The 57671-nt window shown below is 44.6% G+C and carries 54 protein-coding genes (2 of these 54 only partly in view); 36 read left to right on the plus strand and 18 right to left on the minus strand.

Annotated elements, in window-relative coordinates; translation table 11 throughout:
* The 6 genes in view from flhB to R7093_RS06870 are tightly spaced (at most 18 nt apart) and all read right to left on the minus strand, a layout consistent with a single transcriptional unit that may run on beyond the window.
* Positions 1-241 carry the beginning of a flagellar biosynthesis protein FlhB gene (flhB, locus tag R7093_RS06845; RefSeq protein ID WP_005375025.1) on the minus strand. Its footprint begins 887 nt before the window's first position, so 241 of the gene's 1128 nt are visible here — the first part of the coding sequence; its start codon is at positions 239-241; its stop codon lies beyond the left edge, outside the window.
* On the minus strand, positions 238-1014 hold the full coding sequence (gene fliR / locus R7093_RS06850; protein WP_318146573.1) for a flagellar biosynthetic protein FliR: 777 nt from the start codon (positions 1012-1014) through the stop codon (positions 238-240). The genes flhB and fliR overlap by 4 nt, the downstream gene beginning before the upstream one ends.
* The gene (gene fliQ, locus R7093_RS06855) at positions 1014-1283 is read right to left on the minus strand and encodes a flagellar biosynthesis protein FliQ (protein ID WP_005375036.1); all 270 of its coding nucleotides are present in this window, start codon (positions 1281-1283) and stop codon (positions 1014-1016) included. The genes fliR and fliQ overlap by 1 nt, the downstream gene beginning before the upstream one ends.
* A gap of 12 nt (positions 1284-1295) precedes the next feature.
* Positions 1296-2054, minus strand: coding sequence for a flagellar type III secretion system pore protein FliP (fliP, locus tag R7093_RS06860; protein WP_005375037.1), 759 nt, complete (start codon positions 2052-2054; stop codon positions 1296-1298).
* A gap of 18 nt (positions 2055-2072) precedes the next feature.
* Positions 2073-2444 carry a flagellar motor switch protein FliN gene (fliN, locus tag R7093_RS06865; RefSeq protein ID WP_005375038.1) on the minus strand — a complete coding sequence of 124 codons (372 nt, stop codon included), beginning with the start codon at positions 2442-2444 and terminating at the stop codon, positions 2073-2075.
* Positions 2441-3259 carry a FliM/FliN family flagellar motor switch protein gene (locus tag R7093_RS06870; RefSeq protein ID WP_047102379.1) on the minus strand — a complete coding sequence of 273 codons (819 nt, stop codon included), beginning with the start codon at positions 3257-3259 and terminating at the stop codon, positions 2441-2443. Before R7093_RS06870 ends, fliN begins: the two co-directional genes overlap by 4 nt.
* A gap of 379 nt (positions 3260-3638) precedes the next feature.
* Here R7093_RS06870 and R7093_RS06875 point away from each other — a divergent pair, with 379 nt between their 5' ends.
* Genes R7093_RS06875 through fliJ form a run of 8 tightly spaced genes read left to right on the plus strand, consistent with a single transcriptional unit; the run spans position 3639 to position 11662 of the window.
* Positions 3639-4658: an OmpA family protein gene (locus R7093_RS06875; protein WP_033906697.1), complete on the plus strand. Its 1020-nt coding sequence runs from the start codon at positions 3639-3641 to the stop codon at positions 4656-4658.
* Positions 4658-5989, plus strand: a complete 1332-nt coding sequence (locus tag R7093_RS06880; RefSeq protein WP_047102378.1) for a sigma-54 interaction domain-containing protein — start codon at positions 4658-4660, stop codon at positions 5987-5989. Before R7093_RS06875 ends, R7093_RS06880 begins: the two co-directional genes overlap by 1 nt.
* A 15-nt stretch (positions 5990-6004) precedes the next feature.
* Complete coding sequence (gene fliE / locus R7093_RS06885) at positions 6005-6361, plus strand: flagellar hook-basal body complex protein FliE (RefSeq protein ID WP_005375045.1); 357 nt, start codon at positions 6005-6007, stop codon at positions 6359-6361.
* A 3-nt stretch (positions 6362-6364) separates the two neighbouring features.
* Positions 6365-8116, plus strand: a complete 1752-nt coding sequence (gene fliF / locus R7093_RS06890) for a flagellar basal-body MS-ring/collar protein FliF (protein ID WP_005384024.1) — start codon at positions 6365-6367, stop codon at positions 8114-8116.
* Positions 8085-9098: a flagellar motor switch protein FliG gene (locus tag R7093_RS06895; RefSeq protein ID WP_005375048.1), complete on the plus strand. Its 1014-nt coding sequence runs from the start codon at positions 8085-8087 to the stop codon at positions 9096-9098. The genes fliF and R7093_RS06895 overlap by 32 nt, the downstream gene beginning before the upstream one ends.
* A gap of 4 nt (positions 9099-9102) precedes the next feature.
* A complete protein-coding gene (fliH, locus tag R7093_RS06900; protein ID WP_005375050.1) occupies positions 9103-9858 on the plus strand; it encodes a flagellar assembly protein FliH in 756 nt (251 codons plus the stop codon).
* Positions 9851-11197 carry a flagellar protein export ATPase FliI gene (fliI, locus tag R7093_RS06905; protein WP_005375057.1) on the plus strand — a complete coding sequence of 449 codons (1347 nt, stop codon included), beginning with the start codon at positions 9851-9853 and terminating at the stop codon, positions 11195-11197. Before fliH ends, fliI begins: the two co-directional genes overlap by 8 nt.
* A 24-nt stretch (positions 11198-11221) precedes the next feature.
* Entirely contained in the window at positions 11222-11662 is a 441-nt protein-coding gene (gene fliJ, locus R7093_RS06910; protein WP_017820533.1) for a flagellar export protein FliJ, read from the plus strand.
* A gap of 16 nt (positions 11663-11678) precedes the next feature.
* Here fliJ and R7093_RS06915 read toward each other — a convergent pair whose 3' ends face one another.
* The gene (locus tag R7093_RS06915) at positions 11679-12737 is read right to left on the minus strand and encodes a S1 family peptidase (RefSeq protein ID WP_054579359.1); all 1059 of its coding nucleotides are present in this window, start codon (positions 12735-12737) and stop codon (positions 11679-11681) included.
* 73 nt (positions 12738-12810) lie between these two features.
* A complete protein-coding gene (locus R7093_RS06920) occupies positions 12811-13704 on the minus strand; it encodes a LysR substrate-binding domain-containing protein (RefSeq protein WP_033906699.1) in 894 nt (297 codons plus the stop codon).
* A gap of 128 nt (positions 13705-13832) precedes the next feature.
* On the opposite strand from R7093_RS06920, the gene R7093_RS06925 reads away from it, so the two are divergent.
* The 6 genes from R7093_RS06925 (at position 13833) to R7093_RS06950 (ending at position 19117) form a co-directional block, all read left to right on the plus strand.
* Positions 13833-14756, plus strand: a complete 924-nt coding sequence (locus R7093_RS06925; RefSeq protein ID WP_053307934.1) for a DMT family transporter — start codon at positions 13833-13835, stop codon at positions 14754-14756.
* Between the two features lie 99 nt (positions 14757-14855).
* On the plus strand, positions 14856-15302 hold the full coding sequence (locus R7093_RS06930) for an SRPBCC family protein (protein WP_005375065.1): 447 nt from the start codon (positions 14856-14858) through the stop codon (positions 15300-15302).
* 83 nt (positions 15303-15385) lie between these two features.
* Positions 15386-16138, plus strand: a complete 753-nt coding sequence (locus tag R7093_RS06935; protein ID WP_005375066.1) for a phosphatase — start codon at positions 15386-15388, stop codon at positions 16136-16138.
* 156 nt (positions 16139-16294) lie between these two features.
* Positions 16295-16684 carry a cytochrome b562 gene (locus R7093_RS06940; protein WP_021035869.1) on the plus strand — a complete coding sequence of 130 codons (390 nt, stop codon included), beginning with the start codon at positions 16295-16297 and terminating at the stop codon, positions 16682-16684.
* 218 nt (positions 16685-16902) lie between these two features.
* On the plus strand, positions 16903-17262 hold the full coding sequence (locus R7093_RS06945; RefSeq protein WP_080276971.1) for a hypothetical protein: 360 nt from the start codon (positions 16903-16905) through the stop codon (positions 17260-17262).
* 415 nt (positions 17263-17677) lie between these two features.
* A complete protein-coding gene (locus tag R7093_RS06950; protein ID WP_047102377.1) occupies positions 17678-19117 on the plus strand; it encodes a PepSY-associated TM helix domain-containing protein in 1440 nt (479 codons plus the stop codon).
* 51 nt (positions 19118-19168) lie between these two features.
* Here R7093_RS06950 and R7093_RS06955 read toward each other — a convergent pair whose 3' ends face one another.
* From R7093_RS06955 to R7093_RS06965, 3 genes are all read right to left on the minus strand, one after another.
* Positions 19169-19552, minus strand: coding sequence for a VOC family protein (locus tag R7093_RS06955; RefSeq protein ID WP_047102376.1), 384 nt, complete (start codon positions 19550-19552; stop codon positions 19169-19171).
* A gap of 11 nt (positions 19553-19563) precedes the next feature.
* Positions 19564-20493, minus strand: a complete 930-nt coding sequence (locus R7093_RS06960) for a LysR family transcriptional regulator (RefSeq protein ID WP_047102375.1) — start codon at positions 20491-20493, stop codon at positions 19564-19566.
* Positions 20494-20570: 77 nt separating this feature from the next.
* Positions 20571-21044, minus strand: coding sequence for a hypothetical protein (locus tag R7093_RS06965; RefSeq protein WP_017635502.1), 474 nt, complete (start codon positions 21042-21044; stop codon positions 20571-20573).
* A gap of 288 nt (positions 21045-21332) precedes the next feature.
* Here R7093_RS06965 and R7093_RS06970 point away from each other — a divergent pair, with 288 nt between their 5' ends.
* From R7093_RS06970 to R7093_RS06985, 4 genes are all read left to right on the plus strand, one after another.
* On the plus strand, positions 21333-22016 hold the full coding sequence (locus tag R7093_RS06970; RefSeq protein ID WP_318146574.1) for a spondin domain-containing protein: 684 nt from the start codon (positions 21333-21335) through the stop codon (positions 22014-22016).
* Between the two features lie 9 nt (positions 22017-22025).
* On the plus strand, positions 22026-22721 hold the full coding sequence (locus tag R7093_RS06975; protein WP_017635500.1) for a spondin domain-containing protein: 696 nt from the start codon (positions 22026-22028) through the stop codon (positions 22719-22721).
* Positions 22722-22867: 146 nt separating this feature from the next.
* On the plus strand, positions 22868-23599 hold the full coding sequence (locus R7093_RS06980; protein WP_017635499.1) for a response regulator transcription factor: 732 nt from the start codon (positions 22868-22870) through the stop codon (positions 23597-23599).
* A gap of 117 nt (positions 23600-23716) precedes the next feature.
* On the plus strand, positions 23717-25090 hold the full coding sequence (locus tag R7093_RS06985; protein ID WP_017635498.1) for a sensor histidine kinase: 1374 nt from the start codon (positions 23717-23719) through the stop codon (positions 25088-25090).
* A gap of 28 nt (positions 25091-25118) precedes the next feature.
* Here R7093_RS06985 and R7093_RS06990 read toward each other — a convergent pair whose 3' ends face one another.
* Positions 25119-25634, minus strand: a complete 516-nt coding sequence (locus R7093_RS06990; RefSeq protein ID WP_047102368.1) for a superoxide dismutase family protein — start codon at positions 25632-25634, stop codon at positions 25119-25121.
* A 541-nt stretch (positions 25635-26175) separates the two neighbouring features.
* Here R7093_RS06990 and R7093_RS06995 point away from each other — a divergent pair.
* The 11 genes from R7093_RS06995 (at position 26176) to R7093_RS07045 (ending at position 39889) form a co-directional block, all read left to right on the plus strand.
* Positions 26176-27585, plus strand: a complete 1410-nt coding sequence (locus tag R7093_RS06995) for an aminotransferase class V-fold PLP-dependent enzyme (protein WP_025768582.1) — start codon at positions 26176-26178, stop codon at positions 27583-27585.
* Positions 27586-27647: 62 nt separating this feature from the next.
* Entirely contained in the window at positions 27648-28580 is a 933-nt protein-coding gene (locus R7093_RS07000; RefSeq protein ID WP_053307925.1) for a transporter substrate-binding domain-containing protein, read from the plus strand.
* Positions 28577-30907 carry a putative bifunctional diguanylate cyclase/phosphodiesterase gene (locus R7093_RS07005; protein WP_213879422.1) on the plus strand — a complete coding sequence of 777 codons (2331 nt, stop codon included), beginning with the start codon at positions 28577-28579 and terminating at the stop codon, positions 30905-30907. Before R7093_RS07000 ends, R7093_RS07005 begins: the two co-directional genes overlap by 4 nt.
* Positions 30908-31119: 212 nt before the next feature.
* Positions 31120-32313 (plus strand): glycine C-acetyltransferase, encoded by a 1194-nt coding sequence (locus tag R7093_RS07010; protein ID WP_005375095.1) that lies wholly within the window; start codon positions 31120-31122, stop codon positions 32311-32313.
* Between the two features lie 44 nt (positions 32314-32357).
* Positions 32358-33389, plus strand: coding sequence for an L-threonine 3-dehydrogenase (gene tdh, locus R7093_RS07015; protein ID WP_005383983.1), 1032 nt, complete (start codon positions 32358-32360; stop codon positions 33387-33389).
* Between the two features lie 389 nt (positions 33390-33778).
* A complete protein-coding gene (locus R7093_RS07020) occupies positions 33779-34324 on the plus strand; it encodes a spore coat U domain-containing protein (protein WP_005375099.1) in 546 nt (181 codons plus the stop codon).
* 39 nt (positions 34325-34363) lie between these two features.
* Positions 34364-34861, plus strand: coding sequence for a spore coat U domain-containing protein (locus R7093_RS07025; protein ID WP_017820521.1), 498 nt, complete (start codon positions 34364-34366; stop codon positions 34859-34861).
* Positions 34862-34881: 20 nt separating this feature from the next.
* Positions 34882-35637 carry a molecular chaperone gene (locus R7093_RS07030; RefSeq protein WP_025768578.1) on the plus strand — a complete coding sequence of 252 codons (756 nt, stop codon included), beginning with the start codon at positions 34882-34884 and terminating at the stop codon, positions 35635-35637.
* Positions 35637-38063, plus strand: coding sequence for a fimbria/pilus outer membrane usher protein (locus R7093_RS07035; protein ID WP_411913247.1), 2427 nt, complete (start codon positions 35637-35639; stop codon positions 38061-38063). The genes R7093_RS07030 and R7093_RS07035 overlap by 1 nt, the downstream gene beginning before the upstream one ends.
* Positions 38060-39028 (plus strand): spore coat protein U domain-containing protein, encoded by a 969-nt coding sequence (locus tag R7093_RS07040; RefSeq protein WP_318146575.1) that lies wholly within the window; start codon positions 38060-38062, stop codon positions 39026-39028. Before R7093_RS07035 ends, R7093_RS07040 begins: the two co-directional genes overlap by 4 nt.
* Positions 39029-39169: 141 nt before the next feature.
* Complete coding sequence (locus tag R7093_RS07045) at positions 39170-39889, plus strand: carbonic anhydrase (RefSeq protein ID WP_005375106.1); 720 nt, start codon at positions 39170-39172, stop codon at positions 39887-39889.
* A gap of 72 nt (positions 39890-39961) precedes the next feature.
* Here the strand turns inward: R7093_RS07045 and R7093_RS07050 are convergent, their stop codons facing one another.
* Positions 39962-41065, minus strand: a complete 1104-nt coding sequence (locus tag R7093_RS07050) for a mechanosensitive ion channel family protein (protein WP_005375107.1) — start codon at positions 41063-41065, stop codon at positions 39962-39964.
* 300 nt (positions 41066-41365) lie between these two features.
* Here R7093_RS07050 and R7093_RS07055 point away from each other — a divergent pair, with 300 nt between their 5' ends.
* Positions 41366-41713 carry a helix-turn-helix domain-containing protein gene (locus R7093_RS07055; protein WP_047102356.1) on the plus strand — a complete coding sequence of 116 codons (348 nt, stop codon included), beginning with the start codon at positions 41366-41368 and terminating at the stop codon, positions 41711-41713.
* Positions 41714-41803: 90 nt separating this feature from the next.
* On the opposite strand, the gene lldD is transcribed toward R7093_RS07055, so the two are convergent.
* Together lldD and R7093_RS07065 are read right to left on the minus strand one after the other, a co-directional pair.
* On the minus strand, positions 41804-42943 hold the full coding sequence (lldD, locus tag R7093_RS07060) for an FMN-dependent L-lactate dehydrogenase LldD (protein WP_005383962.1): 1140 nt from the start codon (positions 42941-42943) through the stop codon (positions 41804-41806).
* 315 nt (positions 42944-43258) lie between these two features.
* Entirely contained in the window at positions 43259-44950 is a 1692-nt protein-coding gene (locus tag R7093_RS07065; RefSeq protein ID WP_318146576.1) for an L-lactate permease, read from the minus strand.
* A 162-nt stretch (positions 44951-45112) separates the two neighbouring features.
* Here R7093_RS07065 and R7093_RS07070 point away from each other — a divergent pair, with 162 nt between their 5' ends.
* A complete protein-coding gene (locus tag R7093_RS07070; protein WP_005375112.1) occupies positions 45113-46012 on the plus strand; it encodes a LysR family transcriptional regulator in 900 nt (299 codons plus the stop codon).
* Between the two features lie 120 nt (positions 46013-46132).
* Complete coding sequence (locus R7093_RS07075; RefSeq protein ID WP_047102351.1) at positions 46133-48166, plus strand: prolyl oligopeptidase family serine peptidase; 2034 nt, start codon at positions 46133-46135, stop codon at positions 48164-48166.
* 241 nt (positions 48167-48407) lie between these two features.
* Here R7093_RS07075 and R7093_RS07080 read toward each other — a convergent pair whose 3' ends face one another.
* Positions 48408-50039 (minus strand): ABC transporter ATP-binding protein, encoded by a 1632-nt coding sequence (locus R7093_RS07080; RefSeq protein ID WP_047102349.1) that lies wholly within the window; start codon positions 50037-50039, stop codon positions 48408-48410.
* A gap of 85 nt (positions 50040-50124) precedes the next feature.
* Entirely contained in the window at positions 50125-50622 is a 498-nt protein-coding gene (locus tag R7093_RS07085) for a hypothetical protein (protein ID WP_005375116.1), read from the minus strand.
* A 187-nt stretch (positions 50623-50809) separates the two neighbouring features.
* On the opposite strand from R7093_RS07085, the gene R7093_RS07090 reads away from it, so the two are divergent.
* From R7093_RS07090 to R7093_RS07100, 3 genes are all read left to right on the plus strand, one after another.
* Positions 50810-53170 carry a Lon protease family protein gene (locus R7093_RS07090; RefSeq protein WP_047102346.1) on the plus strand — a complete coding sequence of 787 codons (2361 nt, stop codon included), beginning with the start codon at positions 50810-50812 and terminating at the stop codon, positions 53168-53170.
* A 293-nt stretch (positions 53171-53463) separates the two neighbouring features.
* The gene (locus R7093_RS07095; protein ID WP_318146577.1) at positions 53464-55092 is read left to right on the plus strand and encodes a methyl-accepting chemotaxis protein; all 1629 of its coding nucleotides are present in this window, start codon (positions 53464-53466) and stop codon (positions 55090-55092) included.
* Positions 55093-55489: 397 nt separating this feature from the next.
* A complete protein-coding gene (locus tag R7093_RS07100) occupies positions 55490-56449 on the plus strand; it encodes a porin (protein ID WP_064354918.1) in 960 nt (319 codons plus the stop codon).
* Positions 56450-56571: 122 nt separating this feature from the next.
* Here the strand turns inward: R7093_RS07100 and R7093_RS07105 are convergent, their stop codons facing one another.
* Positions 56572-57318 (minus strand): flagellar brake protein, encoded by a 747-nt coding sequence (locus R7093_RS07105; RefSeq protein WP_042521645.1) that lies wholly within the window; start codon positions 57316-57318, stop codon positions 56572-56574.
* Between the two features lie 127 nt (positions 57319-57445).
* Here R7093_RS07105 and R7093_RS07110 point away from each other — a divergent pair, with 127 nt between their 5' ends.
* On the plus strand, positions 57446-57671 hold the 5' portion of the coding sequence (locus tag R7093_RS07110) for a GNAT family N-acetyltransferase (protein WP_104976440.1). Its footprint extends 50 nt past the window's final position; the window shows 226 of its 276 coding nt (coding positions 1-226); the start codon lies at positions 57446-57448; its stop codon lies beyond the right edge, outside the window.

A 57671-nucleotide genomic window follows, 5' to 3' on the forward strand; every position in this document is an offset into this window, starting at 1 on the left:
GCTCGACAAGTTGTTTAGGATTTTCTAGGTCGGCTCGCGTCAGCATCATGTTGTAGCGAAAGATCCCCGACATGCTTTCCCAAATACTATTAAGCTGAGAGTAAAAGTAGAGCGCCACCGCTAGAAATATAACCGCAGTAGTAAACTCTTTCGCGCGAGGAATTTGTCCTTCCTGACGGGCTTTCTTTACCTTCTGCGGTGAGGCTTTTTCAGTTTTGTCTTGAGAAGATTGATCGCTCATGCTCCCCCCAACATAAAGTTACTCAAGTGTCTAATGGTGTCGTGAACGAGCGCCGTGTAGTGACCAGGAACACCAGAAACTGAGATTAATACGCTGAATAGACCCAGCAGCATCGTCATAGGAAAACCTAACGCATAGACATTAAGTGATGGTGCGGCTCGGTTCATTACACCAAAACTGATGTTGGCTAGAAGCATGGAAACAATAGCGGGTAAAGCCAAAGCTAGTGAAGAGGCAAACATCCAACCGAAAATATTGACAACACCTTGCAGAGAAAGCGATGTGATACCAGATCCGACTGGCCAAACAACAAAGCTTTGAATCACGATATCTATGACGAGTAAGTGTCCTTCTAGCGCAAGAAACAACAAGGTTGAGAAAATCAGAAATATGCGTCCCAAAATGGCGACAGAAAGCCCGTTAATAGGATCATTCATCATCGCCATACCTAAGCCCATTTGCAGAGAAATCACCTGACCAAGCATGGTGAAAACGTTAAAGAGCATGTGCAAAATTAACCCAAACATTACCCCCCAAATAGCTTGCTCAAAAGCAAGGAACAGGGAAGTCATAGAGAATAATTCGACTTGTGGCATGGGTGGCATTAACGGTCCAGTAATGACAACGATCGAGAGGGCCAGTAAAGTACGAACCCAAACAGGAATAATTGCATCACCAAAGAAAGGCATTGAAATAAATACGGCTCCCACACGAAAAAACGGCCACCAGAGTTGACCGAGTATCGCCGAGAGCTCTGCAAATGTGATGGCCATTAGCCAATCATCCCTGGTATGTTGTGGAACAAGAAATCAAACAGTTCCATGATCTTACGGAGCATCCAGTGACCTGCAAAAATCACCATTAATAAGGTAACGAGCAAACGTGGCAAAAAGCTGAGTGTTTGCTCGTTGATTTGTGTGGCAGCCTGAAATACGGCGATACACAAACCGACAATTAAGCCTGGAACAACCAATACGGCAACCATCAAAATGATCAGCCATACTGCATCGGAAAATAACGTTACGGTTAGTTCTGGGGTCATAACTGCTCCTAGTTAACCGAAGCTGGCAGATAAGGTGCCAACTGTCATTGCCCAACCATCCACGAGTACAAATACCACCAACTTAAAGGGAAGTGAGACAATTAAAGGTGATAGCATCATCATACCCATTGCCATCAGGACACTGGCGACAACCAAGTCGATGACCAAAAACGGGATGAAAAGCATAAAACCAATTTGGAAGGCGGTTTTTAGTTCACTAATGACAAATGCAGGCAAGACAACGGCAAATGAAATATCCTCAACGTTTTGGTCGAGAGGCTCATTGGCAATACGTAACATTTGTTCAAGAGAGCTTTGGTGCGTCTGTGCCAGCATGAACTCTCTCACTGGTTTCTCTGCAACAGAAAAAGCCTGTATTAGCGTGATTTCGCCGTTGTCGTATGGCTGAAACGCATTTTCATAAATATCGCTCCAGACAGGGCGCATAATCAGTAACGTCAATGCGAGAGCGATCCCGACCAACACTCTGTTAGGTGGGCTTTGTTGAAGACCAAGAGCTTGGCGCAAAATCGCAAGGACAACGACAATTCGAGTAAAGCTCGTCGCCATCAAAATAAATGCTGGAAGAAAACTGAGCGCCGTCATCAACAACAGAATTTGCAGTTTAACGCTGTATTCTTGTTGTGTGTCGCCATCAGAAACGGACAAGATAGTTAAGCCGTTGTCAGCCGCCATTGTTGGGAAAGCAAACAAAAGTGACACCAATACCAAAAGAGGTAACCAACGGTGCCAAGCGCTCAGATTTTTCATTGTGATGCCTACCTAAGATTATTGACCAACGCCACTCAATGCAGAGTCATGTACATCGATCAGACGAAGTCCATACTTATCATTGACAACGACAACTTCAGCGTGGCCCATAAGAGAACCGTTTACTTTCACGTCTAAAGGCTCGCCATTGAGCTTTTCCAACTCGATAACCGTGCCTTCACCCGCTTTCATTAAGTCCCCAAGTGGGATCTCCTTACTCGCAACTTCCAGCGTGACTGTGACAGGAATGCTTTTGAAAAAGCTAAGGTCACGTTCCGCAGTGGCTGGTTCTTGTTGGAGCGTATCTTCGGCTTCAAAGTCTTCTAATTGAAAATCATCAAAGTTCAGTTCTTCTGCGTCGAATGCATTAGTTTCTAGCGCTTCGCTCATCGCTGCGGTTCCTTATCAGGGTTAAAGATCAAAACAAGTTGGCCGTCTTGCTCGGCAATACGACCTGTAAATAGAGATTGGTTGCCAATGCTTACTGGAACCGTGTTAAGAAGCTCAATAGGTAAAATATCGTTGGGTTGTAAGCCAACCACATCACTTAAAGGCATCTTCTTTTTACTTAGAACAACGTTCAGTCGAACGGGGGTCGTCTCTAAAGAACGACAGAAAGGTTGAAACAAATCGGTATCAGGCTGCAGTTCAAGCTGCTCGATTAGCGTTTGAATAAGATGACCATCTAGCTTGAGATGAATTGAGCCTTGATGATCGTCAAACGCAATGTTTAATTGAACGTTAATGCCAATACCTCTAGGGGTCTCATACTCACCCGTGTCCCACATTTCACCAGGAGCAAGCCAACCGATGATGATTCGACTGATGCGCTCTTGTAAACGTAAGTCACTGGCCGTCAGAGTAGCGGCTGAACGCTCTGCACTTGCACCATAAAATCTATCAGCCAACTTTATTAGCGTGTGAGGGTTACCATGGATGAATACCATGCCGCCTTCCTGATGTTGATAGGTCGACGTTTGCTCTTTGTCCATCTCAACCGATGTAAAGCGGTGCAAGTCTACTGAGGTTAAGCTAGCTTCCACTTTTCCTGTGCTGAGCCAATTTTGTAATTCAGTCGTAAGGTTTGAGCAAGATTCTGAAATTAAATTATCGAGCTTCTCACGAATGATATGAATAGGTTTGCCTAATAATTCTACATCAAGTAGTTGACTATCAGTAATAGGCTCGCTAACTCTATTTTCCATTTATATTTTACCGTGCGTTAACAATCGAAAGTGTTTTAACTTAATGGCGTGTAGTCTACACAGAAATTTTAATGATCTTTTAGCTCCAAACTCTAAGATTGTGACTTTAGTTCACATGTTGCTTTGTTCATATAGTCATAATCTTTTAATGAAATTTAAAAAGAGTTAGTTTTCTTTATAAATCGCTTAATAAATAAAATAACAATGTTGAGCGTTTTAGTTGTTATAGATTTTTTAAATTGCCTTTATGGCGTAACAACAACTTCAAATAAATAAATTATAAGATACTGTTTTTTATGCTTAAAGCTTCCGTTGGAGGCTAAGCGTGCTCTCTTGAGCGTTTTGTAACCAATTTTAATATTCAGAATAGGTAATTAAAATGATTAGCTATGCCAGTTCTCTCGGCTTGGTGGCATATTTAATTAAACGGTTTAAGTCATGGGAATGTAAGATATACATGAATCATGTCCGTTTGATAATTTGTAACACAATTATTGTTATCAGTTTTATTTTTTCAAAAGTGTCATATTCAGAAGAAGTCTTAACAATCCCTATGGACCTCTCTAAATGGACATATGAGGGAAATAAATTCAAATGCAACTTGTTGCAATCAAATAAAGACTATGGGAAGTTTTATTTCCTAGCGGAACCTAATAATAAATTCTATTTTATTTCCGATATAGAATATGAAAACAATAAATGGAAAACGATTGCTTTAACAACTCAAAATGCTCCTTGGGGTGATGAGCTTTATAGAAAAGAATTTGGTTCCCTTGAATTTACTAAGCCGTCTCAGCGTTTCATCTTTAATAAAGGCGCTGAAGAATTCATGGATTCAATTGCTTCGGGTAGTTGGGTGACGCTGTCACTTAAAGGAAGTAATGCTTCCTCTGTTTCAGAGATTGTGATTCCTACTCTTCAAATTCAAAACGCATTGAAATCATTTAATGCGTGTCGCGCGCGATTGCCTAAATTGTCTTTTTCAGAGGCAAGGGATATGGCGCTCTCATTTGAGTTTGGTCAGAAGACGTTAAGTCGTGGACAGAAAGCAACACTAGAAGCGCTGTATAGCTATGTATCTGTGGATGATCGAGTGACCAAAATCCTCATCGACGGTCACACCGATAACGTTGGTTCAAGTTTAACGAACCTTTCTGTGTCACGTACTCGAGCAGAGCAAGTCACCAACGCTTTGATTGAGCTTGGGGTCGACGAGTCGATGATCGAAACACGAGCTCATGGTTCGCGTTACCCAATTGCCAGCAATAACTCGGTTAATGGCCAAGCAAAAAACCGACGTGTCACCCTGCGTTTAGTGAGGGACAACGAGTATACGGCTACGAAACACTACCCAGATCTACAATCACAAAATCAACAAACGAAAGTTAAGGTTCAATGATGACGAAAACGAAAATTTTGTTGGTTGAGCCAAATGAAGCTCTTGCTCAACCAGTATTGGATGTGTTGCAAAATGCAGGTTACACCGCGAAACACACTCGTACTGGTCGAGGCGCTTTGCTTGAAGAGCGAGCAGAAATCACTTTAGTGAGCTCTACGCTGCCGGATATGTGTGTTCGTGAGTTTGTCGCGTGTCACCAAAAGCAGCGAAATTCGGGTGTTGTTATTGCGATTGTCGACCAAGAGCAAGGCATCTTGGCTGCTGAGACGATGAAAGCGGGCGCTACTGATTATCTATTACGCCCATTTGAATCTAATCAGTTGGTTAATCTGCTTAAACGTGTTGAAGCGTTAGGTAAGCCAATGGCCAACATTGTTGCGGAGTCTTGGAGAAGCAAACAAGTTCTGCAATTGGCGCATCGTGCAGCATGTACTAACGCGAGTGTGCTTATTACAGGTGAATCGGGAACGGGTAAAGAAGTGCTGGCGCGATATGTGCATGAGCACTCTCCGCGTATCAATGGTCCATTTGTGGCGGTTAACTGTGCCGCCATTCCAGAGTCAATGTTAGAGGCTGTGCTATTCGGTCATGTAAAAGGCGCGTTCACCGGAGCGACAAATTCTCAAAGCGGTAAGTTTGAAGAAGCAAATGGCGGGACGATTCTGCTTGACGAGATTGGTGAAATGTCACCTGCGGTTCAAGCGAAATTGTTGCGCGTCCTTCAAGAGCGTGAAGTAGAACGTGTTGGTAGCCATAAAGCCGTTCAGCTCGATATTCGTGTTATTGCGGCAACCAACAAAGACTTACGTGAGGAAGTTCAAAAAGGCACGTTCCGTGAAGATCTTTATTATCGATTAGATGTGCTGCCTCTGCACTGGCCGCCTTTGCGTGAAAGAAAAGAGGACATTCTACCGATTAGCCAATTCTTTATTGAAAAGTATCAAGATAGCAGCCGCTGTCACCTATCCCAAGATGCGATTAGTGCGCTGAGTCAGTATCACTGGCCGGGCAATATTCGTGAGTTGGAAAATGTCATTCAACGCGCTTTGGTCATGCGTCATGGTGATTACATTACAGCCCATGACCTGATGCTGCCTATTGAGCTTGTCGCGTCAGTTCCTACAGCAGAGCCAACTTCAAACTTTGGTCATGTAGAAGCGAAGAAGCAAGCTGAATATCAGTTTATTTTGGAAAAGTTACGTCAGTTTGGTGGAAACCGAACGAAAACCGCAAACGCGCTTGGAGTCTCTACTCGAGCGCTACGCTACAAGCTCGCAGCAATGCGAGAACATGGTATTGATTTACAGTCGGCACTAGGCTCGGCTGCCTAATAGGAGAAAAAATAGATGGCAAGTCAACCTACTCATGCGGTCTCGGCAGAGCAACTTATGTTGTCAAAAATGCAGGCGATGCAGGCACAAGTGCAGCCGCCAGAGTTTATCGTGAGTGCAAATCCTTTAGATCAACAATCACTAAACGCACCTTTATCGTTCTCACAAGCGATGACAAATGTGTTGGATACAGTGAATCAACATCAATCAGTGGCTAGTCAAAAAATGACGGCCGTAGAAACAGGAAAAAGTGATGACCTAGTTGGTGCAATGGTCGCGAGCCAAAAAGCCAGCTTGTCCTTTAATGCTTTGATGCAAGTGCGCAACAAAGTCGTGACCTCATTTGAAGATATTATGAAGATGCCGGTGTAATTCATGTCAGAACTAACCCCCCAAGTCGCCGGAAACACAGCTATGGCTACCGGCACAGCACAGACATTTTCTACTGCCAATGGCATGGACGATGTGACAACGAAGCTGAAGCAAATCTGGTCTAGCAGTCAGAGAAACTTAGTGCTATCTGCGGTGTTAGCTGCGATTGTTGCAGCGATTATTGTGGTTGCACTATGGAGTTCCTCGCAGAGCTTTCGTCCGCTTTATAGCCAACAAGAGCGTTTTGATATCGGCGAAATTGTGTCGGTATTAGAAAGCGAAGGCGTAAGCTACCGCATGCAAGAGCAAAATGGACAAGTTCTTGTACCAGAAGGTGAGGTTGCGAAGGTACGCATGTTGCTTGCATCAAAAGGTGTTAAAGCTAAGCTGCCGACAGGTTTGGATTCGCTCAAGGAAGATAGCTCTCTTGGTACGAGCCAATTTATGGAAACGGCGCGTTATCGTCATGGTTTAGAAGGTGAGTTAGTACGTACTATCATGTCTTTGAACTCAGTAGCGAACGCGCGTGTTCATTTAGCAATACCTCGTCAAACTCTATTCGTCCGCCAAAACAGTGAGAATCCATCAGCATCTGTCATGCTTGAGCTCAAACCTGGTGAAGACTTAAAGCCTGAACAAGTCGAAGCGATCATTAACCTAGTGGTCGGTAGTGTCACGGCAATGAAGCCAGAATTTGTTTCTGTCATTGACCAGTATGGCCGTCTTCTTAGTGCGGATGTCGCTTCTGCGGAAGCCGGCAAAGTAAACGCGAAATATCTTGAATACCAGAAGAGTGTTGAAAAACAGATCATCCAACGCGCAGCAGATATGCTTACGCCGATTGTGGGGCCGAGTAACTTCCGCGTACAAGTCGCTGCCGATCTGGACTTTAGCCAAGTTGAAGAAACACAAGAAATTTTGGATAACGCGCCGGTTGTGCGTAATGAGCACACCATTCATAACAACTCGGTTGATCAAATTGCGTTGGGTGTTCCAGGTTCTCTAAGTAACCAACCGCCAGTGACAGGATCTGGTGAAGTGGAAACGAACGATAGCCAAAACACGAATGCGCGATCTGAAGTGAATCGTCAATATGCTGTAGGTAGTAGTGTTCGTCGTACTCAATACCAACAAGGCCAAATAGAAAAGCTTAGTGTCTCGGTTTTGTTGAACTCGAAAGCTTCGCCAGATGGTGTGGCGTGGAGTGAAGCCGATAAAGAGCAAATCTCAAACATGATCATGGATGCTGTTGGTATCTCTGCCACACGAGGTGACAGCTTAAGTTTAATGAGTTTCAACTTCACCCCAATTGAAATTGATGCTCCTCCTGCACTGCCGTGGTGGCAAGACCCTACAGTACAGCAGCCAATACGCTACGTTATTGGTGGCTTGTTAGGCTTGGCGATGATCTTCTTCGTACTGCGTCCATTAATCATGCACCTAACTGGCGTTGATAAACCTGTGCCTGAGCTAAATTTTGCTGAGCCTCAGGAAGAACCTGACTACGAAAACTTGCAAACGCGTGAAGAGCGCGAGCATGAAGAAGTACTTGATCGCCGCCTATCTGAAAAAGGCATCTCAGCCTCTTCAGGTTTAGATGTAAACAGCGACATGCTACCACCAGCAGGTTCGCCATTAGAAATTCAATTGAAACACCTACAGCTTATTGCTAATGAAGAGCCAGAGCGCGTAGCCGAAATACTGAAACAATGGGTAAACATCAATGAACACAGTTCTATCAAAGCAGACGCTTAGTTATGTTGAACAAACCGCGCTCGTGCTATTAGGCATGGGCGAGGATGCCGCAGCGAAGGTTTTGCAACACTTTAGCCGTGATGAAACCCAGCGTGTGACTCGTGCAATGGCGAAGTTAAATGGCATTAAGAGCGATTCTGCTCGTGGTGTTATTCAAACTTTCTTTGAAGATTTCCGTGAGCACAGCGGTATTCGAGGAGCCTCTAAGGAATACCTATCTAATACATTGCGCAAAGCGTTGGGTAACGATTTGGCAAAAGGGTTATTAAATACCTTATATGGCGATGAAATTCGCAACAACATGCAGCGCTTACAGTGGGTGGAAGCAGAAACTCTCGCTCGTTTCATTGTGAATGAGCACCCACAAATGCAAGCAATTTTTCTAGCGTATTTGCCAGCGGACAGCTCTTCAGCGGTATTGAAGCACTTGCCACAAGATTACCATGACGAAATATTGTTCCGTATTGCTCAATTGCAAGATATCGATCATCAAGTTGCCGTTGATTTGCATGAACTCGTTGAGCGTTGCATCGAAAAAGTATCCGCAAGTCAAAGCACGCCGTTATCAGGTGTTAAGCAAGCAGCAGATATCATTAACCGCTTTGAAGGTGACCGTGGTTCATTGATGGAAATGCTGAAGTTGCATGATGAAGATGTTGTTAATGCAATCGAAGAAAACATGTTCGACTTTATGGTTCTTGGCCGACAACGCGAAGAAACTATGGACATGTTGGTGCAGCAAATCCCGCTAGAGTTGTGGGCAGTTGCGCTAAAAGGTTCCGATATTACCTTACAACAAGCTATTAAGCGTTCAATGCCGCAACGTATGGTAAAAGCGCTAGAAGATGACATGGACGCACGCGGCGCTGTTGCGTTAAGTCGAGTTCAAAAAGCACGTCAAGACATCATGCAAATGGTACGTGAGCTGGATGAATCTGGTGAAGTTCAGCTGCTTCTCTATGAAGAGCCAACGGTGGAGTAAGGTCATGCTAGAGACAAAATCAAGTACTATGCGATTGCCTCCGAGCGGGTATCGTTTACACCGTTTTCCGCCTTTAGCGCAACCTAAGACTATCGAAGACGAATTCGGGCTAGATAACCAAGGCTGGCAAGAACCTCAAATAGATATCCAACAGCAACTTGAAGAAGGTTTTCAACAAGGTTTGCAACAAGGACATGAGGAAGGCTTACGCCAAGGTATCGAACAGGGCAAGCAACAAGGTCTGTTGGAAGGCCAAAAAGAAGGTTTCCAAAAAGGCTTTGTTTCCGGTGAGCAGTCTGGAAAGCAAGGCTTTTTGGAGGCGGCGAAGCCTGTCAATGAACTTTTTCACGCCCTTTCTCGTTGGCAAGATGAAAAAGAACAGCAACAACGCCATATGATTTGTGAACTGGTACAAAAGGTAGCTCAGCAAGTGATTCGTGCCGAGCTCACTTTAATGCCTCAGCAGATCCTAGCTTTGGTGGACGAGACATTGTCTGCCATGCCTGGTAAAGCGGAAACAGTAACTGTGCATTTAAATCCGCAAGATTTAGAGCGCATTACTCACATCAATGCTGATTTGCCGCAATCTTGGAAACTGGTCCCTAATACGGAGCTTCCTATTGGTGGCTGTCAGTTAGTGACTGATGACGCAGAAGCGGATGCGAGCTGCGACTCTCGTTTGGAAGCCTGTATGGACAATGTAAAGCAACACCTTTTGGATGAAGTCAGTATTCCACAGGTAGAGTCTGAGCATGAGTAATACCCTAAGCCATGAACTATTAAGTGAGCGTTTGAGCGAAGCCTTGGCTTCGCTCGATTCAATCCCTGTTGCTCGCGTAACAGGGCGATTGATAAAAGTAAACGGCTTAATGTTACAAGCCGTAGGGTGTCGGTTTAAGCTTGAGCAGCGTTGTCTCGTAGAAACCGCGGAAGGCGATATGATCGAAGCGCAAGTTGTGGGCTTTGAACACACTATTGCTTACCTCATGCCTATCCGCCGTTTAGGCGGTCTGTTTGCAGGTGCAAAAGTCATCCCTCTTGATGGTGATAGTACCGTGCAGCTAAGCTCTCAGTGGTTAGGACGCGTACTGAATGGTTTAGGTGAGCCGTTAGATGACGGGGCACCGCTTAAGGGGGGTGATCGAGTTTCACTTGAACCAAAACCGATTAACCCACTGAAGCGACGCCCAGTTGATACGCCACTCAACGTAGGCGTGCGAGCGATTAATGGACTATTGACGGTAGGCAAAGGCCAACGTATTGGTTTGATGGCTGGCAGTGGCGTCGGTAAAAGTGTGTTAATGGGGATGATCACCAAAAACACGGAGGCCGATGTAATTGTGGTCGGGCTTATCGGTGAGCGAGGCAGAGAAGTACGTGAGTTTATCGAGAGAAACTTAACCCCAGAAGCGCGCAAGAAAGCGATCATTATCGCGGCTCCTGCTGATGAATCCCCGCTAATGAGGTTAAGAGCGACACTACTTTGTCATCGCGTTTCAGAGTATTTCCGAGACCAAGGCAAAGACGTTCTACTTCTGATGGACTCTCTAACCCGATACGCCATGGCACAGCGCGAAATCGCTCTTTCGCTCGGTGAGCCTCCAGCTTCTCGTGGTTATCCGCCCTCAGTCTTCAGCGTGTTACCTCAACTCCTAGAGCGAGCGGGTAACAGTGAAAATCAACATGGTAGCTTAACGGCAATTTATACCGTATTGGCAGAAGGGGACGACCAACAAGATCCTGTCGTGGATTCCGCGCGCGCCATCTTAGATGGGCATGTCGTTTTATCGCGTCAACTGGCTGAGCAAGGGCATTATCCCGCGATAGATATCAACGCGTCTATTAGCCGTTGTATGAATACTTGTACGCAGGACGCACACAGCACGATTGCGAATAACTTCCGTCAAATGTACTCCAACTACCTTCAGGTTAAAGAGTTACTGCCATTAGGGGGTTATCAACCAGGACAAGATCCTGAGTTAGATCAATCTGTTGCTATGTATCCAAATTTGCGTGCATATCTACAACAAGCTGCCAACGAGTCTGTAGATTACCCAACCAGTTTGACCGAGCTCGCGCAGCTTTTTCAAAGTGCTTAATCAAATGGGAGTGACAAGGCTGAAATGAAATCCAAGTTAAAAGCCGTAGGCAAGTTACAGCAAATGGAAGAAAAACAGCGTGACCGTGTGGGTCAACAACTTGATGCCATGCGTCAGCGTCACTCCCATCTTTCAATGCAATTGGAACAGTTGTCGGCGTTGAAAGGCCACGCTGGACAATCAACCCGAACCGGCCCGACGCTGACGAGCGCGGCTTTGATGAACTTTAATCGTGTTGACCAAATGCTACAAAGAATGCTTCGTCACCACGAGCAAGAGCAAGCCGTTATGCAAGCGGAATGTGCATCTGTACAGAAAACGCTAGAACACAAGCACGCACGCGTTCAAGGGTTAGAAAAAGTGCTTGATCGTTGGCGTACTAAGCAGAACTATGAAAAAGCGAAAAAAGAGCAAAAGATGATTGAAGACATCATTAACTCTCGCGTTAAGCGCAAGATATTATGATGTCTTGTTGACGCTACTAGGAGCGCGAATAATTTCTGCGGTGTCTTAGCCAACCAAACCAGCCTCCAAGCATGATCAACCCTGATCCGAGAGCACCGCCGCCACTGCTGCCGTTGTTACCAAAGCCAGATGTGTTGGTATCGACAGGCTCAAAGCCAGAGTCCCCTTCGCTATGATAATCTTCCGAACTTGCTAAGAGGGCGTTATAACTGGTTTTTACACCTGAGCTGGTTTGGGTCTCAATCCATGTTGCATAGTTCAAAATCTCGGTAAACACACTTGGAATCGCAGCGGATTCGCAAACTGAAGAACCGTAGCTCACAATGCCAATTTGCTGATACATGCCATTATTGTCTTGATAGGTGAGAGGACCGCCTGAGTCACCACGACAGATACCAGTGTAGCTTCGTTCAGGAAATCCATTCGCACATAAACTTTCCTGAGCGTTAAACCCTGTTACCAACGAAGCGCATTGGGTGTCGGTAAGGGGTTTTACTTCTGCCCAGCGTAAATAGTTAGGGGGGCTTTCATCATTGGTTGAGGTCTGACCTAAACCGAATATCTGATAAACTGACTTGCTGCTGTAGTCTCCAAAGTCTTGCGGTAAAGTGATGGATTGGACGTTATCGGTGATAGGTCTAGTCAATTCAAGGACAGCGATGTCATTAATCCATAAATCGCTAGGCACATAATCAGGATGAATCGTGATAGAGCGAACATCTTTGAATTCTTCAACAAACACGTCATTCATCGTAGGGTTTTTGACTAACACTCGTAGGTCGTTGACTGTCCAGCCGTCAGTAAAAACGCTTGGTTCTACGCAGTGAGCCGCAGTTAAAATGAAGCGGTCGTTTACAATGGTTCCCCCACAAATATTGGCAAACTGATTAGCGCCAGTTTTATGTAGAATAAGACGTGCAAAAAAAGGAAGTTGGTTTTGGGTAGCCTGCTGACCCCCAATAATTGCCGTGGAGATCCCTTGTTCTGAAAGGCGGTTATCATTTTCTACTTCAGCGGTCGTACTCAAAGATACTGCAAAACAGAGTGCGCTTAGCCATATTTGATACTGCTTCATAAACCATCCTTGGATGAAAAGTGCTCTTCTAACTTTATACTAGTTTTTCAGTGAATGTGCTTAACAAAAGTTTCTAATAGTTGAATGATTGTTGTAGCCAAGATCGCAACAGATGAAACGATTCAAGCTTTAGCTTGTGTGGCGGGCATACAAAGTAAAGCTGTTGATGAGGATTAATGACGGGTTCACCCAGCTCGATTAGCTGACCATATTTGATGTCATCCTTCACAAACAAGCGATGAGTGACCAATAACCCCAAACGACGAGTTGTGGCCTGGACGGCTTGTATCGACATGTTAAAAGTGATTGGTTTTTTATTTTTAGGTCGCTGGATACCCGTCGCGTCCAGCCACACGTTCCAGTCATTTTTTCTTCGTTCGTTAGTAACTTCAATGATGGGATACTGCTTTAAGAGTTGAGTGATGTTTGAGTCCTTGGTCTTCGCTATCAATTCAGGACTGCACACCAAAACCAGTTCATCTTCACTGAGCTTTTCGCAGTAGTAATCCTGCCATTCTTCGGGATTTCCATGCACCAAAGCCGCGTCGATACCTTCTTGTTCTAAATTGAATCTGCCAGACAGGTTTGATAAACGAACGTCTAATTGAGGAGCAAACCCTTGTAAATCTGACATTCGAGGAATCCACCAGTGAAGAGCCAATGAATTCACCATATTGAGCGTAACACGTTGCAAATTCTGATCTTGGATGAGTGCTTCCGTTGCATCGACAATTTGCTCTAAAGCGGGTGCCACCTTTCTGTAATACTTTTTACCGTCCGCATTGAGTTGAACTTGTCTGCCTATGCGATCAAACAGAGGCTTGTTGACTTGACTCTCCAGCGATTTAATTGCCTGACTTACGGCTGAGTGGCTCACACTTAATATCTGTGCTGCTTCTGTCATGCTGCCAGACTCAGCTACTGCAACAAATGCGTAGATGGACTTTAAGGGGACTAGTTTCCGCATAATTTAAAAACCGTAGCTGGTGATAGATAAGTTAAACTGTAAGTTTTTCTTACATCAATGGTTAATATTACTCGCTATTTACGATAAGTGATGTCTTTTAAAATGCTCCATATATTAAGGAGTATTGAATGAATGCTGTAAATAAATCTATCCTTTTCATGTTGATGTCTACGTTAAGCTTATCTGTTACTGGACTGTTAGCAAAGCAGTTGTCAGGCGAACTTTCCGTCACACTATTTAGCTTCTTACGTTTTTTGGTGCCTGCGCTTATCTTACTTATCTTACTTCGTGTGAAAAACCTTACCTTTCCTAAAGCGGGCACGCTAAAGCCTATTTTATTGCGTGCTCTTTGTATCGGTTTGTCACAACTTTGCTTTATCGCGTCATTACAAACGTTAACGCTCGTTGAAGGGGTTGTGTTGTTTGCTACTGGCCCATTATTTATTCCCTTGGTTGAAAAGCTGTTCATGAGGGGGCGCATTCGTGTTTCAACTTTGGCGGCTTTAGCAATGGCGTTCACTGGTGTGGTTATGTTGGCGGGCGGTGGAAGTGAGATTACATGGCGAGCGGATTTATTGCTCGGCTTGGCTGGTGGACTCTTCAATTCTGGTTCTCAGCTTACGTTATATAAAGTGAGTAAAACAAATATGTCGCCGCTAGAAATCAACTTTTGGGCGTTTGGTTTTGCTGCCGTATTTCTGTTGCCGCTAACTTTGTTTAATGACTTCGACGCGTTACTTAATATGAGTGTTATGGCGCCTGAGATTTCTTCAAATACGCTGTGGATCGGTATGATGTCTCTGATGATCATTAACACCCAAGTTTTTCGCTCCAAAGCATATAAACTGGCAAGCAGTGGCTCTCAACTTGCGCCACTCATTTTTACTAACTTATTGTTCACTGCGGTTTGGCAGAGCCTGTTTTTTGAAGACCGAATGAGTCAAAGTCAAATTGTTGGGATGAGTTTAATAGTGCTCGCAATCATACTGAACACATGTTGGGTTCGTTTTACGGCGCATCGCAGTGGCGGTTTACAAGCGAGAACTTCTTAGTCTGTCGGAAAATGAAGGGGGCAGGTAGATAAATTGGTCGTGTGGTTTGATTTTTCCTGAGTATGGGCTAGCGTCAAGAAAGGTTCAGGGAGAGAAATCATGCTTACGCTAAATTATTACGTCGAAATTTCGGCGACACCGCAACGAGTGTGGGAAGTGCTAACCGATGTTGAGTTGTATAAACGTTGGGCACAAGCCTTTTCACCGCAGTCTCAATTTGAAGGAGCTTGGGAAGAAGGAGGTGGCATCACTTTTTTTGATCCAGATATGGGCGGGACAAGGGCGATCATAGATACGGTGCTACCGCTTCAAAAACTTGAATTTCATCATGTTGCCATTTTTAATCCGGATAATCGTCAACAACTCGATGCTGACCTAGCATCTAGGTGGATCGGATCGCGAGAGATCTACCAGATCGATACCAACAACGATCGTTTACTACTCAATGTTACCATTCATACTCACAACGACTTTGTTTCCATGTTTAATCACGGATGGGAAAAAGCTTTACCCTTGATAAAAGCCATTAGTGAAGAGCAAGCTTAGGGTTCTTGCTTACCTTGGGCTGACGATGCGTTGCCTGAAGGTATACAATAGCACGCAAGATAGCGCACCTAAGAGAGTGGATGATGGAATTTAAAGTTGATACCCATACACATACGTACGCCAGTGGTCACGCGTACAGTACCTTGATTGAAAATGCAAAGTTGGCAAAAGAGAACGGGCTGGATATGTTCTGCACGACCGATCACGCAGAATCAATGCCGGGTGCGCCTCATTACTGGTTCTTCTCGAACCAGAAAATTCTGCCTCGCTTTCTTGAAGGCGTTGCGATTATTCGTGGCGTTGAATCTAACATTATGAATACCGAAGGCGACATTGATATTCCACTGAGTGTGGACCGCAACTTAGATTGGGTGATCGCGAGTTTTCATGAACCCGTTTTTCGTCCTGCAAACAAGCAAACTCACACGGAAGCACTTGTTAATGTCATTCAGAGTGGTCGTATTGATGCGCTCGGTCATCTTGGTAATCCAAATTTCGACTTTGATTTTCAGACCGTTTTAGCGTGCGCGAAAGAGCACAATGTCGCGATTGAAATTAATAACACCACGCTGAAAGGCAACAGCCGAGTAGGCAGCGTAGACCGTTGCCACGAGATTGCACAAATCGGGAAAGATCTCGGTGTTTTCTTCACCACGGGCAGTGATGCGCACTTCTGTCACGATGTTGGTAATCTGGATTTGGTTGGAGAGTTAATGGACAAAGTGGGTATTGATAGCAAGAAAGTGATTACTCACACCGCTCAGCAGTTTTTGTCTTTCTTAGCTTTGAGAGGCCGTAAACCAATTGCAGAATATGACAGCATTCTCAACGCATAAACTTGATTACATTTAAGGTATGCACCCGACGCCAGATTGCTTTACACTGCGACCCGGAAATACTCAACTAAGCTAGTTTTTCGCCTCTTATGGCGTAGGTTATTTGGGTGAATAAAGCCGACACAGAATTCGGCACTATAAATGGAGAAGTGAAAAATGTTACGTCCTTTAGTCCTAGGGTGTGCGATTGCGTTTGGCTCAACATACGCAATGGCAGAAGCGGTTGATTTAAAACAAAACATGAAACAGATGAAGATGGAATTCAAACAGGCGGCGGAAGCGTCTGATGTTGAAACCATGAAATCTGCGATTGATAGCTTGCAAGCGATTGTTGAACAATCTAAGCGTGGTAATTACCCACCAGAGAAGTTTGATACTTACTTAGAAGGCTTTAACAAGCTGACGGTAACGCTAGATAAGATTGAAGCGGATCTTGATGCGGGCAAGCTACAAGAAGCAAAAGCTCAACTGCGTGAAATCGATAGTCTTCGTGAAGAGTACCACGACAAGCGCAATCCAAGCATTTGGAGCAAGTTGTTTGGCTAATTATCTACTGAGCGGAGCATTTGCTCGTGGCAGTGGATTACGCGTTATCTCTAAGTAATGAATGAACACATTATCAGCCTGCCATTTCGGCGGGCTTTTTTGCGACTGTCAATCGATGCATTCAAGAAAACCTGTGAGGTAGCAAGCACTTATTGATCCTGTTTTTGAGCTATCACTCAAAATTGGTTACGCTGTGTGAAATTTGTTAAGTCACCGTTATGCGTAGATTAATTCCTTTTTACCGCTCGATGTTATTTGCTAGTGCTCTCAGTTGGGTGCTAGTGACACTGATGCCTGTTATCAATGCTCATGGTAACAGCATGGGCGTGTGGGCGACGCTATGTACGCTTAACGGATTTGAGTTGGTCCAAATAGAAGAGGGCGACAATTCGGTCAGCCACAAAGGCAAGCCTTGTCCGTTTAGCCACTTCTCGACTTTTCATCACGATACACTTCCAACGACACCGATACTTTCAAGACAGAGCTTGGTGACTTCTGACAGCTACGCTTATTTGGCTCTAAGTGTGCGATTTGAAACACCAGTTCCTCGAGCGCCGCCAGTTTCCCTTTTCTCATAACGAAAACAATTACACGATACCCAAGTAACCTCGAGATGCTTGGTTCAGCGAGAATGACTTGGTTTGTAGACGCGGCGGCGATTTAAAGGTCTAGTGGGTCTAAATCAAGATATCGACAACAAAGTATACAAGCCAAGACAACTCGCCCTTCGGGAGCGTGTCATTGCTCCGATTGCTGCTTCAAACAACTTGGAAAGAGTTGTCTATTACACAGCGTTGTTTTCTTTGCACTCGAATCAATGACAACGCTCTGAATCCAGCATCTTGAAGTCACTTGGGTATATAGTCAGCAACACTGCCACTTCGAGCAGTGGTACTCCCAAATCTAAGTCAATTAGCGCCGCATACGAATGCGTATGTGCAGGATGCGTTTGGCTCAATTTGGGTGTTCAACAATGAAAAAAGGAAAATACACATGTTGAGAAACTCGGCAAAGCCTCAACTCAAGGAAGCCTCACGCGCAAAATCCATCTACTTTATGACGTGGCGATGGCACTTCTACGCAGGTTTGTTCGTCATTCCATTTATGCTGATACTTTCCCTCACGGGGTTAGTGATGTTGTTTGATGATGAAATCGAACTGGCTCGATACGAAGCGACATTACAAGTTTCACCACAAGAGCAAATGGTTCCCGTCTCTGCACAATTGGAAACCGTAAAGCAGGCGTATCCCGATTTTAATGTCACTCAATTTGTACCTGCTAAAACGGCCGATATTGCCAACCGATTCTCGATTCAAAACCAAGAAGGCAGCTCGTTGATTGTTGCAGTAAATCCTTATACAGGAGACGTACAGGGCACCATTAATCGTGGTGACAGCATCTATGAACTGATGAACAGCATTCACGGCACCTTGCTCATCGGCGACCTAGGCGACCGTTTAATTGAAATCGCCGCAAGTCTGGGGATTTTACTGTTGGTGTCTGGTTTGTACCTTTGGTTACCTAGAGACAACGCCAGCCGCGCCGGCTTTTTGAAAATTCGCCTTAACAATGGCCCTCGAATTTTGATGCGTGACCTGCATGCGAATTTAGGTGGCGTGCTGTCGATTGTTCTGTTGTTCTTTTTGATTTCAGGTTTGTCGTGGGCAGGGATCTGGGGGGCGAAAATGGTGCAAGCTTGGAATACCTTCCCAACCTATTACACATGGGGTGAGAAACCGGAATCCACGCTGACACATAAAGATCTTAACCATGGTGCATCAGAAGAGATGCCATGGAACTTAGAGCTTGCTGCTGTGCCAGAATCGAAAGATAAGCCCGCTCATGATCATGCCAATATGAAGGAAGAGATGGCATACGCAGGCAATAATGATGTGCTCTCTATTGATGATATCATCCTCAAAGCTGAAATGATGGGCTTCACTGGTTATAAGCTGTTTTTGCCGCGCTCTGAGACGGGCGTTTACACCGTTGCAGCTAACTCCATGGGTGGCGATATCTCCGACCCAAGACAAGATCGCACCAGCCACTTTGACCAATATTCCGGTCGCTTGTTGGTGGATGTCACATGGCAAGATTACAGTTTGTTTGCCAAGTTCATGGCGGCAGGTGTGTCATTGCATCAAGGTGATGTCAGTGTGCTTAACAAAGTGCTCAACGTAGTGTTCTGTTTGGCGTTCATCTTAATCTCAATCACAGGTGTGGTGATGTGGTGGATTCGTAGACCAAGTCGCAGTGCCGCATTGGGCGCACCACCTAAGTTTCAGCAAGACGGTATTTGGAAGCTAGGCTTAGTAGCGTTGGTGATATTGTGTCTGGCGTTTCCGATGGGCGGTTTGGCAATTGTTACAGTTCTCGCACTGGATTGGCTGTTGTTCAACCGCGTCGAGAAGCTGAAAACGGCGTTGAATTAGTAACAGACAAAGAATGAAATAGTAAAAGAGCCAGCGAAGTGCTGGCTCTTTTTATTTCTGGTAAATCTCCAGCGGCAAGCCATCTGGATCTTGGAAGAAGGTAAAGGCTTTGCCTGTGAATTCGTCAATACGAATTGGCTCAACTTCAACATCATTCGATTCTAGGTAGGCTTTCACTTGTTCAACATCATCAACCAAAAACGCGAGATGTCGTAGCCCTTGTGCTTCAGGAAAGCTCGGTCTCTCTGGCGCGCTCGGAAAGCTAAACAGTTCAACTTGGCTGCCGTCAGGTAAAGCGAGGTCAAGCTTGTATGAGTCTCTGGTTTCACGATAGTTTTCAGCAATGACTTTTAACCCCAACACTTCAGTGTAAAAGCGTTTTGACTTTGGGTAATCGCTACAAATGATCGCGACGTGATGAATAGCATTAAACATGGTTAGCCTCTTCAAACATGGCTCGTATCCTCGGAGACTAAATGCTCCTTAACGAAGTCGATAAACACGCGCAGACGAGCAGGCATGTATTTGGTTTGTGCATACTGCATCGCGATAGCGCCGTGGTAGTTACTCTTGATCATCCAATCCGGTAGCACCTCCACCACTTCTCCTTGCTCTAACGCGTCTTTGATCACGAAGTCATGGAAGATCCCAATTCCCAAGCCAGACTTAACCCCGTTCAAGCGCATTTGAGAGTGGTTGACGGCGTAGCGTCCACTTACTGCAATCGAATGAAAGGCTTCCTCTTTAAAGAATGACCAGATGTTGTCTTTGTCGTTCTCGGCAAGGTAAATACAGTCGTGCTGCTCAAGTTCAGTGGGATGCTCAGGCATACCGTGTTTGGCTAGGTAATCTGGAGAGGCACATAAAACAAGATTGGTCTTGCTGATCTCTTTGAGGACCAGATTTTCATCGGGTTTGTCGGTGAGCTTAAACGCGACATCAATTCCTTGGCGGAACAGATCGATCTCACCATCTGCTGCACGCAGCTTAAGCTGAATATTTGGATAACGTTCTAGGAATGGCAACACAAACGGTTGAAGCACCGAATTAAGAAATGCTTCAGGGGCTGCTACTGTGAGTGCGCCTGTTGGCTCAGCATGATCTTCCGCAGATAGCTCAACGGCTTGCTGCGCGGCATTCACCATTGCGATGCTTTGGTCGTAAACCTTTTGCCCAGCTTGAGTAATGATCAACTTACGAGTCGTGCGCTCAAACAGTTTCACCGAGAGGGCTTGCTCTAATCGTGTGATCAACTTACTTAAAGCCGATGGCGTTACGCCGAGTTGTTTAGCAGCAGCGGTAAAACTGCCTTCGTTTACCACCAAGATAAACGAAGCAAGATCAGGAAGTAGGGCAATGAGTTTTGGATTAACCATAATTGTTCAGTTCTGCGCAGCGGAATAACGATATTGTCTGGTACGGTTTCACGAGGTTCAAGTGTCACCATCTCGCTTTAACGATATTTTGCCAAAAATGCATTGAGTGCAGGCAAGCCAGATTCACCAGTATGGTATTGCTGCCAACAGTGATAAATGGCCGTTTCGTGGTCTGCAATTAACTCGATAGCTTCTCGCTCAGCGATTGAATACTGCTGTGAAGCTTTCACTTCTTCATGCCACTCTCGATACTTAACCTCATAAGGTTCTACCCACTTCAAAAGAGTCGCCACCAACTCTTGCCATGGTAAACCAATCCACTTAGTTGCATCTGCCAAGCCTTTATCCAGCATCTCTTGGTGTCGACTTTCGATATCCATGCCATTTGTTAGCAGTACAGGTTTGAGCTTTTCTGCGGTTAGCTCTTCCACTTCAATCAAGGTTTGCCACAGTGTTTGTTGTTCACTTTGGGTGTAATGGCTCAAGTAGTGGTTGAAAAAAGCGATGCCGTAGATTTCGCCATAGTAGGCAGACAGAACGTTATGAATCATGGTGAGAATCGTGATTTAAACAGGGAATACCGCATTGTAGGAGGGGAAAGCGCGAAGTGTAAACACCTGATTAAGAGTAAAAAAGTGCTGCTGACAGAATTCGAACAGAACTTGTGAGAATTTTATGAGAATTCGATGAAGTTGCTGATAGATTTGCTCGTCATTCTTAGAGGCAAGAACGCAAAACGTTCGAAACGTAATGCTTAACCTACTCAAGTCACGAACAAAGAAGTAAAGCCGTACACATGGGCTTGGGTAGTTCAACCCTCATTAAAGGATGGAATCACAATGAAAAAACGTACCCAACTCGGACTCGTCATGACTTCAGTCGCTATGGCACTAGGCTCTGCATCAGTGAATGCGGCGGAATTGGAAATCACCGTGACAAACGCAACCAAAGGCATCTACTTTACGCCACTTATTGTTGCTGCACATGGCTCTGACCTTCAAATGTTCAGAACGGGTCAAGCAGCAACGCCAGAACTAGAAGCAATGGCAGAAGGCGGTGATATCTCTGGTCTTGCGAGTGTGATTGGTAACGCTGGTGGTGCGGTGGTTGAGAACTCTGCTGGTGGCATTTTGAATCCGGGTGTTGCAACCACCTTCACCTTAGACAGTGGCGACCACGGTTATCTTTCTCTGAGCGCGATGTTGCTGCCAACCAATGACGGTTTCGTCGGTCTAGATAGCTGGAAGATTCCAACGGAAGCGGGTACATACCGAGCAACGCTAAGAAGTTACGATGCTGGTACAGAAGCGAACGATGAGCTTGCGTCTAGCATGCCAAACCCACCTTTCATTACCTTTGGTACTGGCGGCACAGGTGTTGAAGCAACGGTAACTAACGACAAAGTTCACGTGCATCCGGGTAACCTTGGTGATAGCGACCCAACTGGCGGCATCAGTGACCTAGACAGCAGCAGCCATCGTTGGTTAAACCCAGTCGCAACCATCACAATCGTTGTGAAGTAAGGGGGATGTATGAAATACAGAATCTTACTAGTAGCAGCTTCAGTCGGCTTGCTCGCCGGTTGTCCAAGCGATGATGATAATGACGTAGTGAAATCGTACCGCTACACCGTCAACGTGGCGAACTTGACTGCGAATCAACCTATGTCTCCGCTCGTGGTACTCACTCACAATGGTGACTACCAACTGTTTGAAATTGGACAAGCGGCATCTGTTGAACTTGAGCACCTTGCCGAAGGCGGTAGTAACGCTGAGCTGATTGAGTTGATGAACAGCAATGACAGTGTTTACGAAGGTATTTCGGGTAATGGATTGGTGTTGCCGGGGGCATCGGACGAAGTCACCATCACGGTTGACCCTAGTCGTTACGGTTACTTGTCTGTGGCGTCTATGTTTGTGAATACCAATGATGCCTTTGTTGGCGAAACGGGGCTATCGCTCAAATCGCTCGCAGTAGGTGAAAGCTACGAAATGAGCATGAACGTTTGGGATTCCGGTACAGAGCTAAACGATGAGCTTGCCGCAACCATTCCAGGCCCAGCAGGTGGTGGTGAGGGTTTCAATGCCGCTCGTAATGACAGCAGTGACGTTGTTGCATTCCATGCGGGTGTTGTTAGCCAAGATGATGGATTAGCAAACTCAGCACTCTCTGCGAACCATCGTTTCTTGAACCCAGGTGCGAAAGTCACCATCACTCGAGTCGAGTAACACAGGCTCCGATGACGTCTCCTTTCCAAAGCGCTTGTAGCCGAGCGCTTTATCCCTCATGGCGTCATCGGAACCTTTTTTGAAAGAATTTCTAATTTGTTCCGGTCATGTGCAAAGTGAGGATACTCGAAGGCAAGGAAAGGACCATGGAACAACAGGCAATCAATTTAGTTGCGAACATCTTGTTGGTGGAAGATGACGATGATTTGGCAGAACTGGTTCAGATGCATCTCAAGTTTCAAGGACACCAAGTATCGCGAGCCACAAATGTCGCCGATGCTAAAACGCAATACCAGCAACAACCCTTTGATTTATTGATCCTTGACCGAGGTTTACCAGATGGTGATGGTCTAGACATTTGCCATTATTTGCGTCAGCAACAAGATTGGAGCCCAGTGCTCATGCTGACAGCCAGAGACGGTGAAATGGACAAGGTAGACGGCTTAGAAGCGGGCGTTGATGACTACATCACTAAGCCATTTAGCGTATTAGAATTCCAAGCACGAGTGCGAAACGTGCTACGCAGAGTCAGCCAAACCGCAGAAGTCAAAGTAGCAAATGAAGTCCTCGATGATGCGATGGATTTTGGTCCGCTGAGAATCATTCCGGAGTTGCACCAAGTATCCCTAAACGACAAGGATGTCACGCTCACCGCGACAGAGTTTACTTTGCTGCAGTTTCTCGCGACTCGTCCGGGCAGAGTCTACAGTAAAGATGAATTGCTCGATCACGTTTGGAACACCAGTCATTCTGGTTATCACCATACGGTGTGTAGCACCATAAACCGTTTACGCAGCAAGTTGTCTTTGTCTGATTCTGATCATCACTTCATTCAAACCGTGTGGGGTGTTGGATATAAGTTTCAACCAAGACACTAATGCAAGAAAGTAAGTCAAAACATCAAGCCAAGACAGTAAGTCGGTAGTTGTTTTCACCGTCATTTTTCAATCATCACGGGGTGTTTAAAAAACACCGCTGTTTAAGGAGGCGATAGGATGAGCTTCAAATCTCGCTTAGTGGTATTTACTAGCTTGTGGTTTTGCCTCGCGGCGGTGGTGATTGCACTGACTTACAATTGGCAAAAAGAAACCATTGAGTTACGCACCAAGCAAAGCCTGCATAAAGAGCTAGCCAGCCACATGCGTGATGATAATCCGCTGATGATCGGGACGGATTACAACCCTAAAGCACTCAAGTCGATTTTTCACACGCTCATGCTGATCGGCCCTGATTTTGAAATCTACTTCCTCGATAGCCAAGGCAATATCACTACCCATGCGGCACCGGAAGGGGCGGAGATCATGGGGAAGGTGGATCTCAATCCCATTAAGCAATTCTTAAATGACCAGCCTTTTCCTATTTTGGGTGAAGACCCACGTAATCGTGGTGAACACAAAGTCTTTTCTGTCGCTGCGATAGAGGAATTAGGCTCTACGGTCGGTTATCTCTACGTGGTGATTGGCAGTACCCGACATGACGCCATTGCCAATGCTCAAGTTGATACCCCTTACATCGCGCTAGCAGGATTGGTCTTAGTGTCCATTTTAGGCTTTGCTCTTGGGGCTTATGTGCTTGTGAAACGTAGCCTATTGAACCCAATTGAGCGTGTGACCAAACAACTACAACAGCAAGCTGAACATGATTTCCGCCTGCAACCTGATTTCACTCACCAAGTGCCGGAGCTCGTGCCGATTGCGAACTCTTATCAGATGATGGCGAAGCATATTCAGCAGCAGTTTTTACAGTTGGAGTATCAATCGTCTCATCGTCGTCAAAGTCTGTTGCAGCTCAGTCACGATTTAAAAACGCCGTTATCGAGCGTGCTGGGCTATTTGGAAACGTGGCGTTTGCAACATCCGGAATCCGATCCTTTGATTGACGTTGCTTTCCGAAATTGTGAGAAGCTCTCGACTCAATTGCATTCTTTGTTAGACGCCGCGCGCAAAGAAGCTCCAATGCCAAACTACGAGTACCGCCCCGTAGATCTTGGCGTGTTGATGGCAGAATGTGCCGAAACGATGCAGAGCCAGTTTTCTCGTAAAGAAGTGGTGTTGAAAGTGGATATCGATAGCGAAATCCAAACCGTGGGTGATAAAGGTCTTTTAGAGCGGTTGGTGCTTAACTTGCTTGAAAATGCATTGCGCCACAGCCCAATCGGCTCGGAAGTGCATTGCCAAGCGCATTTGAGTGAGGATAAGTCACGTATCCACTTTACCTTCGTCAATCACATCGAGGAAGAAGCGGAGGGCGGTTCTTTGGGGATCGGGACGAAGATTGTTCAATCGATCTTAATGCTTCACCACAGCTATCTTGAGACCAATGCAACCTCCTCTCAGTATCAACAGAAGTTCACACTTCTCGCAATCTAAAGAGAAGTGTGAGACATAAAGTTAATGTTTATTCAATAACACCACATACGACGCGAGCGCCACCACCACCTAGCTTATTTGGGTGATCGGAGTGATTGTCACCACCTGCATGGATCATTAACGCTCGACCTTTTAAATCCGATAATTTTAGGCGAGGAGCGACAACGGGCTGATTGGCATTGCCGTCCATGTCCACATAGAGTGGAGGCAAGTCGCCTAAATGATTGTCATCGGTCCAAGGATAGCCATGCTTCCCTGTGTTGTTAGGATCATAATGGCCACCTGCTGCGCCGCCTAATACGGTTTTGTCATCCTTTTCTATGCTATCGCAAGATGGATTAGTGTGAATATGGAAACCGTGCACACCTGCTGACAAACCTGATAATTGAGGCGTAAAAACAACGCCATAATCACTTTGTGAAATCTCAATGGTACCCGCACTCTCATTGGTGTTGAGAGCAGTCATTTCTACCGTTTTTGCTAGCACGTTAGGGGCGGCGACAAGAGCGGATGCAACTGAAATGCATAGCAATCCTTTTAACATGGGACCTCCTTCTTTTAGGGTGTACGCTCAAGCACATATTAGTGAAAACCTGTTTTACTTATGTCTGTTGAGCGGTGAGTTTATGTCATAGAGTGATGTGTATCACTTTATAGTCTTAAACTGATATCTCGATCCGAAATCAGCTTTCTTTTATTTAGTCTTAACATGTTGAGATCGTTAAGATATAAAAAGAATAGACGCCAATCTTAAAATAGCCTGAATATTTTTAAATTAACGCAAAGTTAAATTTTTAATGACTTTATAACAAAGCTCATAATTGTTTTATAAAGAATTTGGTGGAATTGTCCGCAATAAAGAATAATCAAATTAACGAATATATTAATGTGAACATTGTTGTTTATAGATTTGTGGTCAAACTGTTGCTTATATCATCAAATAAGATAAAAAATTGGAACTAAAGTCACTTAATGGCAGAGGAAAAAATTAAACTCTGATTGTAATGGGTAATAATGTTTTAGTAACAGATAGTTACGCACTTAAAATTAATAATATGGCTAATTTCCGACAAGGATTGAAAAAGATGAAAGACAAGGAATCTATTCAGACTAATAGCAGCCGCCGTAATTTTCTGAAAGGCGCAACAGGAGCTGTTGTTGCTGGTGTGAGTGCTTCCGCTTTCTCAGGCGTAGCTCAAGCACGAGAACAGAAAATTGATTGGAGCAGCCGCGGGCTAGGTAGAAAACACGATAAGCGCTTCTGGCGTAAAGTGCGAAGACAGTTCGTTTTGGACAAACGAACCACTTACATGAACATTGGTACAACAGGTTCAATGCCAAAACATGTTCTTGAAGATTACGAGTATAACAACAAGCTGGTGGCTAAATATCCTTGGGACATGAAAGGCAAATTTGGCTCTTGGCCTTATGTTTCAGAGATGGTTAAAGACGTCGCACCAGGTTTTGGTGCTAACCCAGAAGAGATCATTCTCAGCCGCAACACTACTGATGGCTTATGCTCGATCATTAATGGCTTACACTTTGAACCAGGTGATGTGATTCTAACGACACACCATGAACATATTGCTGCAACATCACCTATGAACGTAGCGAAACATCGTTTTGGTGTGGATGTGGTAGAAATTCAACTACCAGTATTTACTGGTACCGAAAACGTTTCTGAGCAAGATTACATTCAAGCGTTCCGAGACGCGCTTGATGCGAATCAAAACGTTCGCCTAATTGTTTTCTCTCATATCACATACAAAACAGGAACCGCGCTACCAGCAAAAGCCATTTGTGCTTTAGCAAAAGAGTATGGTGTACCTACTCTTGTTGATGGCGCGCATACGGTCGGTATGTTTGACCTTGATTTCCACGATATGGATTGTGATTTCTATGCAGGTTCTGGTCATAAGTGGCAGTGTGGTCCGGGCGCGACAGGTATTCTGTATGTTCGTGATAACGGTAACCGTTTGAATGAGTATTGGAGTGACCGAGAGAACCCGTTATGGTTGATCAACTCCTCACTTTCTCATGCTGATTACCTAGGTAAACAGCTGCAAATGCAATACATTGGTAACGATAACTATCCTGCGAAACAAGCACTAGTTGATAGTTGCAAAATGTGGGATGAGATTGGTCGAGACCGTATCGAAGAGCGAGTTGTAAGCCTTGGTAGTTTATGTAAAACCTTGCTTCAAGAGTACTTACCACAAGCCAAAATGTATTCACCAAACGTGGAAGGCTTAACCAGTGGCTTAACGACGGTTAACCCGTTCTCCGATGTAACTAATGAAGAGATACTGACGGAATTCCGAGATCGTTTACGTGAAGAGTATGGTTACATCATCCGTACGACTAGCTTTAAGCTGCATAAGGATGATGACTTTGATACTTACGCGCTGCGTATCTCTACGCATTTGTTCCATGACGAACAAGATGTGGAAGGGCTCGTAGTGGCGATGACGAATTTGTATTACTCGTCGTTCTAACATCGTTGTTTATCACTCAAGCGCCCATTATTGGGCGCTTTGTGAAAGGTAAGGATATTATTATGTCAGTCATAGCATTTAAAAGAACTTTAGCGACGGTGGCGCTCATGGTTACCTCTGTTGCGTCGTCTGCCGCTTGGTCAGACGATTTACAACAAATCCGTGAACGCGGTGTACTGCGTCACATTGGTGTCCCGTACGCTAACTTTGTCTCCTATATTGAACAAGGTGAAGTGGAAACTTTGACTGGCTTGGATGTAGAGATAATAAAAGGTTTTGCCAAGTCGCTAGGTGTTCAGTACCAGTATGTTCCAGCACAGTGGAGCGACGTGGTTGGTAAGTTGACAGGGCAAAATGTGCAATATCACAACAAGCAGGCTGTTGTCGGAGAAAGTGTTCCAATTGAAGGCGATTTGATCGCAAACGGCGTTACTATTCTTGATTGGCGCTCTGAGGTAGTCGATTTTTCACAGGATTATTTTCCTTCAGGTGTATGGTTGGTTTCCAGATCCGACTCTAGTCTGAGCCCGATTAAACCAAGTGGGTCGGTCGATGAAGATGTTAAAAACGTCAAGCAGCTGATCGATGGTCGCGAAGTGTTAGCTTTAGAACATTCTTGCTTGGATCCTAACCTTTATGACTTATATGACACAGGTGCAAAAGTTATATTACCTGATGGGGCGCGTCTCCTTAATGAGATGGTTCCAGCGATAATGAAAAATGATGCGGAAAGCACATTATTAGATGTTGCGGATACGCTAATTGCCCTCGAAAAATGGCCGGGCGAAATAAAAGTCATTGGCCCTATATCTGAAAATCAAAAAATGGCTGTTGCATTCCGTAAAAATTCCCCTGAATTACGCAAAGCATTTGATCGTTATTTAGACTCGATAAAAAAAGACGGTTCATACGAAAAATTAGTAAAAAAATACTATCCATCTATTTACTACTTTTATAACGATTACTTTATAGAAGATAAAAAGAAAGTCCGATGAATAAGGCCGTTAAAAAATTTTCCAGTAAAAGATTTATTACAATAAGCGCAATATTAGTTTCAATTTACTTAGCTATGCTTATTACTGTGACTAGCGTAGGTCAAAATAAATTAAAAGAATCTCAATACAGAGAACTAGATTTAAAAGTAAAAAGTTATGCAAGCACACTCGATAATTTATTTACCATAGCGAGTGAAGATGTTGATAATCTAGCTACAGATAAAACAATACAAACATTCTTTGGTAATTTAGCTTCTGGCATGTCAATGGAGTATGGATTAGGTGCCAGTCTAATTAATTTAAAGCGTCGCTTCGATGAGAAGATAGACAGTAAGCTAATTAATAGCAGCCAAATCTATAAGAAGCTCACGCTAGTAGGCAGTGATGGAGTCACCATTGTCACCACTGGATCTGAAAACCTTGCCGAGCACAAAATGGACATACAAACCTTAATGACTCAACACGGGCATCCCGAAGAGGTTTGTGCGACGCGATACAATGATGACGTTCGCATTCAAGTCATTAAGCAAGTTAAGTTCTCCGGAAAGCCTGTTGCCTTTTTAATTGCCGATCTTAATAAGAATATTGTTATTGACCAACTTACTAACCAAGAACACGAAGATAGTTATAGCCGAATGGTGCTAAAAATAAAAGACGTGGAAATGGTTGTATGGGATACCATAAATAAAACACCTTCTCACAATAAGGATGAGAACTATTTCGTTTCTGAGGCTGTAGACGGAAAAATTTACTTTGAAGTTCCTGTGGATAAACATCACTTCAAATTGATGGCGTGGTTCGAGCCTTTGAGTGAACGAGATATATTTACATCACGGCTCTTTATTATTGGTTTGAGTATTCTGGCCGTTATGATCGTCATTGCTTTATGTTATGCATTCATCACGAACAATAATAGGATTGAATTGAAAATTAAGCTTGAGGAAGAAAAAAAGCGTAAAGATATTCTTTCTCAACAGAATAAAAAATTAACGAACGAAATTGAACGTCGAAAAGCGTCTGAAAAAGAACTCGCCTTCCAAGCTAAATATGACACATTAACCAATTTACCTAATCGTAGTTATGGTTCCGAGCGATTGGCTTTGGAGTTAATTAGGGCATCGCGTAGTGGGTCTAAAGTTTTGGTGATGTTCATCGACTTAGACCACTTTAAGCAGATTAACGATTCAATGGGACACTTTGTTGGGGATGAAATCCTTAAACTCAGTGCTCAGCGACTGTATCAAGTCGCAAGAAAAACAGACTTATTGGCGAGAATTGGTGGGGATGAGTTTTTACTCGTCATCCCAGACTTGCCTGATAATGATACTGCAAAGCGAGTTGCTTCAAGTGTGCTTTCGGCGTTTAACGATCCGTTTGTTTGGAACAACCATGAATTCTTCTTGAGTAGCAGCGTCGGAATGTCTGTGTTCCCGGATGACGGAGACAACGCTGAGCAGCTCCTTGCATGTGCTGATATGGCAATGTATCGGGCGAAACAAGATGGGCGTGATGGCTTTTGTTTTTATAACCATAATATGAACCAAGATTTGCAACGCTATTTGGATCTGGAAAATCGTCTGAGAAGTGCGATCTCCAATCAGTTATTAGAGCTGTATTATCAGCCAATTATTGAGCTGAGTAGTGGTAAAATCGTAGGGGCAGAAGCGCTAATGCGTTGGAATGATGACAAGTACGGATTTGTAAACCCTGAAGAGTTTATCTCTATTGCAGAGAAAAATGGTTTAATTCATCAAATTGGTGAGTTTGCTATTCAACAAGCGTGTCGACAAGCGGCACAATGGCAAAGTCTGACTCCGTTGTTTGTTTCTGTAAACTTTTCTAGTGTTCAATTTAGGTACTGCGAGCGCTTACTTACGTTTATTAAACACAGCCTTGAGGAGTCTGGTCTTCCGTCAAATAAGTTCGATATTGAAGTGACAGAAAGTCTCCTCTTCAATCACGATTCTGAGCTATTAGACATGCTTAATAACTTACGAGCGTTAGGCACCAAACTTACTATTGATGATTTTGGTACTGGTTATTCTGCGCTGAGTTACTTGCAGAAGTTTCCGTTCGACCGCTTAAAGATTGATCGTAGCTTTATGCAAAATATGTTCGAGAACGACTCAGACCGCGAGCTTGTCAACGTAATCATAGCAATGGCGAAAGCGCTGGATCTTAAGATCGTCGCAGAAGGCATCGAAGAACAGCGTCATGTGGATTACCTGAAAAACCTAAACTGTGAGTTCGGACAAGGTTTCCACTATAGCCGACCATTACCTGCTAAGGACTTTGAAACACTTTTGGCTAAGCCTACCTGGCTATAATTCCTTTTATAACAACCTTATAGAAAAGCATTAATCGAACTTGTGCCTAGGATTCATTAATGCTTTTCCACCTTAAGGTATAATCCTTCCTCCTTCCTTGAATTACACTACAATTAATTGATGAGTGATAGCCCGTGACGCCCGTCACATAAAGGCTAAGCCTAATTCTAAACGAGTAAATACTCGCCAAAATAACTAGGAAGGAATTTCAAATGTCTTCTGCATTCTACCAACAGATTCAGCAGCAAATCGAAGAAGTAAAGGCGGAAGGCCTTTACAAATCAGAGCGTGTCATTACGTCTCAACAGCAAGCGGCTGTTAAAATCTCTACTGGTGAAGAAGTACTAAACTTCTGTGCGAACAACTACCTTGGTCTTGCTAACCACCCGGCACTTATCGAAGCGGGTAAAGCAGGCATGGACGAGCACGGCTTTGGTATGGCTTCAGTACGTTTTATCTGTGGTACGCAAGACATCCACAAAGAGCTTGAGCAGAAGCTTTCTAAGTTCCTAGGTAAAGAAGATACGATTCTTTACACATCATGTTTCGACGCAAACGCGGGCCTATTTGAAACTATTCTAGGCAAAGAAGACGCAATCATCTCTGACGCTTTAAACCACGCGTCAATCATCGACGGTGTTCGTCTATGTAAAGCAATGCGTTTCCGCTACTCAAACAACAACATGGAAGAGCTAGAGCAACAACTGATCGCTGCGAAAGAAGCAGGTGCTCGCCACATTCTTATCGTAACGGACGGTGTGTTCTCAATGGACGGCGTAGTAGCAAACCTTCCGGCTATCTGTGACCTAGCAGAGAAGTACGGCGCGTTGACTATGGTTGATGACTCTCACGCTGTTGGCTTCATGGGCAAAACAGGTGCAGGTACGCACGAGCACCACAACGTAGTTGACCGTATCGACATCATCACTGGTACGCTAGGCAAAGCAATGGGCGGCGCTTCAGGCGGTTACACATCTGGTAAAGCGGAAGTGATTGACTGGCTACGTCAGCGTTCTCGTCCATACCTATTCTCTAACTCTGTTGCACCAGCAATCGTAAGCGCTTCTATCCGCGTTCTAGATCTACTAGAAGAGAGCGGTGACCTACGTGATCGTCTATGGGAAAACGCAGCACACTTCCGTACTCGTATGGAAGACGCTGGTTTCACAATGGGTGGTGCTGACCACGCAATCATTCCGATCATGCTTGGTGACGCAAAAGTAGCAGCAGAATTCGCAGAGCGTGCGCTGGAGAAAGGCATCTACGTAATCGGCTTCTCATTCCCTGTAGTACCAAAAGGTCAAGCACGTATCCGTACTCAAATGTCTGCGGCGCACTCTCGCGAGCAGCTAGACCGTGCAATCGACGCGTTCATCCAAGTTGGTAAGGACATGGGTCTTATTTAAGATTCTAGGCCTTAGACAATAGGGCCTTTAATTAAGGTTACATTATGAAAATTAAAGCATTATCAAAGCTAAAGCCTGAAGAAGGCATCTGGATGACTGAGGTTGATAAACCTGAAGTTGGCCATAACGACATTCTGATCAAAATTAAGAAAACCGCTATCTGTGGTACAGACGTACACATCTACAACTGGGACGAATGGTCACAAAAGACAATTCCAGTGCCTATGGTTGTCGGTCACGAATACGTGGGTGAAGTGGTTGCGATTGGTCAGGAAGTTCGTGGCTTTGAAATCGGTGACCGCGTATCTGGCGAAGGTCACATCACGTGTGGTCATTGTCGTAACTGTCGTGGCGGCCGTACTCACCTATGTCGTAACACGATTGGTGTGGGCGTTAACCGCGAAGGTGCATTCGCAGAATACCTAGTGATCCCAGCGTTCAATGCGTTCAAGATCCCTGAAGGCATCTCTGACGATCTAGCGTCTATCTTTGACCCGTTTGGTAACGCAGTACACACCGCGCTTTCTTTCGACCTAGTAGGCGAAGACGTGCTTATCACAGGTGCTGGCCCAATCGGTATCATGGCAGCTGCAGTAGCAAAACACGTTGGTGCTCGCCACGTAGTGATCACAGACGTGAACGAATACCGTCTAGAACTTGCTCGTAAGATGGGCGTAACACGCGCAGTAAACGTTGCAGAAGAGAAGCTAGAAGACGTAATGGCTGAGCTAGGCATGACAGAAGGCTTCGATGTAGGTCTAGAAATGTCTGGTAACCCAGCAGCATTCAACTCAATGCTAACCACAATGAACCACGGTGGTCGTATTGCACTACTAGGTATTCCACCATCAGACATGGGTATCGACTGGAACCAAGTTATCTTCAAAGGCTTGGTGATCAAAGGTATCTACGGCCGTGAAATGTTCGAAACTTGGTACAAGATGGCTTCACTGATCCAATCTGGTCTGGATCTATCGCCAATCATCACGCACCACTACAAGATTGACGATTTCCAAGAAGGCTTCGACGTAATGCGCAGCGGCATGTCAGGCAAGGTTATTCTTGATTGGGAATAACTTATTCAAGTAAGAAATGCGCTCCTTTTTGGGGCGCATTTTTGTTTCATGAAGATTCTTGTTTTGGGAAGAAATGGTCGCCAATCTTTTCTAAACTTCTCGTGTCGTTCTGCTACTTTTTTTAGATTTTTTCCACTCAACTTCACCCTACCTTCTAACTCATTGTCGATTCTGTATTTGGAACAAGATAATAACCATTTGTTTTTAGTGGTTATTTTTTGGCATTACATGCTTAAAAATCGTCACTTTTAAGTTTAATATTTTTATTTGCTGTTCGTCTTTATCCTTATCCTGCTTCTTTTTATTGTTTTACATTTTATATGCATTTGGTTTGTCATAATTGAGCTATAACTAATAAAAAGGTTACCGATATACAGTGGAATGTAAAAATGGAGCTTTATATGAAAAGATTTTATCTGATGATGCCTCTGCTCTTAACCTCATTTAGTTGGCAAGCGAGTGGAGCGTCAGTGAGCGGTACGATTGATGTTTCAATTAACCTTGTACAAGGTTGTGTGATTAATGGAAATAATGCGGTAGATGCAGCTTCTGGCGTTGGCTTTGGCTCACTCGCCTTTGGAGACGTGCCTGCAATCTTCAGTGAACAAGATGGTGTGGTAAATGGTGGTAGTGCGACGGGTATTGAAGTGCTTTGTAGTAACGGTGTGACACCGACGTTTACATTGGGCACCGGATTGTATGATGCAAGTGCGACCGTTGGTACCTACGCGATGTCAAATGGCGCGCAATTTATTGATTATACGTTGTTTACCGACTCAGACCGAAGCACACAAATTATACAAGGCGGGACGGTAGCTCTGTCTGAATTTACTAGTGCAACATCGCAAACTATTGAGCTTTTTGCGAAAGCTTACGGTACGAGCAGCATTGCCGGTACATACTCCGATACCATCAGTGTGACGCTAAGCTGGTAAAACGTGACGCTGGTTGTTAGGGGCTTTTCACTTGTCGCGATGAGTTTGTGCTCTTTAACTGTGCTGGCTGATGCGACACAAACTTTTCAGGTGTCTGCCACCGTAGATACAGGTTGTTTGATTAACGGCGCAGTACAAGAAGAAAGCGCAACCCAAGCCGGGCAAATAGGCACGTTAGATTTTGGTGAGCATTCTTCAGTTTACGCGACGGAAGTACAAGGCAGCATCACTTACAGTTCATCACTCACATTAAGTTGTACTCCGGGTATTACGATGAATGTTTCCGTAAATGGCGGGATGAATGCATCGGATGGTGTACGTAAGCTAAAGCACAGTGAAGAAGCGACAACGGTAGATTACTTTTTGTTTCAGGATCTAAATTATACGCAGGTGCTTGATATTGACACGCAATATTCCGTCGATACCGACCAAGACCCAGATAATATTCAGTTTCCTATCTGGGCAAAGGCGACAATAAATGGGAATGAAATGGCTGGAATTTATATGGATACGCTTACGCTGACATTAGAGTGGTAAGTGAACTTTGGAGGGGTGAAATGGAATTCATACTCAAAAAACTATTATTAATAACCTTCCTTTTTGTTTTTTTCTCAAATGCCAATGCTAACTCATTATTAATTTGGCCGATTTACCCCAAAATATCAGAGGAGAGTAATGCAACATCACTTTGGATGGTAAATAAAGGCAGTGTTGATTCTTATTTACAGGTGAGAATTTTTAAGTGGGAACAAAACGAAGGAGAAGATAGTTATTCAAGTCAAAGCCAGTTAATTGCAACCCCTCCGTTTGTCAAAATTGAACCAGGTGAAAAGCAGTTAATCCGCATCATCAACCAAGATGAGGCCTCTGCAGGTAAGGAGTATGCATACCGAGTGATCATAGATGAATTACCGCCAACTCAAAACCCTCAAACAGAATTGACGGAAAATGAACTCGCTGTAAAAGTCCGAATGCGTTACTCGATACCTTTGTTTATTTACGGGAAAGGGCTGACTGATACTCAAAAACCAAACCGTGACAGTGAATTATGGGGTGATTTACAGGCACAGTTTATTAAGAAAAATAATCAGCGTTTTGTTCACATTAAAAATTCAGGAAAACACCATGTTCGCTTAGTGAATTTACAGTTGAATCTACCAAATAAAGATCCTGTCGTTATTTCCGATGGACTAGCTGGCTATATTCTTCCTGAACAGTATAAGGTTTGGTCTATTCCCCATAGTAATGTCAGACCCTTGAGTTTGAGCGCGAATATTGGAGGTAAACGTTACCAAATACCATTGAAGCAATAATGAATAGATTTAATACAATGAATGCTTTCTTTTGGTTGGTATTACTTAGCGTAACGTGGAGCAGTATTGGTCTTTGTGCAAATTCAGCAAACCACTTCTCTGAGCTACCGAGTCCTGAAAATTTCTCATTAGAAAAGTTTGAGAATATTAGCCTCAATCTGGAGTTGGTGATCAATCAAAGAGCAACAGGGCTTGTTGCGAAAGTTGAGCGAGTTGGCGATCAGTTCTTTTTGCTCCGGGAGGACCTCATTTCAGTTGGGGTTACCGCCAAGTCGTTGCCTGGAACTGAAGAGAGACTTGAGGTTACGTCTATCCCAGGAGTTAACGTGCGTTACTTGCAATCGTCATTGCAACTTACAATTGACGTACCGCCTAATTGGTTACCGATGCAGAGCTTATCAGCGCAGGATATGGGGCGATTTTCCCCGGCTCAGTTTGGGCGTGGTGGCCTGCTTAACTACAACGTATTTGGTGTGTACGAGAACGAAAGCCGACAAAAGGAGGTTTCTATAAATCATGAAGTCAGAGCCTTTTCTGAGTTTGGCGTTTTTTCTACTACCGGGATATTTAAATCTAACTTTCATCGCGATGTTCAGTCCCAGCAAAGCAGCCAGTACACTCGTTTTGATACGAGTTACGAGTACGTCAATCAAGAGAAGCGAATTCGTATGGAGGTAGGGGACTATATTGTTCGCCCTTTATCTTGGAGCCAACCAGTAAGACTGGCGGGTATTCAGTTGTCACATGATTTCTCTATGCGTCCGGATGTCGTGACGACGCCGTTACCTGCATTTTATGGTGAGGTCACAGCGCCCACTACGTTAGATTTGTTTATCAATGGCTTTAAAACTGACTCAATGAATGTTGGGCCCGGTCCTTTCATTATTAACGATATTCCAATGCTCTCTGGTGCTGGGGAAGCAACGGTAATTGCAACGGATGCTCAAGGTAAGCAAACGGTCATGACCAGCCCATTTTTTCTCTCTTCCGATCTACTGAAGACCGGATTTACATCTTACAGTGCGAGTATTGGTGCGATCAGAGAAAATTTCGGTAATGCATCTAACGACTATGGAGACGGTGGCGTGGTTACCGCTCTGCGTCATGGCATGACTGATTGGTTAACATTAGAAGCTCAAACTGAAGCAAAAGATGACCTGATCGTTGCGGGGCTGGGCTTTGTCACTAATGCTTTCAACTTGGGTACGGTGGATGCCTCGTTTCGTGTGAGTAATTTTCAGGATCAATCTACCTCATATGCGCTAGGTTATAGTTATCAGTCTCGGCTGTTTAGCTTCGCTGCTCGAACTCAAGTAGAACAAGCCGACTTTTATACCTTATCTCATTTACCAAATTACGAAATGCTCGATGAAGGCAAAGACGCTTCACTCGCGTCGCGCCATCTATCACAAATCAATATGGGAGTCCGTTTGGGAGATTGGGGCTCACTTTCTGGTGGGTACTTTGATATTCAACAATCCGACTCAGATTCACGTACCCTAAATCTCACTTATAGCTACGCTCTGCCTTTTAATATCAATATGTCCCTTTCTTACAATCATAGTATTGGTGGTCAGAGTGTTACGTTGGCGCAATTCTCTCTACCTTTCAGTTCTTTGGGGGGAAGTTCGGGGCTAACGCTGAAAAGAGAGGACGATGGCGATGTGCGAGGGCGAGTGGGTTACAGCCGCCTTGCGCCAATACGAGGTGGGTGGGGCGTCAATTTAGCGCATGATATTAACGAACACCCAGAAAACCGTAAACAGGCTGATTTGACCTACCGTGCGTCATGGGCGCAGTTCAGAGCGGGGTTAAATGGCACCAGTGGCGACTATGATTATTTTGCGGAAATGGCAGGTTCGGTCTCTACGTTGGATGGAGAAATATTCCCGGCGAATGAAGTGTATGACAGCTTCGCTGTGGTGAGCACCAGTGGTTTTGAAGGTATTCCGGTTAAATATGAAAATCAAATTGTCGGAGTGACAGACGATGAAGGTTACCTACTTGTTCCTTGGGCTACGGCGTATTACACCGCCAAATATGAAATCGATCCACTTAATTTACCTGCCAATGCTGCGTTTTCTGCAACAGAGCAGTTTGCTTCGATACATTCGGGCTACGGCTACCTGTTAGAGTTCCCAATAGAGCTACAAATTGCACTGAGCATGACGGTGGTAGACGAAAATCATTTGTTCCTTCCGATTGGTACATATGGCCGCTCAGAAACGGGCTTAACAAGCCAAATTGGTTGGGATGGTTTTACGTACTTTGAAGGCGTTGACCCAGGCCGCTATATTCAGTTTTATCCTCAAGGACAGCCGCCATGTAAAGTGTTTATTGAGGGGTTGTATCAGCGTGAGAGTCAAAAAATACAAACATTGCCTGAGCAGGTTTGTATCAAAGCCGAAGAAGAGACCGCACTATGATTTTGCGCAGCTGGTTTGCTAGCCTACTTCTCTTTTTCTCGTGCTCGACAATGGCTTGTCAGCTCACGGCGGCAACACCTTTAATCTTGTTTGGCAATGTTTCTTCGTTTACTGTTTCAAGCTCTCAGCAGCAAAGCTCAGCTCAGCCTCATGCGGGGATTACGTGTGACTTTTCTACACTTGTGTCTTTGTTAAGTGGCGACTACGTATCAGCAACGTTTAACAGTATAAATAATGGTTTGCTATTAAATGAGGATGATCCGAGTTCGGAGCTCAGCTATCAGATTTTTGGCGATCCAGGTCTTTCACAAGAGTATGTATTCGGCCAAACTTACAATTTTTTTGAAATTGGGTTACTCGATTTACTCGGGTTGTTTGGCACTCAAGCTGAGTTTCCGCTTTATGCTCGGACGGGAGTGGGCAGTAATCTTTCCGCTGGGACTTATAAAGACCAAATCACCGTATCCTGGATTTGGGATTACTGTAAGGGTATCGGGGTTCTAGGAGTATGCATTGGCCGCGCCAATGGCAGCGCTCAAAGCGTGATTACGGTTGAGTTGGAAGTGACCCCTGATTGTATGATCACGGCGCCAGATATTGATTTTGGTTCGTCCCCATTAGTGGCCGGTTTTGAGCCAGTCAGTCAGGTTATATCGTTAACTTGTACCAAGAATAGTTCCTTCTCCATTGGCTTGAATGACGGCCTAAATGCGTCCGGCGGTCAGCGGCGAATGATTTCTAGTGGTCACTATTTGGAGTATGAAATCTATAAGTCATCATCGATGGATCGCTGGGGAGGAACCAGTTCTGAACGTCGTGAACACAGTGACGTCGATACTGGCGGCTCTATTCCTGATGGTATCACTCCACAGAATTATAATTATCGCGCGCAGATACTAACCAGCCAAACGACCCCTCCTGCAGGTACTTACACCGACTCAATAATCGTTGACGTTCAATTTTGAGCATCATGTCAATTACATCATTAGAGGCTTCTATTCCAAAAATCTTTTGTAATCATAGTTTTCACTCTGTCACTGCTTAATTTTGTGAGATTAGTATGGCTTTATTCTCACGGAATTTAACTTTCAGAAATAAGGAAAATGATGAAGAAGTCACTAACAACATTAGGTTTGGCACTGGTATTTACAGGAACAGCTTATGCAGCAAGCTGGGGCTACGAGGGAAACCATGGACCTGCTCATTGGGGTGAGTTTGCATCTGAGTGCGCAAAAGGTCAAAACCAGAGCCCAATCAACATTGAATCGGCGACCGAAGCGAAGCTAGAAAAATTGAATTTCGACTACGAAGGTAAGGCAATTTCACTGCTGAACAACGGTCACACTTTACAGACTGGTTTAGAAGGTAAAAACACACTCACCATTGATGGTAAAGAGTTTACGTTGAAACAGTTCCACTTCCATACGCCATCTGAAAACCATGTGGACGGTAAAGAATACCCTCTAGAAGCACACTTTGTGCATGCCGACAAAGTAGGTCATCTAGCTGTTGTCGCGGTGTTCTTTAAACTGGGTGACGCGAACCCAGATCTAGCTAAGATGCTAGCTAACATTCCAACTAAAGATCAAGATGTTACCATCAAGGTTCCATTTGATGCGGATGCCCTTATCCCAAGTGATAAAGACTACTACCGCTTTAACGGCTCACTAACGACACCGCCATGCTCTGAAGGTGTACGTTGGTTGGTGATGAAAGAAGCACAAACTATTTCTCCTGAGCAGATAAAATCTTTTTCGGAAGTAATGGGGAAAAACAATCGCCCAATCCAACCGCTGAATGCACGTATGGTGTTAACGCAACAATAACCACTTCATGCGAAGAAAAATAAAAAGCCCGCTTAAACACAGCGGGCTTGATTATTTGGGTATTGGTGAGAACTAGAAGCCGTGATCTTCTTGCTCTTCCGCTTTTACCATTTGTATAGGATCAAGCTTAAGCGTCTGAGTAGGGAACGCGATATCTGCATCGTGTTCTTTAATGATGTTGATTACCTTAAGCAGTATGTCCTGCTTAACCTCATGGTATCTCACCCAATTCACGGTTTTAGTAAAGGTATAGATAAAGAAGTGCAATGATGATGGACCGAATGTATCGAAGTTGACGATAAGTGTTTGGCGTGCATCAATGTCTTTGTGATTTTTCAGCATTTCTTTTACCGCGGTGATAATTTGCGGCATTTTTTCAGCATCGTCGTAACGAAGTCCAATTTTTTCGTAGATACGTCGGTTCAGCATGCGAGATGGGTTTTCTACGACAATGCTGCTAAACACTGAGTTTGGCACATACAGTGGACGCTTATCGAAAGTTCGGATAATGGTCATACGCCAGCCAATGCGTTCTACCGTCCCCTCTATTTGTCGGTCTGGAGAACGGATCCAATCGCCAACTTTAAATGGACGATCGAAGTAGATCATAAGACCTCCAAAAAAGTTAGACAGCAAATCCTTCGCCGCTAAACCGACGATCAAACCACCAACACCACCGAAGGTAAGTAGGCCCGATAGTGACAGACCAAATGCCTGCATTACGGTTAGAATTCCGACGGTAATAAAGAACAGGCGCGCGACCTTAGCTATCGCTTGTACTGTTGTTTCATCTCGGTTCTTTTGTTCGAGAACATGCTCTTCAACATTGGTAATGAGCCGCATAACGGTCCATACGAAGATGCTGATGATTAAAATCAGTTTCAGCGTACTTAACCAGTTTATTTTATCGTTGAGCTCGCTCTCTAATATGATGCCGATAGAGACGGTTGCAGGCCAACACCAAATGAGTGTACTGACTGGCGCTTTTAGCGCATCAAGCAACATGTCATCCCAGTGGAAGGGCGTTTTCTCTACGAGCGCAGCGAGGCGAGAGCGAATCAGCCGCCAAGCTATCCAAGCTATAAAGCTAGCGAGCGTAATGAAAAGGACGCTTCCACTCCAATTTTGATGAGACGTTTCAATGTAGCTTTGTAATTCGGTAAACCACTGTGGCATATGTAACTTATTTCTAGTGAACCATGGAAGGAAAGGTAGCAGATATTACTCCTTCACCCCAGTGATTTCCTTTAAATCATTTACTTATGTCTAAACCGCCGAGATGGACTTTTCCTTCCAATGACAAGAGAGTTACCTTTACGTTTTGCTGAGCGACCGCCTCATGCATGTTCAGAGGTACGCTACCAATGATTGAGGGTTGATATTTGGACGATCAATTATAACTTCTCTGACTTATCGCTAACATTTATCTTAAGTAAGTGTGAGAGTGTATTGACTCTTGAATTAGCGGAGGCAGATATGGAATTTACAGAGCTGGATCGAAACGCGCTCTACGACATCTGGATGTCACAAAAAGCCAAAATGCACATCACTCAAATGGAAATGGCGAAGCGCCTTGGTTTGAGTCTACACGAGTTTTCTGGCTTGTTACGTGGTAATTCTCCACTGACGCTAGGTTTTGTAAAACAGCTATGCGAGCAGCTACATGTACGTCCTGGTCAGGTGATTCCGTCTTTGACGGAGCGTGACCTATCTGCATCTGGTACCGTTTATTTACAAAATCGTGTGACGGTGGATGGCAATATCAGTAACGTGTTTATCGACGGAAACCAAGTCGTGATCGAGTACGTTCACCAAGTTAGCTAGCTTGCTCGTCAAATTATCGGGTTGAAGAGCAATAAAAAACGAGCCACTGTTGGCTCGTTTTTTCGTTTCTGTTTTGCTCGATTGCAAAGATTATGGGATTTTCACTAGCGAATCGCGTGAAAGATCCGCGATAGACTTAGCGCCAGTCAGCGTCATTGCTACACGCATTTCTTTATCGTACAGATCCAGTAGATTTTCAACGCCTGCTCCGCCTTGTGCTGCCAATGCGTACACAAATGAACGGCCAAGAAGCGTACAGTCTGCACCAAGTGCGAGCATACGAACGACATCAAGACCAGTACGAATACCAGAGTCTACGAAGATCTTAAGATCACCTTTTACCGCATCCGCAATGCTTGGCAGTGCTTTAGCACTTGAAAGTACGCCATCTAACTGACGGCCACCATGGTTAGATACCACAATGCCATCTGCGCCGAAACGTACCGCATCTTTCGCGTCTTCTTCATCTAGAATGCCTTTGATAACCATTGGGCCATCCCAAAAATCACGAATCCACTCAAGATCTTTCCAGGAGATAGAAGGGTCGAAGTTTGCGCCTAACCAGCCGATGTAATCTTCTAGCTTTGTTGGTTCGCCACGATAAGTTGAGATGTTACCTAAGTCGTGCGGTTTACCAAGTAGACCCACATCCAGCGCCCAGCTTGGGTGGCGCATCGCCTGGAATACACGACGCATGGCCGCGTTAGGGCCACTCATACCTGAGTGCATGTCACGGTAACGTGCGCCAGGAACTGGCATATCAACGGTAAACACCAGCGTTGTTACGCCTGCTGCTTTTGCACGCTCAAGTACGTTTTTCATAAAGCCACGATCTTTAAGCACGTAAAGCTGGAACCACATTGGACGTTCAATTGCAGGTGCGACTTCTTCAATCGGACAAACCGAAACAGTCGACATAGTAAATGGGATGCCTTTTTTCTCGGCTGCTTTTGCTGCTTGCACCTCGCCTCGGCGCGCGTACATACCAGTTAGACCAACAGGAGCTAGCGCGATTGGCATTGCCAGTTTCTCACCGAAGATCTCGGTTTCGAGGCTCAAATCTGTCATATCGCGTAGGACGCGTTGGCGAAGAGCGACATCACCTAAATCGTCAGTATTACGCTTCAGCGTGCGTTCGTCGTAAGAGCCGCCATCAATATAATGGAATAGAAACGGGGGAAGCTTGGCTTTCGCGGCAGCGCGGTAGTCAGTAGAAGCTGAGATAATCATAATGGTGTCCTAGCGGTTATTCTAAGCAAAGTTGTGGAGCAATTTGCTCTTTCGTTGAGCCTTCATCGCAAAGCAGTGAAGACATCAAAATGAGTATAGTTACCTATGGTTCACTTACGTTTGAATCGGTGATGTTGGTAACCCATTTACATAATTGGTTGAAAAATTTTATTAAATCACTCAATCAGTTATGCAAACTGGAAAGGGTGACACAGCTGTCGGGGGAATTGATGTAGCAAGCTAAATCAACATGTCGGGGTAGTAGTGCAGACAGCTGTGTCAAATTAGGCAGGGCTGTAAACCCTGCATTTCGCGTTACTTCATCAAGACATCTGTCATTTGGAAGCCATAAATCAGCACCAATCCAATAATGCCTGTCATTACAATGTAGTAGAACGTAGGGATAATCGTCTTACGCAATGTTGCGCCTTCACGACCAAGCAAACCTACCGTGGCTGATGCGGCAACAACGTTGTGAATCGCAATCATGTTACCTGCGGCAGCACCGACGGCCTGGAGTGATACAACAATCACACTCGAAATAGACAACGTTTGTGCCACTTCGAATTGGAACTGGCTGAACATCATATTTGATACCGTGTTTGAGCCAGCGATGAACGCACCCAGTGCACCAACGGTGGCACTCAGCGCTGGGAACGCAGAACCAACAAGGTCAGAGGCGAAGTTTGCGGTTGTGACGGGCATACTTTCTAGGTCAGCACCGTTGATGCCTGAGTTGATAAAGATACGAACCATCGGAATGGTAAATACCAAGACAAAACCGGCCCCAATCAGTGTTTTGCTTGACTCGCCAAATGCTTCACGCAATGGCTTTACGCTGCCGCTTTGTAACATTGCAGCAAGTAGTGCGACAAACACCAGAATGCCACCAGGAAGGTATAACGGCTGAATCGCAGCGCTAACGCCAGTCTCACCAAGAATGTTGCTGAACGACAAACTTACGCTTTGTACAAAGCCTTTCAGTTCTGGGCTTACGCGGCTTGCGACGAGAATAACTGCCAGCATTACATATGGAACCCAAGCTTTTACGATGCTCATTGGCTTGCCCGGATTGTCGTTTAGATCGACTTTTAGCGAACCTAACCACTCTGCAGGCCATTTGTCTTCGCTTTCGAAATCCCACTTAGTCTTTGGTACTAAGAAGCCTTTTTTCGCTGCGGTAACAACGATAGACAGACCAACCAAACCACCGATAAGTGAAGGGAACTCTGCACCTAAGAAAACACCGGTTAACGCGTATGGAACGGTGAAAGAGATACCAGCGAATAACGCAAATGGTAGAATATCCAGACCTTCACTCCAGCTTCTGTTCTTGCCGAAGAAACGTGTTAACATCATCGCCATTAATACTGGGATCATCGTACCTACGACTGCGTGAATGACAGCAACGTGCGCTGTGATATCTTGCAGGTACATTTCCCACGTTGCACCTTGTGCGGCCAACGACTCACTGATGTTATGGGTGTCTAAACCTTTGTTTACACCTACGATGATAGGCGTGCCTACCGCGCCGAATGAAACAGGCGTTGACTGAATCATCATGCCCATAAGGACAGCGGCTAGCGCAGGGAAGCCGATTGCAACCAGTAGTGGTGCAGCGATTGCTGCAGGGGTACCGAACCCAGATGCGCCCTCAATGAACGAGCCAAAGCACCAAGCAATGATGATGGCTTGCACACGGCGGTCAGCTGAAATATCGGTAAATCCATTACGGATAGTGGTGATCGCTCCAGTGTGTTTTAAAGTGTTGAGCAAGAAGATGGCACCAAACACGATCCATAGAACAGAGACAGTAATGCCTAGCCCTTGGAATACAGAAGCCAGTACGCGATTGGCTGACATATCCCAAAACATTAGGGCAATAGCGACGGTCAAACCGAACGCAACAGGCATGGCTTTTTTAGCAGGCCAGTTGAGACCAACCAATAAGATGGCGGCAACAACAATTGGCGAAAATGCCACTAGGGCAAGTAGGGTTTCACTCATTTGTACATCCTTCGTACGCTGACTTCTCGAACGGTGTCAATCCGCTGTAGAGGTGACTTTTTGTTGTAATGGTTTTGTTAATTTGGCGTGAATTTACTCCTTTATTTTTTGTTGATATAGGGAAATAATGAAAATAATTAATTCCAAAAGTGACATAATGGTATGAGAGCAGACGACTTAATCCTATTTTCTCAAGTAATCGAACTTGGCAGCTTTAGTAAGGTTGCAGAGGCAAATAACCTTACAAATTCGGTAGTTAGCAAAAGAATGGCGAGGTTGGAGGAAGAAATAGGGGCTCAGCTATTATATCGAACAACGCGCAAATTAACCTTGACCGAGGCAGGTAAGGTGTTACTCCACAGTGCTAAAAATGTGAAGCAGGCCACTCAGGAGGCTATGGATGCTGTTGCAGGCTTTGGAGAGAATGTGAGCGGTCATATAAAAATGTCCGTGCCGTGTATCTCTGGAGATTTGATACTTGCTGATGCTGTTGCCGAGTTTTGTAACCTTCATCCGGGTCTGACCGTGGACATGTCATTGGATAATCGCTTTGTCGATTTAGTGGCTGATGGTTACGATTTAGTCATTCGAACTGGCTACCTAGCCGACTCTAGTTTGATCGCACGACATATTCTCGATTCCCAATGGGTGGTATGCGCGTCACCTTCTTATATTGCGAAAAATGGGAAACCGATCGAGCCGATTGATCTCACCACGCACAATTGTCTGCAATACGCTTACCAAACCACAGGTGCAACGGATTGGGAGTTTAAAGGAGAAGATGGCAATTACATCGTCAAAGTATCGGGCTGCTTTTCTACTGATAACGCGACCGCATTACGTAAAGCCGCTCTGGGCGGCCATGGTATTGCTTACGTCCCGCGCTGTTTGGTGTATCACGATATTCGTAATGGTCAACTGGTGGATATTTTTCCTGAATTAGTAGGTAAAAAGTTGGGTATCTACGCGGTGTATCCGTTTACTCGTCAACCACCGAACAAAGTAAAGCTGCTTATTGAGCACATTCGTGACCGGTACTTAACGATATCTCATTATTTCTAGGTTCTTCATAGATTTAAAACAATGTCGTTGAAATCAAAATTGGGTGCTCTAAGGTAATCACCGCAATAAAACGATTGAAGATAAACAACTTAATAAAAACAACGGAGTAACACGGACGTTATGCATTACCCAAAAACACGTAAAGATTCTGTCGTGGACACTTATTTTGGTCACGACATTGCCGACCCTTATCGCTGGTTAGAAGATGATCGAAGTGAAGAAACCGCACAATGGGTTTCGGGTCAAAATTCGGTCACCTTCGATTTCCTTGGTCAGATACCGTACCGCCAACAAATCCGTGACTTAGTGGCGAACAGTCAAAACTACGAAAAATATTCCCAGCCATTTGTACGTGGTGACTACACCTACTTCTACAAAAACGACGGTTTGCAAAACCAAAGCGTATTGTATCGACGTAAAGGCGAGGGAGAAGCCGAGGTTTTCCTTGATCCAAATACTTTCTCCGAAGAGGGCACGACCTCTCTTGGCGAAGTCAGCTTCTCTAAAGACTATCGTTTGGTCGCGTATTCCATCTCGGAAGGGGGCAGTGATTGGCGTAAGATCTTTGTCATTGATACGGAAACCAAAGAACAGTTAGAGCCTGAGATTGTTGATGCGAAGTTTACGTCGATTTCTTGGCTGGGCAGCAAAGGTTTCTATTACTCAAGCTACGATAAGCCGCAAGGCAGTGAGTTGTCTGCTCGAACTGAGCATCACAAGCTTTATTATCATGAACTTGGTAAATCTCAATCTGAAGACAAAGTGATTTTTGGTGAGTTGGATACGCAAGTTCATCGTTATGTGTCTGGTACGACGACGACAGATGATCGCTTCCTCATTATCTCTGGCGCAGAATCTACATCGGGTAATCGTCTGTTTTATATTGATTTACAGTCTGAGTTACAGGCAATTGTGACGCTGCGCGAGACAACGCAAGGAGACGCCTACTTAATTGATAGCCAAGACGCAACCTTGCTGCTTTATACCAACCTAGACGCGCCGAATGGCAAAGTTGTCAGCTACAACACTCAGACAGAACAATGGGCTGACGTGATTGCTGAACAAGAACAGCCGTTAGAAATCAGCAAAGGTGGCGGTTATCTGTTTGCGACTTATATGGTGGATGTACTTTCTAAAGTGCAGCAGTTTAACTACCAAGGTGAATGGATTCGAGATGTTGAACTGCCGGGAGAGGGTACGGCTTATGGTCTAGCGGGTAAAAAAGAAGAAACCACGCTGTATTACACCTTTACTAACTACGTGACGCCACCGACGATCTTCTCATTTGATGTTGAGTCTGGTGAATCGACGCTGTTTCAAGAATCAAAAGCGCCATTCGCTCGCAGTGAGTATGAATCAAAACAGGTGTTCTACACCTCAAAAGATGGCACGCAAGTTCCGATGATCATCTCATACAAGAAGGGCATCGCGCTTGATGGCAGTGCGCCAACCATGCTGTATGGTTACGGCGGTTTTAACATCAGCCTCACTCCAATGTTTTCTGGCAATGTAGCCAACTGGCTAGAGTTGGGTGGTATTTACGCTGTCGCCAACTTGCGAGGCGGCGGTGAATACGGTAAAGCCTGGCACAACGCAGGCACTCAGCAGCAAAAGCAAAACGTGTTTGATGACTTTATTGCGGCGGCGGAATACCTGATTGAAAACGACTACACTAGCTCCGAGCGTCTAGCGATTCGTGGTGGTTCAAATGGCGGCTTGTTGGTTGGTGCGTGTATGACGCAACGTCCTGAGTTATTTAAGGTGGCGCTGCCAGCTGTAGGTGTGCTTGATATACTGCGTTACCACACGTTTACGTCTGGAGAAGGCTGGAAGTATGACTATGGCACGTCTGAACAAAGCGAAGCGATGTTCCAATACTTGCTTGGCTACTCTCCTGTTCACAATGTAAAAGAAGGCGTGCAGTATCCTGCGACATTGGTGACAACTGCCGATCACGACGATCGTGTGGTTCCAGCACATTCGTACAAGTTTATTGCGGAGCTGCAAGACAAACAGCAAGGCGCTAATCCAGTATTGATACGCATTGATGTTAATGCCGGTCATGGTGCAGGAATGCCGCTGAGTAAGCAAATTGACCTCACCACAGACGTGTATGCATTTACGTTACATAATATGGGTATTGAGTCGATTTAATGCCCTAGTTGTTCGAAGCTTCTGAGAATAAAAAATGCCGCGACAGTGTCGCGGCATTTTTCATGGTTGGGGGAACTCAATTCATACTGTTTGCCAGTATTTGAGCCAGGTTGACTAAGTCTGACTCTTGAACCAACCAGTCTCGGCGGCCAAACCGAAAGGCAGCTACGCCATTCTTAAGACAAGATGAATTTATCACCTTTTCTTAATCCTAGTTTATGAATATGAAACTGTGATGAACCTAAGCCGCATTGTGCTGATTTTCACTGTTTTCAAGATCAAATGAGGCATCTATCAGTTTTTTCGTGTAGTCATTTTTAGGGTTTTGGAAAATCTTTTCGGCCGTACCTTGTTCCATGACCTCGCCCTTTTGCATGACTAGAACACGATCAGAGAGTGCTTTAACTACTGATAGATCGTGGCTAATAAACAAGTAGCCAATATTGTGTTTTTTCTGCAAATATTTCAGAAGGTCAATCACTGTCAGTTGCACCGAGCGGTCTAATGCAGAGGTTGGCTCATCAAGCAGAATAAACGAAGGTTCAAGGATCAGTGCTCGCGCGATAGCAATACGCTGACGCTGGCCTCCTGAAAACTCGTGCGGATAACGGTTGATGGACGCGGGATCTAAGCGGACCTCACGGAGCACGTCGCGCGCTTTCTGCATACGTTCTTTTTTACTCAACATTGGTTGGTGGACAGTTAATCCTTCTGTGATGATCTCGCCGATAGTCATACGAGGAGAAAGCGAACCATAAGGGTCTTGGAATACCATCTGAACGTCTTTTTTCAGCTCAAAACGTTCTTTGTTTGTCAGCAAGGCCATATCTTGGCCTTTGTATTCTATTTTGCCAGTTGAGGGCAGTAGACCTATCAAAGCTCGGCCGAGTGTAGACTTACCTGAACCGGACTCCCCAACGATCCCGAGGGTCTCTCCTTGTTTAAGCTCAAGAGAAATGCCTTTTACCGCTTCGAAGTACTCATTCTTGCTCGCAATAAAATGCGACTTTACCAAGAATTTGACTCGTATATCGTCGGCCTTTAAAAGCTGTGTAGCACTTTCGCTAATAGGCTCCTTACTGCCTTTAGGAATCGAGTTGATTAGCATACGTGTGTATTCGTGCTTTGGGTCCTCGAAGAGTATTTGCGTTTCGCCTTCTTCGACGACTTCTCCTTTACACATCACAATGACACGGTCTGCAAAGTGTTTTACGACGCCTAAGTCATGAGTAATAAATAGGATTGCCATGCCCATCTGAGCCTGAATTTCTTTAATCAGGTGCAACACTTCTGCTTGAACCGTGACATCCAACGCCGTTGTTGGTTCGTCGGCGATCAAAATATCGGGCTCGTTAATCAGTGCCATCGCAATCATGATGCGTTGCAATTGACCACCAGAAAATTCGTGTGGGTACTTGTTGTACGCTTTTTCTGGGTTTGGCATATGAACCAATTCAAACAGCTCTAACACCTTTTCTTTTGCTGTTCGTCTGTCGACCGGGCGGTGACACATTATGGCCTCAGCGACTTGGATACCCACCCGCATGTACGGGTTTAGTGAGGTCATCGGCTCTTGAAAAATCATGCCAATGCGATCACCGCGAATATTTTGCATTTCACGCTCTGTTTTATCCAAGATGGAGCTACCCTCAAACATGATGGATGAGCTTTCATGCAAAATAGCGTTGTCTGGCAGTAGTTTCATCAGTGCATTGGTTGATACTGACTTGCCAGAGCCAGATTCGCCAACGATGGACAGCGTCTCGCCTGCTTTTAAATCGAAGCTAACATTCTTTACTGCATCGACGATCCCATCGTTTGTCGTAAAGCTGACTGATAGGTTGTTCACCGAAAGAATGGTTTTAGAAGACATCACAGATCCTTGTGGTTGATAAAGCAAATGATACTCAAGTAATGGATAGCACAAACCTAGCTGGCCTCAATGCTTGAGCTTTAGATTAATTATACAGGTGAGAAGGCGAAGATTTTGCCGAACTCATTGCTTGCAAATGTAAGAACTGCTCATGCGCGCGCGTTACGTGCTCGAGTTCTATCATCCATTGAGCATTACGTTGGGCAGAGCAAAATGCCGCCATGTGAGCTAACAAGTCTTCGCTCTGTTGACCAAGTAGGTGACCTACGCGCTCAATCAGTTCATGGCTCTCTAGCTGCAAAAATTGAAATAGCGCGTAAGTTTGATTGAGTATTGAGAACGCATCATGCTGTAAGCCGAGTTTGTTGAGAATCTCTGATTGCGTCACGCTAGCATCTCTAAGTCCCGTAATGAGACATACAAATTGGCAAGGTTTAGTTTGTGCATTTTCTAGCGCTAAATGAATGTGGTTGGGTAGATTGTTGAGCACGTCGTCATATAAACGATGAGCTTCTGGCCAATGGCCTTGTTCCATCAGTTGCTCCGCTTTTAAGTAGCGCATCCAGCATTGCTCAATATTCATATCCATCTCCACAACATTTGATTTGTTTAGATATTAAATGAAATTGATTATCAATTGCAAGTGCGTGTTAATATCACTTATGTGTTCATAAAATGTCCAATCAATCTAGGGTGGAAGGTAAATCACTTAAAATTAAGCAAATAATCTCTACACTCAAATAACGAAAATAAGAAAAAAGGAAGTGGATATGGCAATACTAAGATTGAAAGCTAAGCAGCTATATTCTGTAGCAGATCTAGAGAATATGCCATGTAAGTCGACCAAGGAGTTACCTCCAATTGATGAAATCGTGGGCCAAGAGCGCGCGCAAAAAGCGGTCGAGTTTGCGATGTCCATCAAAGAGAAAGGGTATAACATCTACGCCATTGGTCAGAATGGGCTAGGTAAACGCACCATGATCTTGCGCTATCTGAATCGTCACCAGCACGATGCAGCAGCCCTGTTTGATTGGTGTTACGTTGCGAACTTTGAGGATACCCGTACACCAAAGGTATTAAAGCTGCCTTGTGGTATCGGAAATAAGCTACGTGTTGATATTGAAGCTTTAATGGGCAAATTATTGAATGCTTTACCCCTAGCATTCGACAATGAAATGTACTTTAGCCGCGCTGAGCGATTAAAAAATCAATTGGCAGCTAAGCAACAAAACGAGCTGGATCGTATTAGCCGAGAGGCAAAAGAAAAAGGCATCAGCCTAACACTGACTACACAGGGGGATTATCAGTTTGTCGCCATGAACGGTGATGAGCTTCATACGGAAGAGTCTTTTGATGTACTAAGCAAAAAAGAACAAGAGCAATTCAGCGATGCTATTGATGAACTCGAAGTGCGATTGCGCTCGATGGTTCGTGAGCTTACGGAGTGGGAAGAGACATACAGCGATAAAATCAAAAAGCTCAATGATGAAGTGACGCTTGATGTGATTACTCACTTCATCAAAAAACTCAAAGTGGATTACGCGCAATATTCCGAAATCAAAACCTACTTAACTGAGCTGCAAAAAGATATTGTTGAAAACGCAGATATCTTCCTTGACCAAAGTGGCGAGCAAGGCGAAATTGCGACGGCATCCTTGGATAAAAAATTGCCACGTCGTTATAAAGTGAACGTCTTGGTAAGCCGTAAAAGCAGCGAATTTCCTATCGTTGTTGAAGAAAATCCCAACTATCATTCACTCTTCGGGTCGATTGAGACTGCCACTTTCAAGGGAACGGTGTTTACCGACTTCTCGCTGATTCGCGCAGGGAGCTTGCATAAGGCGAATGGCGGCGTTCTATTAATGGATGCTCAGAAAGTACTTGAACAGCCTTACGTTTGGGATGGTTTGAAGCGCGCATTGCGTGCTCGTCAATTGAGTTTTACGTCTCTAGAAAAAGAAGTCACATTGACGGGGGCGGTATCACTCGATCCTGAACCGATTCCGCTTGATATCAAAATTATCTTATTTGGTGATTACCGAACTTACCAATTACTCCAACATTACGATCCAGAGTTCAGCGAGTTGTTCCGCGTGACGGCAGATTTCGAAGACGAAATGAAACGTACGCCGGAGTCTGAGCTGCATTACGCGCGCTTTATCTCTAGCGTGGTGCATGACAATAATATGCTGCATTGCGATCGCAAAGCCATTGCTCGAATCATCGAATACAGCTCACGTTTGTCTGGCGACCAATCCAAGCTATCTCTACATTCGGCTAATATCGCCAACTTGCTTCGAGAGTCGAACTACGTGGCTCGTCAAGCTAACTCTAACATGATCCGTATTGGGCATGTTGAAGAGGCGCTCAATAACCAAGAAATGCGAGTAAGCCGATTACGCGATAACGTAATGGAAACCTTTATTAACGGCACAACGCTGATTCGCACCGAAGGAGAAGCCGTAGGCCAAGTGAACGCACTTTCGGTATTGAGCACTAGTGACTACATGTTTGGTGCACCGAATCGCATCACAGCGACGACGTGTTACGGTGATGGGGATGTTATCGATATCGAGCGAAGCGTGGATTTGGGAGGCAGTATTCACTCTAAGGGCGTAATGATTTTGTCTGCCTACTTATCTTCCGTATTTGGTAAAACGGCACGAGTGCCATTAACGACAACCATTACCTTTGAGCAATCTTACGGTGGTGTTGATGGTGATAGTGCCAGCATGGCTGAGTTATGTGCGGTTGTGTCTGCTTTTTCAAAGCAACCAAATCGACAAGACATTGCGATAACAGGGTCGATGAATCAATTTGGTCAAGCTCAGCCTATTGGTGGCGTAAACGAAAAGATCGAAGGATTTTATGATGTGTGTGTAATTAAAGGTCGTCATGACGGGCAGGGGGTCATTATTCCGCGCTCTAATGTTCACAATCTAATGCTTCGTTCCGACATCGTGAAAGCAGTCGAAAAAGGCGAGTTTAATATTTGGGCGATTGACCATGTTACTGAAGCTATCGAATTGTTTACGGGGAAAGTTGCTGGTGAGCCAACCGATGAAGGTTCTTATCCAATCGATACCATTTTTGGCCTTGCTCAAGCTAAGCTCAATTCGTTGAGAAAATAGGCTGAAACCGTCCTAAATGTGAATGTATCTCATCATAAGTGATCATAAGTTATCATAACGACAATATCCCGACGCTACTGTCGGGATATTGTCAATAACAGATTGAAAATGGAGAGTTTTTGTACTAGACAAAAGTGTGATCGACCTCTAATATTCGCCACTTGTTTATTCGTCTGGGATTTATCCCGTCGCAAGGAAGCATAGATATTCAAACTGCCGAAAAGTAACGTTGTTATAAGCACTGCTCGAGTTTGTTTGGATATAGACATCACGCATACAACTGAGGCCCTGTCATGCAGTTATCACTGAAAAATTTGTCAGTACGAACGCAAATTTTGATTCCGGTATTATTTACCGCGATTGTTTTGTTTATTGCTCTTTGGATTACTAAAAACAATCTTCAAGCAGAGCAAGATGTTATTGCTTCCAACCAAGAATCTTTGGTTTTTCACAAAGACACATTGGCGAGTATTGACGACCAAATTTACCCTCTGCGCATAAGCGCGGTTTACGCTATTTACGATGCTTCTCGTCGTGAGAATTTTCTAACCGAATTGAAAGAAGGCTTAAAGCAAGTTGATGCCGATTTAAGCGCAATTGAAGCCCGAAACCTATTCCGTGACGATGCCGTTAAAGTTCGCCAAGCAATTGAATCCTATGTGCGATATTCAGAGCGCTCAGTTGCTTTCTTCAACCAATACGATCAAGGTTTGAAATCGGATAGCGAGTACCGTGCATTTGTCAAAGAGTATCGCAATGTTGGCCGAGAAATGGTCCAACAAATTAACACACTATCAAAGCATGTAAACGAGCAAGCTGAACAATCTACTATCAGAAGTCATCAGCAAAATGAACGTGTGCAAAATAACGCTATGTTGACGGTTTTAGCGGTATTTGCTTTCTCATTGATAGGCGCTTGGTTCCTATCTGGCATGATTGTTACACCAATCCAAAAGCTGCAAGAAGTGATGCGTCAGTTAGCAATGGGTAATCTATCAGTACGTGCAGATGTCGATGGGGACAATGAGATCTCTAAGCTGAGCAAAGATGTAAACCAAACCGCAGAGCAGTTATACAACACTGTGGACCAGTTAACCCGTATTAGTGAGGAAGTTGCATCTGCATCGACCGAATTAGCTGCGGTAATGACGCAAGCGGAAGCGAACGCTCAACAAGAGTTGGCGGAGATCGAGCAAGTTGCATCTGCGGTTAACGAGCTTGCAAGCACTGCGAATAATGTGAGTGATAACGCGACCTCTGCTGACGCAACCGCGCGTGAAGCTGATGGACTTGCTCAATCAGGTTTGGCTATCTTCCAAGAAAGTGCGGAAGCAAGTGCGCAAATGTCTCAAGCATTGAACGATGCAGCGCAAGTTGTTTTGCGTCTAAAAGAGCAATCTGTACAGATCAACGATGTTATTGAAGTGATTCGCGGCGTATCTGAGCAGACCAACTTGCTAGCATTGAATGCTGCGATTGAAGCGGCGCGAGCTGGTGAGTCTGGTCGTGGTTTTGCGGTAGTAGCTGATGAAGTACGAATGCTAGCAGCGCGTACTCAAGACTCGACACAAGAGATCCAAACGATCATTGAAGAGCTTCAAGCGCAGTCTGGGCTTGCGAATGACAGTATGCAAGTCAGCCTTGATATGCTTAGCCGCAACAACGAGCTGACGCAACAAGCTAATGAAGCGTTGGTTGGAATTACCGAGTCAGTCGCCAACATCAACGATTCAAACACGCAAGTAGCAACCGCAGCCGAAGAGCAGTCTCAAGTTACGCAAGATATCAATCGCAACGTGGTTAACATGTCGGAGCTTGTAAACCAAAACGTAGCGGGCATCAGCCAGAGTGCAAGTGCGAGTACTGAGCTTTCATTACTTGCAGAGAAGCAGAAAGAGCAATTAAGTTTCTTTAAGCTTTAATTCATCATCTACTTATCAAATCTCTAAATCCCTGAGTGAATGCTCAGGGATTTTTTTGTTTGTAATAATCGGATTTATTATCAATAAGTCTATCTAAAACAGTCAGTTAACAAGATTTTTTTGCGGGCAATATCACGTTTTGTGATATTGTTTTTACATTTTTTTCGTCAATTTTTTTTTGACGCGAACATTTTTTTTAACTCAACCGATAACTTGATGGTTGAGAGGTATTCATATCGTCATTTTAAGTGGTGTTTTCTTCTATAAGCGCTGTTTATTCAACACGTTGCGTGAAAAATAACAGCTGCTACTATGCCGCCAGTTTTCTCGTTGGTACAGAAAAGTCCTGTTTTTCTGGTGAGAAAACACATATAAAACAATGATATGGAAAATAACAATGAAATTAAAAACTTTAGCTGTAGCAGTGGCGCTAATGGCATCAGGATCTCAAGTTGTCGCTTCAGAACTATACAACCAAGATGGCACTTCTCTTGAGATGGGCGGCCGCGCTGAAGCGCGTCTTTCTATGATGGATGGTAAGGCAGAAGACCGTACTCGCATCCGTCTTAACTTCCTAGGCAAACAGGAAATCAATGAAAACCTATACGGCGTTGGTTTTTGGGAAGGTGAGTTCAAAACAAAAGAAGAAGGTGCCGTAGATAACAATAGTGACCTTGAAACTCGTTACGCTTATGCGGGTCTGGGTGGCAAATACGGTGAAGTAACTTACGGTAAAAACGACGGCGCACTAGTGGTTCTTACTGACTTTACTGACATTATGGCTTACCACGGTAACACAGCAGCACTTAAACTGCCGGTTTCTGACCGTACAGATAACATGCTGTCTTACAAAGGCCAATTCGAGCAACTAGCTGTACGCGCTAGCTACCGTTTTGCTGATCGCACAACAGATGCACAAGGCTTTACAGACAACGAGGAAGATGGCTTCTCTCTATCTGGTGTTTACGCGTTTGCTAACACTGGTTTTGAACTAGGTGCTGGTTACGCAGATCAAAACGACAGCGATGAGTTCATGCTGGTAGCTGCATACTCTGTAGGTGACTTCTACTTCGCTGGTAACTACACTGGCGCGGATATGGATGTTGCAGGTAAGACTTTTGATTACAAAGGCTACGAACTAGCCGCTGCTTACACTATGGGTCAAACTGTATTCACTTCTACGTTCAACAAAGGTGAACTAGAAGACGCAGATACTGTAGAAAACCTAGCTGTTGATGTAACTTACTACTTCAAGCCTAACTTCCGTGGCTACGCATCATACAACTTCGATCTAATGGATAACGAAGGCGCGGCTGAAAAAGATGAGCTAGCGCTAGGTCTACGTTACGACTTCTAAGTCATGACTCTTATCTAAGATACTGCCTTATTCTTAGTAAATAAAACCCCTTACTGAAAAGTAAGGGGTTTCTTGTTTTCTAGCACTTCAAAGCTTCTTGATAAGCGTAGGGGTTATAAAATCTATCTTTTTAGTGTGAGCTTAGTCCCATCAAATTTGAGGTGACTGAGGAGGTTTTTAGCGTTGTTTTTACCAACCTCATCAAACTCCATTCCGTAGCGAGCATAGTGCGTTGATTTTTGTAAATTACAAATACGACCTCGCAACGGCGCTAGCATACGACTTTCTCCGGGCATTGTTAGATCTAATGAAACGTGGTCACCAACCTGAAGTGGTCGGCTCATTGGTGATGTTACAAAACGACAGCCACTACGAGATAAATCTCTTATTTCGCATTCAGTTCGATAGGCTTCTAAACAAACACGCGCTCTCAAATTTACTTCGTAACGCACTTCTTTGCGAAGCTGAAAGACCTGCATAGTGTTGGGTAGGTCTAGCACCAAAATTGGGTACGGATCGCCTAGTCGATGCTGTAATTGGGCCCGAAATGGGATAACGGCCCCTTCACCTCGATGAGAGTAGGCTTTTACATTGATCCAAAAGCCTTCTTGAAAATAGAACTTCAAGTCTTCATCGGAGATGTTCGGAACCTCTATCAATGCAGTATTATTTGAGTGACAGCCAACAAATGTGCTGGTTGTAATAAACTTTGTACCAACAGGGGTGGTGACGTTTAAGCTCACTTCACTGCCGTGTTCGACCATTGCCATTGCATCGGTGCTATTTAATGTACTTGCCTGACGTTCTGGTGCCTTCTTGCTTTGCAGAGGTAGCTTGCCGTCTCTGGCAATTGGGCTCATATTTCTCATTATAATTGTCGTACCTGATGTAAGAAGGTAATCGCGTGAGGCGAAGCAGCACTCTCGCATGGTATCGATTTTATTCAGTGATATAGTTTGATTCAATCAATCTGTAACAAAAATTAGAGAGCAAGATATGCATAAAGTAACTCATGAAGCCACGAATAGTACATTCTGGGTTGATTTAGAGCAGGGCTATAAAGCCAAGTTAATTTATCAGCTTAAGGGTAATGTCATGCACATTACATCAACGGTTGTTCCTGAAGCACTGCGAGGTAAGGGGTACGGAAAAGTGATGATGGAAGCGGTGTTGCCAGAAATTGAGTCACTCGGTTATCAAATCAAACCAGTTTGCCCATATG

Source organism: Vibrio sp. 1580, assembly GCF_033340055.1.

Excerpts from the sequence above, each read along its gene's own strand:
- fliR (WP_318146573.1), bottom strand. The coding sequence starts at position 1,014 with ATGGCCATCACATTTGCAGAGCTCTCGGCGATACTCGGTCAACTCTGG.
- fliQ (WP_005375036.1), bottom strand. The coding sequence starts at position 1,283 with ATGACCCCAGAACTAACCGTAACGTTATTTTCCGATGCAGTATGGCTG.
- fliP (WP_005375037.1), bottom strand. The coding sequence starts at position 2,054 with ATGAAAAATCTGAGCGCTTGGCACCGTTGGTTACCTCTTTTGGTATTG.
- fliN (WP_005375038.1), bottom strand. The coding sequence starts at position 2,444 with ATGAGCGAAGCGCTAGAAACTAATGCATTCGACGCAGAAGAACTGAAC.
- R7093_RS06870 (WP_047102379.1), bottom strand. The coding sequence starts at position 3,259 with ATGGAAAATAGAGTTAGCGAGCCTATTACTGATAGTCAACTACTTGAT.
- R7093_RS06875 (WP_033906697.1), top strand. The coding sequence starts at position 3,639 with ATGATTAGCTATGCCAGTTCTCTCGGCTTGGTGGCATATTTAATTAAA.
- R7093_RS06880 (WP_047102378.1), top strand. The coding sequence starts at position 4,658 with ATGACGAAAACGAAAATTTTGTTGGTTGAGCCAAATGAAGCTCTTGCT.
- fliE (WP_005375045.1), top strand. The coding sequence starts at position 6,005 with ATGGCAAGTCAACCTACTCATGCGGTCTCGGCAGAGCAACTTATGTTG.
- fliF (WP_005384024.1), top strand. The coding sequence starts at position 6,365 with ATGTCAGAACTAACCCCCCAAGTCGCCGGAAACACAGCTATGGCTACC.
- R7093_RS06895 (WP_005375048.1), top strand. The coding sequence starts at position 8,085 with ATGAACACAGTTCTATCAAAGCAGACGCTTAGTTATGTTGAACAAACC.
- fliH (WP_005375050.1), top strand. The coding sequence starts at position 9,103 with ATGCTAGAGACAAAATCAAGTACTATGCGATTGCCTCCGAGCGGGTAT.
- fliI (WP_005375057.1), top strand. The coding sequence starts at position 9,851 with ATGAGTAATACCCTAAGCCATGAACTATTAAGTGAGCGTTTGAGCGAA.
- fliJ (WP_017820533.1), top strand. The coding sequence starts at position 11,222 with ATGAAATCCAAGTTAAAAGCCGTAGGCAAGTTACAGCAAATGGAAGAA.
- R7093_RS06915 (WP_054579359.1), bottom strand. The coding sequence starts at position 12,737 with ATGAAGCAGTATCAAATATGGCTAAGCGCACTCTGTTTTGCAGTATCT.
- R7093_RS06920 (WP_033906699.1), bottom strand. The coding sequence starts at position 13,704 with ATGCGGAAACTAGTCCCCTTAAAGTCCATCTACGCATTTGTTGCAGTA.
- R7093_RS06925 (WP_053307934.1), top strand. The coding sequence starts at position 13,833 with ATGAATGCTGTAAATAAATCTATCCTTTTCATGTTGATGTCTACGTTA.
- R7093_RS06930 (WP_005375065.1), top strand. The coding sequence starts at position 14,856 with ATGCTTACGCTAAATTATTACGTCGAAATTTCGGCGACACCGCAACGA.
- R7093_RS06935 (WP_005375066.1), top strand. The coding sequence starts at position 15,386 with ATGGAATTTAAAGTTGATACCCATACACATACGTACGCCAGTGGTCAC.
- R7093_RS06940 (WP_021035869.1), top strand. The coding sequence starts at position 16,295 with ATGTTACGTCCTTTAGTCCTAGGGTGTGCGATTGCGTTTGGCTCAACA.
- R7093_RS06945 (WP_080276971.1), top strand. The coding sequence starts at position 16,903 with ATGCGTAGATTAATTCCTTTTTACCGCTCGATGTTATTTGCTAGTGCT.
- R7093_RS06950 (WP_047102377.1), top strand. The coding sequence starts at position 17,678 with ATGTTGAGAAACTCGGCAAAGCCTCAACTCAAGGAAGCCTCACGCGCA.
- R7093_RS06955 (WP_047102376.1), bottom strand. The coding sequence starts at position 19,552 with ATGTTTAATGCTATTCATCACGTCGCGATCATTTGTAGCGATTACCCA.
- R7093_RS06960 (WP_047102375.1), bottom strand. The coding sequence starts at position 20,493 with ATGGTTAATCCAAAACTCATTGCCCTACTTCCTGATCTTGCTTCGTTT.
- R7093_RS06965 (WP_017635502.1), bottom strand. The coding sequence starts at position 21,044 with ATGATTCATAACGTTCTGTCTGCCTACTATGGCGAAATCTACGGCATC.
- R7093_RS06970 (WP_318146574.1), top strand. The coding sequence starts at position 21,333 with ATGAAAAAACGTACCCAACTCGGACTCGTCATGACTTCAGTCGCTATG.
- R7093_RS06975 (WP_017635500.1), top strand. The coding sequence starts at position 22,026 with ATGAAATACAGAATCTTACTAGTAGCAGCTTCAGTCGGCTTGCTCGCC.
- R7093_RS06980 (WP_017635499.1), top strand. The coding sequence starts at position 22,868 with ATGGAACAACAGGCAATCAATTTAGTTGCGAACATCTTGTTGGTGGAA.
- R7093_RS06985 (WP_017635498.1), top strand. The coding sequence starts at position 23,717 with ATGAGCTTCAAATCTCGCTTAGTGGTATTTACTAGCTTGTGGTTTTGC.
- R7093_RS06990 (WP_047102368.1), bottom strand. The coding sequence starts at position 25,634 with ATGTTAAAAGGATTGCTATGCATTTCAGTTGCATCCGCTCTTGTCGCC.
- R7093_RS06995 (WP_025768582.1), top strand. The coding sequence starts at position 26,176 with ATGAAAGACAAGGAATCTATTCAGACTAATAGCAGCCGCCGTAATTTT.
- R7093_RS07000 (WP_053307925.1), top strand. The coding sequence starts at position 27,648 with ATGTCAGTCATAGCATTTAAAAGAACTTTAGCGACGGTGGCGCTCATG.
- R7093_RS07005 (WP_213879422.1), top strand. The coding sequence starts at position 28,577 with ATGAATAAGGCCGTTAAAAAATTTTCCAGTAAAAGATTTATTACAATA.
- R7093_RS07010 (WP_005375095.1), top strand. The coding sequence starts at position 31,120 with ATGTCTTCTGCATTCTACCAACAGATTCAGCAGCAAATCGAAGAAGTA.
- tdh (WP_005383983.1), top strand. The coding sequence starts at position 32,358 with ATGAAAATTAAAGCATTATCAAAGCTAAAGCCTGAAGAAGGCATCTGG.
- R7093_RS07020 (WP_005375099.1), top strand. The coding sequence starts at position 33,779 with ATGGAGCTTTATATGAAAAGATTTTATCTGATGATGCCTCTGCTCTTA.
- R7093_RS07025 (WP_017820521.1), top strand. The coding sequence starts at position 34,364 with ATGAGTTTGTGCTCTTTAACTGTGCTGGCTGATGCGACACAAACTTTT.
- R7093_RS07030 (WP_025768578.1), top strand. The coding sequence starts at position 34,882 with ATGGAATTCATACTCAAAAAACTATTATTAATAACCTTCCTTTTTGTT.
- R7093_RS07035 (WP_411913247.1), top strand. The coding sequence starts at position 35,637 with ATGAATAGATTTAATACAATGAATGCTTTCTTTTGGTTGGTATTACTT.
- R7093_RS07040 (WP_318146575.1), top strand. The coding sequence starts at position 38,060 with ATGATTTTGCGCAGCTGGTTTGCTAGCCTACTTCTCTTTTTCTCGTGC.
- R7093_RS07045 (WP_005375106.1), top strand. The coding sequence starts at position 39,170 with ATGAAGAAGTCACTAACAACATTAGGTTTGGCACTGGTATTTACAGGA.
- R7093_RS07050 (WP_005375107.1), bottom strand. The coding sequence starts at position 41,065 with ATGCCACAGTGGTTTACCGAATTACAAAGCTACATTGAAACGTCTCAT.
- R7093_RS07055 (WP_047102356.1), top strand. The coding sequence starts at position 41,366 with ATGGAATTTACAGAGCTGGATCGAAACGCGCTCTACGACATCTGGATG.
- lldD (WP_005383962.1), bottom strand. The coding sequence starts at position 42,943 with ATGATTATCTCAGCTTCTACTGACTACCGCGCTGCCGCGAAAGCCAAG.
- R7093_RS07065 (WP_318146576.1), bottom strand. The coding sequence starts at position 44,950 with ATGAGTGAAACCCTACTTGCCCTAGTGGCATTTTCGCCAATTGTTGTT.
- R7093_RS07070 (WP_005375112.1), top strand. The coding sequence starts at position 45,113 with ATGAGAGCAGACGACTTAATCCTATTTTCTCAAGTAATCGAACTTGGC.
- R7093_RS07075 (WP_047102351.1), top strand. The coding sequence starts at position 46,133 with ATGCATTACCCAAAAACACGTAAAGATTCTGTCGTGGACACTTATTTT.
- R7093_RS07080 (WP_047102349.1), bottom strand. The coding sequence starts at position 50,039 with ATGTCTTCTAAAACCATTCTTTCGGTGAACAACCTATCAGTCAGCTTT.
- R7093_RS07085 (WP_005375116.1), bottom strand. The coding sequence starts at position 50,622 with ATGAATATTGAGCAATGCTGGATGCGCTACTTAAAAGCGGAGCAACTG.
- R7093_RS07090 (WP_047102346.1), top strand. The coding sequence starts at position 50,810 with ATGGCAATACTAAGATTGAAAGCTAAGCAGCTATATTCTGTAGCAGAT.
- R7093_RS07095 (WP_318146577.1), top strand. The coding sequence starts at position 53,464 with ATGCAGTTATCACTGAAAAATTTGTCAGTACGAACGCAAATTTTGATT.
- R7093_RS07100 (WP_064354918.1), top strand. The coding sequence starts at position 55,490 with ATGAAATTAAAAACTTTAGCTGTAGCAGTGGCGCTAATGGCATCAGGA.
- R7093_RS07105 (WP_042521645.1), bottom strand. The coding sequence starts at position 57,318 with ATGAGAAATATGAGCCCAATTGCCAGAGACGGCAAGCTACCTCTGCAA.